This is a genomic window from Brevibacillus porteri (genome assembly GCF_003013475.1).
GTDB classification, from domain to species: Bacteria; Bacillota; Bacilli; order Brevibacillales; family Brevibacillaceae; genus Brevibacillus; species Brevibacillus porteri.
Map to the genome: position 1 here is coordinate 56,974 of NZ_PXZO01000045.1, position 53,263 is coordinate 110,236.

Consider the following 53,263-nt stretch of genomic DNA (forward strand, 5'->3'; position numbering starts at 1 on the left):
GGTTTTGTCAGCCCCTTACCGAATCAAAAGGATTACGTCCTTCCTCGATCCGTGGTCTGACCCGCTCAATACCGGCTATCAAATCATCCAATCCCTTTACGCGATCGGTCCCGGCGGTTTGTTGGGTCTTGGTCTAGGGCAAAGCAGACAGAAGCATTTGTACTTACCCGAGCCTTACAATGATTTTATTTTCTCGATTGTCGCGGAGGAGCTTGGCTTTATCGGAGGCACGCTCATTCTCCTGCTTTTCCTCCTCTTGTTGTGGAGGGGAATGCGAACGGCGATTACGGCTCCAGATTTGTTCGGAAGCTTGCTTGCACTAGGGATCATTGGCATGATTGCCATCCAGGTGGTCATCAATATTGGTGTTGTGACAGGGATGTTTCCGGTGACAGGGATCACGTTGCCGTTCTTAAGCTACGGTGGTTCATCATTGACACTGATGCTCACTGGTGTAGGTGTCTTATTGAACATCTCTCGTTTTTCTCGATAATAGAAACCTCAACGGGGAGTACGCAATCAGCAAGTAATCAGTCTATTGCTACTCCTTCTCAAAAAAGGGTGTGAACGTATGCGTGTCGTCTTAACAGGCGGTGGCACAGGTGGACATATTTATCCGGCGCTTGCGGTGGCGAGGGAAGTTTCCCGCCAAAATCCGCAGGCTGCCTTTTTGTATATTGGTAGTAAAAAAGGCTTGGAAGCAGGTTTGGTTCCGAGATCAAATATACCTTTCCAATCCGTGGAAATTAGCGGGTTGAAACGCAAGCTGTCGTTGGACAACCTGAAGTCCTTGTGGAAATTCGTCCGGGCAGTTGGCGATGCGAAGAAAATGCTCCGCGAATTCAAACCGGATGTCGTAATTGGGACGGGTGGCTACGTATGTGGTCCAGTCGTATATGCAGCTTCGCGATTGGGGATTCCGACTCTCATCCATGAGCAAAACGTAGTGCCAGGCTTGACCAACAAGTTTCTTTCTCGTTCAGCAACTCGGGTGGCCGTTTCGTTCAAAGAATCGCTTGCCCATTTTCCCCCGTCCAAAACGGTACTGACCGGAAATCCGCGTGCAACGGAAGTTATGCACGGTAATGCAGAGGCGGGTCGTAGCTTTTTGGGCGTGGACAACAACAAAAAAATCGTGCTGATCTTTGGTGGTAGCAGGGGAGCGCGCGCAATAAATGAGGCGGTGCTTTCAGTTGTTACGCAGTTGGGCAAATATGCCGAAACCCATTTTGTATATGTGACAGGCGACGTTCATTTTGAAACGATTTCGGCACAGCTTCGTGAACTGGGAACACTTCCAAGTAACATTTCTGTGCTTCCTTTCGTCCATAATATGCCGGATGTTTTGGCGGCTACGCATGTATTGGTTGGTCGTGCAGGGGCATCTACCTTGGCTGAAATAACGGCACTAGGTGTGCCTTCGATCTTGATTCCGTCCCCGTATGTCACGAACAACCATCAAGAGAAAAATGCAAGAGGATTGGAGCGCGCAGGGGCAGCTCATGTTATCGTAGAGCGGGAGCTTACCGGAGAGAGCTTGCTACTTTCCTTGGAAAATATCCTTGCCAATCCAGCGAAATGGGAAGAAATGAAAAACAGTGCTCTTTCCTTGGGGATGCCGCAAGCAGCGACGGAGATTGTCCGTCAATTAGAGGCGATTACACGAAAAAAATGATCGGATGGGCGATTGTCACGCCGATCTGGGCGAACGCATAGTATGGAGCAAACACGTGAGAAGACTAGGTCCGACCTAGCAAACGTATCAGGAGGTTCACAAATGAAAAAGATCGCAGATGAACTCATGCAAGCAGGAATCGAAAAAGTGTGGACCGATGAACCCCTTGCTAATCATACAACGTGGCGGATCGGGGGTCCTGCTGATTTGTTAATCCAACCAAAGGATAAAGCATCCTTGCAAAAAGCCTTGCAGATCATCCATCGTCATGAAATTCCTTGGAGTGTAATCGGGCGCGGCTCAAACCTTCTGGTGAGGGACAGAGGGATACGTGGAGCCGTGCTTAAAGTGGCCGAGGGTTTAAGCCACTGTGAGTTCAGGGGCGAAGAGGTGTGTGTGGGTGCCGGATATTCCATGATCCGCCTGGCGGTGGAGACAGGCAAGATGGGATTAACAGGTATGGAGTTTGCAGGAGGGATTCCTGGTACGGTAGGCGGCGCCGTCTATATGAATGCGGGGGCACACGGATCTGATCTTTCACGTATTCTTATTGATGCCGAGATCCTTTTCGACAACGGCGAAAGTAAAGTGTTGAGTAACGAGGAACTGAGCTTTAGTTATCGGACGTCTCTTTTGCAAAAGCAAAAAGGGATCGTGTTAGAAGCCCGTTTTCAATTGAGGAAGGGCGACCGCAAGGAGATTGCGGCCACACTCGCTGCCAATAAGGAACGACGGCGCAATACGCAGCCACTGCAGATGCCGTGTGCCGGCAGCGTGTTCCGAAATCCGCCAAATGACCACGCAGGTCGCCTGATTGAGGCGGCTGGGCTGAAGGGCTATCGGGTCGGAGGAGCTCAGGTTTCAGAAAAACACTCCAACTTCATCGTGAATTGCGGAGGTGCAACGGCTGCCGACGTCCTCACCTTGATTGATCACGTGCGGAGCACCATTCTCGAGAAAAATGGGATTGACCTGCATCCGGAAGTCCTGGTGGTGGGCGAGGGGTAACACGGAGGTGAAAGTTTGGAGACTTTTGCGATCGAAGGCGGAAGACCTCTGTCCGGTTCGCTTCGGATCCAAGGTGCTAAGAACGCTGCTCTTCCCATTCTTGCCGCTGCTGTGCTCGCGGAAGGGCAATTCTATATCTATGACGTCCCCCATCTAAAAGACATTAAAGTCATGCTCGAAATCTTGACGCTGCTTGGGGCGAATACGAAGCATGAGGACGGATGTGTCGATCTGGATACAACATCTGTCTGTGTCCCGCAGGTGCCGGATGATTTAATGAGCCAAATGCGATCTTCGATTTTTTTGGCGGGACCACTCCTGGCACGTCTGGGTGAGGTCACGATTTCCAGGCCAGGTGGATGTGACATTGGAGAGCGCAGGATTGACTTACACTTGGCTGGATTGACTGCGCTAGGAGCCAAGATCGAAGAATCGGAAGGCTACATTACATTTCGGGCCAAACAATTGCGTGGGTCCAATATCTTTCTTTCCTTCCCTAGTGTGGGCGCGACGGAAAATATCATGATGGCGGCTGTGCTGGCAAAAGGCACGACCCGAATTTGTAATGCAGCACGAGAACCGGAAATCATCGACCTCCAAAATTTCCTGAATGCAATGGGGGCGCGGATCAGAGGGGCAGGCACCGATACGATTGAGATCAGTGGTGTACCTCGCTTGCGTTCCGTCAGTTACCGGATCATACCGGACAGGATTGTGACAGGAACCTATCTGCTGGCTGTCGGTATTTCACAGGGACATATCGAATTGACCAATACACTGCCTGAGCAATTGATGGCATTGATTGAGGTCGCCCGTAGCTGCGGTGTTGAAATCAAGACCCGCCATGATATAATGGAAATCAAAAGCACCTCCCGTCCACGTGCCTACGACCGGATCATCACCTCGCCATATCCAGGGTTTCCAACCGATTTGCAGGCGCAGCTGATGGTGTTTCTGTCACAGGCTAGGGGAACGAGTGTCATTAAAGAGACCATTTTTGAAGGAAGATTCAAACATGTGAATGAATTGGCGCGAATGGGCGCCTCTATATACGTAGATCTTGGCTCCGCAATCATTCGGGGTGTCAACAAATTGACCGCTACGAATGTCGAAGCTACCGATCTTCGAGCAGGTGCTGCCTTAGTCCTCGCAGGGCTTGCTGCAGAAGGTATTACCACGGTGAACCAGATCCATCATATCGATCGCGGATACGATCGGCTGGAAGAGCAGTTGCTTCAATTAGGAGCCGATATATCACGCGTATCGATTTAACCGAGGGAGAGTGGGCGGCATAATGTTATGCCGCTTTCCCTGTTTTGTTTAATGACATTTATTCGAAAGACATCCAGTAATTTACTTTGCTCTGGGCAATGAGCCTAAAAAACATGAGGAAGGGTACGGCCATGGCGGTATATGAGGAACGCATTCCGCAAGTTAAGCAACAACGCCCCAGAAGAAGGGGCAACCGCAAGCTGGTCATTCTACTGGTACTATTTTTTCTTACCATTCTCATCATCGTTTTTATCCGTTCCCCTTACAGTAAGGTGCAAGAGATTCGAGTGATTGGTAATGATATTTATACGACGGAGCAAATCATTACACAATCTGGCTTAAAAAAGGACATGCAGTTTCTAAACGTATGGGAGAACAGTGTACGAACTAACATGAAACCATTAGAGGCCATTAAAGATGTGACGGTGAGCCGCTCTTTCCCTGGATTGATCACGCTACATATAACCGAACAAAAGCGCGTCGCTTTTTGGAGTGGGCAGGACGGAAGCCGTTATGCCTTACTGGACAATGGCTATGTGCTCAAACAGGTTAATTTCGCCAAGCGCGTAGTGGACAGGCCATTGATTAGCTCGTGGGCTTCACCTGAGCTCCTTCCCCATCTTGCGAAGTCGCTATCGAAATTATCGCCAGATGTACTCGCGGAAATTTCGGATATTACGCTGACGCCAACGGTTTACGACAAGCAACGCGTCACGCTGTACATGCGAGACGGGAATGAAGTAAGAAGTGTCATCTACAAGCTCGACAAGATGATGAACTGGTACCCGACGATCGTGAAAGAATTGCCGTCAAATACAAAAGGGGTGCTCTCTTTGTTTGAGCAGCCGTGGTTTATTCCGTACGGTGCTCAAGGGGCTATTCCTATACAGGAAGGGCAAGAGCAACCACAGCAGTAAATAAAAAAGGGGAAAGTAGACAATGAGTCGTCGTCGCAAATTTCATTTGTATTTAACCATCGTGACGTTATCTACCGGCTTTCTAGTGGCCACTTCCTTCGAAACGAACAAGCTTACGCGCAAAGAACGGATGAATGATCAGCTGTTCCAACAGGAAACGCAATTAAATGACCGAATTTTGGCTGAGAAGGAGCAAAATCGGCATCTGGAAAATCAACTGCTCGATTTGCAGCGTCAGGTGGGAAAAGTGGAAGAAGCGATGGCAGAGCGTAAATCGGAGGCTGCAGAGACACTCAGTCAACTGGATGCAGCGCGGATGCTGGCAGGGGTAGTCGCTGTTGCAGGGCCGGGTATTGTCATAACGATGCAGGATAGCCAGAATGCAGCGAACAGCGCAGACATCGCGAACTACATCGTGCATGAGCAGGATGTGCGCCTGGTCGTCAATGAACTGCGTGCAGCAGGAGCAGAGGCCATCAGCATTAACGGACAGCGAGTGGTGAGCAATTCCGAGATCCGTTGTATTGGACCAACGATTATCGTAAACGGCATCAAGTCGGCCGCTCCGTTTGTCGTAACAGCGATTGGAAATCCCGATACACTAGACAGTGCTTTGAACTTGCCGGGTGGTGTTTTGCACTCCTTGCAAGATTTTGTCCAAATAAGCGTAGCCAAAAAAGAGCGGGTCGAGCTGCCTGCCTTTGTTGGTGACGCGAAAACGAAACACTCCTAAATAAAAGGATGCGTTTACCTATGTTACAAAAAAGCCGTAAAATCACATTTATTCTTGCCATTATTAGTGCTATCATAGGTGTGATGTTGACTGTGCAATTACGAAGCAGTCTTCATCCTGTTCATAAAGAGTCTCGCAGCATCGCGGAACTTCGGACCACGTTGCAAAAAGAACTGGAGAAACACAAAAACCTGCTCGCAGACATTTCAAAGTATAATCAGCTGTACTACCAATACGAAACCTCACTCAGTGAAGATGAAAGTATCTCCGTTATGAAAGAGGAGTTGGCACGGACTCGCCGAATGGCTGGTATGGTAGGGATGGAGGGAGAAGGCATCGTTATTGATGTTGTCGATGCCCATACGTCTGAACAACCAGCTATGGATGAACATATGCCTGTGCCTGTTGTAGGAGACTATACGATTGACGATGAAGATTTGCGCTGGTTGGTAAATATCCTGTTTGCAAACGGAGCACAAGCTGTTTCCATTAATGGCCATCGACTGATTGCTACCACTGCAATCCGCAATGTGGGAGACGTCATCCAAATCGATACCAGGACGATTAGGGCTCCGTATGAGATAAAAGCATTGGGGGAACCTGAAGTATTGTTGTCCGCATTGAAGCTGGAGGGCGTAGAAGAGAACTTTCAACTGGCGAATAAAAAGGTGCTGGCAGAAAAACGGGACAAGCTGATGATTTCAGCGAATAACGAAACACGTGTCATTCAATTTATGAAACCTGTGAAAGAAAAAGGAGATTCGTAACCATGTGGCTCCCGCTTATCGGACTGATTGTCGGTCTTGTTGTCGGCTTCCTGCTGGATTGGCGTGTGCCCCAGGAGTATAGTAGCTATCTATCAATAGCCCTCCTGGCGGGATTGGATACGATCTTTGGGGGGATTCGTTCGTTTTTAGAACGTACTTTTAACGTTCGTATTTTCATGTCTGGATTCTTTTTCAACACACTTTTTGCAGCAGGCTTGGCCTTCATCGGAGGGTTCTTGGGGATTGATCTATATTTGGCTGCGATCGTGGCTTTCGGCGTCCGCTTGTTCAACAATCTCGCTGTCATTAGGAGAATTGTTCTATCCAAATGGATCAATCAGCAAGATTAACGCGAAGGAAAATGGGAAGATGGTCATTTTTTTACAAAAAATCAATAAGAAAAAAAGGGAATGGTTGTCCTGTGTGGAATAATTTATGCAGGTGTTCTCATTTTAGCAAGAAAAAAGACGTAGCAGGGGAGGTGTCACAGGTTTGGTAAGCAATGAACTCATAGTCAGCCTAGACATTGGAACATCCAAAGTACGCGTCATGATCGGCGAGATCAACAATGGTTCCATCAACATCATCGGCGTCGGACAATCACACTCAGAAGGCATCAAGAAGGGCGTGATTGTAGACATCGACCAAACCGTGCATGCCATCCGAGAAGCGGTTGATCATGCGGAGCGCATGGTTGGCGTTTCAATCGAAGAAGTGTATGTGGGGATCACTGGAAACCATATCGATCTGCATGAAACCCAAGGGGTTGTCGCTGTATCCAGCGAAGACCGTGAGATACGAGAAGAAGATATTCAACGCGTAATTCAGGCAGCGAAGGTTGTGGCTATTCCTCCAGACCGTGAAATCATCGAGGTAGTCCCAAAGGAGTACATCGTTGATGGACAAGGGAGCATTAAGGACCCTCGTGGGATGATTGGTGTCCGACTGGAAATGGAAGGGACTATTGTGACCGGGTTGAAAACGGTCGTACATAACATCGTTCGCTGTGCTCAACGAACCAATCTGCGTGTAGCTGGAATATTCTTGCAACCGCTTGCGGCTAGCACTGTTGCTCTATCCAAAGATGACAAAAATATGGGTGTCGTTCTTGTCGACATCGGTGCGGGTTCTACCACGATCGGTGTATTCGAACAAGGGAAACTGGCAGCGACCACCGTGATCGGCATCGGTGGCGACCACATTACTAGCGATATTTCACTGGGACTACGCACGCATACAGATGTGGCAGATCGTGTGAAAACCAAAAACGGCTGTGCCCTTATTGACGAAGCATCTGAAGATGTGAAGTTCAAGGTGAACCGGATTGGTAGCGAAGTCGAAAAACAATTTACGCAAGTGGATTTGGCCAATATTATCGAGCCGCGCGCTGCGGAAATATTCCAATTAGTCGAGGATGCTGTATACAAATTGGGCTACCGCGACGAAATTGCAGGGGGCTATGTTCTTACGGGTGGTACCGTAGCCATGCCGGGCATGTTGGAATTGGCAAAAGAAGAATTGGACGCACCTGTTCGAATTGCGATTCCTGATTACATCGGAGTGCGAGATCCTGCCTACACCACCGGGGTAGGTTTGATTCAATATGCCTTGCAGTTGATGGAGCGCCGCAGCATTCGCGTCACCCCCTCATTCAAGGGCACTCAGAAGCAAACCGTCTCGTCTAAGCCAAAAGAAGGCGGCGGTTTGATGGAAAAAGTAAAAAACTGGTTTAGCGAATTTATTTAAGGGAGTTCGCTTTACCGAGCTTAACTACAATGACGAAGTCGGGGATCGTTTCGTTCCATTGTGTTTAGTTGACAGGCTTCTGTAGCCACGAGTTTTTCTTATGTTGAATTGGGGAGGACTAGCAATATGCTGGAATTTGATATGGACTTGGAATCTTTTGCACGAATTAAAGTCATTGGTTGCGGGGGCGGAGGTAGCAACGCAGTAAACCGCATGATCGCAGGTGGAGTAAAGGGTGTAGAATTCATCACCTTGAACACCGACGCGCAAGCACTTCAGCTCTCTAGTGCAGATATCAAGCTGCAAATCGGGGAAAAGCTGACACGTGGACTTGGAGCAGGTGCAAATCCTGAGATCGGTAAAAAAGCAGCGGAAGAAAGCCGTGATTTGATTGAAAACGCTCTGCGTGGAGCTGACATGGTATTCGTAACTGCCGGTATGGGTGGTGGTACGGGTACAGGTGCAGCACCTGTTGTTGCAGAGATCGCTAAGGAAATGGGTGCTCTTACCGTTGGTGTAGTAACCCGTCCGTTCTCCTTCGAGGGTCGCAGACGCTCCCAGCACGGTGAGATCGGTATTGCTGCTCTGAAAGAAAAAGTAGACACACTGATCGTGATTCCTAATGACCGACTTTTGGAAATCGTTGACAAAAATACACCAATGCTCGAAGCGTTCCGCGAAGTTGACAACGTACTGCGACAAGGGGTTCAAGGTATTTCCGACCTGATTGCGGTACCTGGACTGATCAACTTGGACTTCGCTGACGTGAAGACGATCATGACTGAGCGTGGTTCTGCTCTCATGGGTATCGGTGTAAGTAGCGGCGAAAATCGTGCGGCTGAAGCAGCTCGTCGCGCTATTTCCAGCCCACTGCTCGAAACTGCGATTGATGGTGCACGCGGTGTTCTCATGAACATCACAGGTGGTACGAACCTGAGCTTGTACGAAGTAAACGAAGCAGCTGATATCGTATCTTCTGCATCGGACCCAGATGTTAACATGATTTTCGGTGCGGTAATTAACGAGGATTTGAAAAATGAATTGGTAGTGACCGTAATTGCAACAGGCTTCGAGCATAGTCAACGCGCGGCGGAAGCTCCACGTCGTCAACAACAGCCGATCAACACGCCTGGTAATCGTCCGACACCAGTTTCCAATACGAATAACAGCCGTGCGAAGGAAGAAGAGGAAGACAAGTCCTTCTTCTCCATGGGCAACCTGGATAATCTGGATATTCCAGCATTCCTGCGCAATCGCCGCCGCAACAAAAACTAAAGCGATAAACGACTGTCAAAAGCCTTGTTCCCGTCAGTGGGGACAAGGCTTTTTTTCGTTGATTGGATGAAAAAATGTTAGACAAAAAAACCAAAAAAACACCGTCAAGAATTGACAGACTTTACATACACATTGATATATACTGCTTTTACTGATAGAAGTCGTCCTACTATTTACCATTTTTGCTAGGACACATGCTTGCTGCCAAGTCGGTCAAAAGATGAGGAGGAAAGCAAGTGGTTGTGTATCTTGATATCATTCTACTCCTGAATGTGGCTATTGATACCTTGTTACTCTGGTTTACTGCTTATTTTCGCAAAGAGCGCATGGTGTGGTGGAGAATGATACTTGCGTCCCTGTTTGGCTCCGCGTATCTGATCTTTTTCTTTTTTCCTGTATTTTCTCCGATGTATCAATGGTGGGTCAAACTGCTCTTTTCTGTCATCATGCTGTGGATTGCTTTTGGGAACAGGAGGTTGTTGTCCTTTGCGCAAAACTTAATCATTTTTTACTTTGTCGCATTTGTGTTCGGAGGGGGAGTGCTTGGGCTACAGTATTTTTTGGCACCGCAGAGTGAAATTGTAAATGGACTGGTTGTCACGCATAATGATGGGTTTGGCGTAGGTTTCAAGCCAACCTTGGGGATTGTTCTGATCGGTTTTATCCTGATATTTTTTCTCGGGAAAAAGAGCTACCGCGCGATTCAGGAGCCGCGAAGAATCGAAACCTTTCTTGTCGATGTCGTCGTTACGGTGGCAGGGGAAAAAGTCATTTGCCGTGGACTTGTGGATACTGGAAACCAGCTCCACGAGCCAATTACACGCATACCCGTCATGATTATGGAGAATCGCATGTTCGCACATTTGCTTCCGCCGTCGCTTCTCCGACAAGCCGATGAAAACGGTGGAGTGTGGGAGAAGCTGGACGGATCTTGGGACCATCTGCCGCTGGAATGGCAGTCTCGGGTACGCTTGATCCCGTATCGCAGCGTGTCAAGAGGTATGGATTTTTTACTCGCAATCAAACCAGACCATGTCATGGTTGTGCAAGACGGGATTCGTTTTGAAACAGAACGGGTGTTAATCGGGCTTAACCCGATCCCATTGGCCGCTGACGGCAAGTATCAGGCCATCGTGCACCCAGCCATGATGGAAACCTATGAAGCGGATGTTCAAAAAGTCGTCTATTGATCACGAAGAAACAACCTTTATTCTCAAACAGGAGGGCTAATCATGTATGTAAAACTTCGCCTACAACTCCAATTGACCTGGTACCGAATCTTGCTCTGGCTTGGTGTACGCGCCGAAGAAGTCTATTATATTGGCGGGAGTGAAGCATTGCCTCCACCGTTGACCAGAGAAGAAGAGGAGCTGCTGCTCGGACGACTGCCGTCTGGTGATCCGGCTGTTCGCGGTATGCTCATTGAACGCAATCTTCGTCTGGTCGTATACATCGCCCGCAAGTTTGAGAATACGGGAATTAATATTGAGGACTTGGTCAGCATTGGCACTATTGGCTTGATCAAGGCTGTGAACACCTTTGATCCAGACAAGAACATCAAGCTGGCAACGTATGCTTCTCGTTGTATCGAAAATGAAATCCTCATGTATCTTCGCCGCAATAATAAAATTCGTTCAGAGGTATCTTTTGATGAACCGCTTAACATTGATTGGGATGGCAATGAGCTGTTGCTCTCAGATGTTTTGGGTACGGAGAATGACACGATTTATAAAAACATCGAGGACCAAGTGGATCGAAAGCTTCTGAAAAAAGCACTGGATAAGCTGTCTGACCGCGAGAGAATTATCATGGAGCTGCGCTTCGGCTTAGCGGGAGAAGAGGAAAAGACACAAAAGGATGTAGCGGATTTGTTAGGAATCTCACAGTCGTATATTTCGCGTTTGGAAAAGCGAATTATAAAACGGTTGCGAAAAGAATTCAACAAGATGGTCTAACGCATATTTTCCCAGCTTGGGGGGATACTGTTCCTAAACCGAAACAGATGGTGGTTTTTGCCACCTTCTTGGTCGGCTACGCGTCAGTTACGCGGCCTTTCAAGACAACCGGGTTAGGGACTTTTTTCTTGCTTCGAGGAGGGAAAGACGTGACGCGCAATAAGGTAGAGATATGCGGGGTAGATACCTCCAAGCTTCCGGTGTTGACAAACAAAGAGATGCGGGAATTGTTTGAGCGCCTGCAAAGTGGGGAGCTGGCTGCCCGCGAGAAGCTGGTCAACGGCAACTTGCGACTGGTGCTTAGCGTAATTCAACGGTTCAACAATCGCGGAGAATTCGTGGATGACTTGTTTCAAGTGGGCTGCATCGGATTGATGAAAGCGATCGACAACTTTGATCTCGGACAAAATGTGAAGTTTTCCACGTATGCCGTACCGATGATCATTGGAGAAATTCGACGCTATTTACGGGACAACAATCCGATTCGCGTTTCCCGTTCTTTGCGAGACATCGCGTACAAGGCCTTGCAGGTGCGTGACAATCTGACCAACAAACATTCGCGAGAGCCTACCATTATCGAGATTTCTCAGGAATTGAACGTGGCCAAAGAAGACGTCGTGTTTGCACTCGATGCGATCCAAGATCCGGTTTCTTTGTTTGAACCGATTTATCAGGATGGCGGCGATCCGATTTACGTCATGGATCAGATTAGTGACGAGAAGAACAAAGATGTCACGTGGGTCGAAGAAATTGCGCTTCGTGAGGGAATGCAGCGGCTAGGTGACCGAGAAAAAATGATATTATCCATGCGCTTTTACGAAGGAAAAACGCAAATGGAAGTAGCAGAGGAAATCGGTATCTCACAGGCACAGGTCTCTCGATTAGAAAAAGCGGCAATTGCCCATATGCAAAAGCACGTTCAATCGTAAGGAAAAACCAAATAGGCGACCCGGCGGTCTTGTACCGTTCGGGTTTTTTGTACGAGTGGAAAAGTTAGTTTTCAATCCCCTTACTTTTTGGCAAAGAAGCGGACATATTCCTCGGTGGACTCATATACTGAAAGTAACGGAGAAAAGAAGGTGAGGAAGAATGGTAAAAATCTCTGACTTCCAGACCAAAGAAGTGGTAAATATTCTCGATGGGAAACGGCTTGGGCAAATTTCAGATTTGGAGATCGATCTGCGTCACGGTCGTGTAGAGGCTATCGTCGTACCGGGACCAGGCAAGTTTCTCGGCTTCTTTTCTGCCGGGAACGATTATGTCATACCCTGGCGCAATATTGTGAAGATCGGGAAAGATGTGGTGCTTGTTCGGATGGAAGAAGCACTTAAAGTTGAAGTGAAAACTTCAGGTGGAGAAGAATACTAATGCGTAAAGGGAGAAAGGCACGGATAGCCTTTCTTTTCTTTTCGGCTATGGTATGATTAGCCATATGAGGAAGGTGACAACATGAGAGAACCATTTGTCAGGGTAGAGGATAAGTCAATCTTATCGGTAACAGAGTGGGAGCAACAATTTCCTGGCTTAGTGGCGGGGTTTACTATTCGCTCAGGCGGGGAAAGTGAACAACCGTACGGGTCTTTTAATATGGGGTTGCATGTGGGTGATGAATCTGCGAACGTAGTAGCCAATAGACGCAAGCTAGCAGAACAAGTCGGGATGTCTTTTACAGCGTGGACATGCGCCGACCAAGTGCACGGGAATCGGATATGCCAGGTCACATCAGGCGGTGCGGGAAAAGAAAGTCTGGAGGACGTCATATCTGCAACGGATGGATTGTTTACCCTTGAAAAAGGAGTCATGCTGACCTCGTTTTATGCAGATTGCGTTCCTCTCTATTTTCTAGATCCCCAATCGGGAGCAATCGGACTTGCGCACGCAGGCTGGAAGGGGACAGTGGGCCGTATTGCCGAGGAAATGGTGAAGGCAATGACGAAGCACTATCAAGCAAAGCCAGAGGGTATCCGCGTCGCAATTGGCCCATCCATTGGCGGCTGTTGCTATGAAGTTGATGAGCGAATCATGACGCAAGTACGCACTTGTGCAGCCGATTGGGAAAAAGCAGTAATCTCCTCGACAGGAGAGCGGTATATGCTGGACCTTCGTCAGCTGAACACAGAGATATTACTCGAAGCAGGAATTTCTTCAGGGAATATTTTATCCACGGATTGGTGTACAAGCTGCAGAACAGACTTGTTTTTCTCTCATCGCAAGGAAGCTGGGATACAAGGAACTACCGGACGCATGGCTTCCTATATCGGCTGGAAGGAAAACCTGTAGAAGAAAGGGAAGGGTTCGTTATGACCAAGGAACAAGAACTGTTAAAAGAACGACTGCAATCCATTGAAGCAAGAATTCAGGCTGCTTGCGATCGGGCGAACCGCAAACGTGAGGAAGTAAAAATTATTGCTGTGACCAAGTATGTCGACGCAGATGCCGTTGGGGACTTGCTCGCTGTAGGCGTAGAGAATATCGGGGAAAATCGCGTGCAGGATGCCTTGCCCAAGCACCAGCTACACGGCGATAAAGGGATCTGGCATTTTATTGGGCACCTCCAGACAAACAAGGCAAAAGAAGTCGTAGGACGATTCCCGTACATCCATTCTCTGGATCGGCTTTCTTTGGCACAAGAGCTGAATCGACGCGGTGAAGCGTTGGATCATGTCGTAAAATGCTTTTTGCAGATCAATATATCCGGCGAAGAGACAAAATTTGGGCTTAGTCCCAATGACGTATTGGCTTTTTTGCGCGAAACCAGTAATATGAAACATATAAGTATCGTCGGATTAATGACGATGGCGCCTGTTGTCGAAACCCAAGAGGAAGCCAGACAGGTGTTCCGTGGCCTGTATGAGTGGAAGCAACGGATTAACGAAATGGCATTCCCGCACGCACAGGTGGAAGAGCTGTCTATGGGCATGTCTAGTGATTTTGAAGTGGCCATTGAAGAAGGAGCTACATATATTCGGTTGGGGTCGGTATTGGTCAAGCCGGAGTAAAGGAAAACAGACCAAACCACGGAGTAAGAGAGGAGGAAGAGTATGGGTGTTATGAATAAATTGATGGGGTTTCTGGGGTTAGAAAACGAGGAATACATCGAAGAGACAACAACGGTGGAAGAGGAAAGAGAAGAGCAAGAATCCTCGCACAAACGCCAGCCGACGGGTCGAGCTAATAACGTGGTACCGTTTCAAGCACGGGAAAAGGAGGGAATCCGTTTGATTCTCTGTGAACCCCGTCATTACAGTGACGCACAGGATATCGCAGACAACCTGCGTCATCGTAGACCCGTTGTGGTCAACCTCCATCGCGTGGAAAAAGACCAAGCCAAGAGAATTATCGACTTTTTGAGCGGGACGGTCTACGCATTAAACGGCGATATCCAAAAGGTCGGAGACACGATCTTCGTGTGCACGCCTGACCATGTAGATATTCAGGGTACGATTTCCAGTGTGTTGGAAGAGTAGCCAATTAAGACGAATATAAAAGGGTGAGCTAATGAAAGTTGTCGTGGATATTTTAGATTTTGCCTTTACGGTATATCAATACATGATTATTGCTTACATTTTGATGTCATGGGTTCCTCAAATGAGAGGTACAGGCATCGGACAATTACTGGAAAGACTGGTTGAGCCTTATTTGGCACCATTTCGCCGGTTTATTCCACCGCTCGGGTTCATCGATATCTCCCCGATTGTCGCATTGATGGCACTGCACTTTGCCCAATCTGGCCTATACGCCATTTTGCGACAAATTCTGTAGGCGAGTGAAACGATGAGCATATTTGACCATTTTTCAAAAGAAGAACGTCCCTTTGTTGAACGGGCGCTGGAAATGCTGACGCAAGTAGAGCGGAAGCAGGCCATGCGCCTTACTGATTTTGTAGACCCTAGGCAGTTGATGATTTTTCAGAGTCTATCTTCACAAGTAAGTGATGTAAAGGTTTCTCCTTATGGAGGCTACGAGGGTGCCGAGCGTGTACGTATCCTCATCCATCCGGAGTACCTCCCAGTCGAGCCTGAGGATTATCGCCTTACCTTATTGGCAATCAAGGGTGATCAGCGCTTTCATGTGCTGGAGCATCGAGATGTGATGGGGGCGATGCTGGGCGTCGGGATGAAGCGGGAGAAATTCGGAGATATGCTAACAGATTCAGCTGGCAGCTACGCGATTGTAGCAGAGGAAGTCGCTGATTTTGTCTGTGGGCAGGTGACGCAAATTCATCGGACATCTGTTCAATTTGAGCGGGTAGCATGGGAGGCGTTTACACCACCAGCACCCAAGTTTGTAGAGAAAACGATCACCGTGCCATCACCGCGAATTGACGCGATCATCGGAGAAGTACACAATATGTCTCGCGCAAAAGCACTGGTGCCAATTCGAGCAGGAAAAGTAAAAATCAACTGGAAAGTAATCGAAGACCCATCTTATCAACTCGAGATGGGTGATATGGTATCTCTTGCAGGTTCTGGTCGGTTCAAAGTTCTTGAGGTAGCAGGTCCAACACGCAGCGGAAGACTTCGCATGATTGTCGGACTGGTTACATAAGATGGACCAAGGCGCAAAAAATTGTAAAATACGGCAGGAAACACAGCTAATCCTGTCGAAATGATTGAAGACGAATTATCGGGAAAAGTGGGGGGTTCATGTGCCATTAACGCCGTTGGATATACACAATAAGGAATTCAGCACAGGCTTTCGTGGGTATAACATTGACGAAGTGAACGAGTTTCTCGATCAGGTGATCAAAGATTTTGAGCTCTTGATAAAAGAGAAAAAAGAACAGGAAGAGCGCGTAGCCATTTTGAATGAGCGCGTAGATTACTATAAGAGCTTGGAAGAAAATTTGAGCAAGTCGATTCTGGTCGCGCAGGAGACAGCGGAAGACGTGAAGTCGAATGCCCGCAAGGAAGCGCAGCTCATCTTAAAGGAATCCGAGAAAAATGCAGACCGAATCGTCAATGAAGCATTGGCGAAGTCGCGCAAAATCGCAATCGAAATCGAAGAATTAAAAAAACGTGCTTCGGTTTACCGAATGCGCTTTCGGACGCTTTTGGAAGCACAGTTGGAAATGCTGGAGAATGGCGATTGGGATAACATTGAACAGCCACAAGTCGATTCGCCTGTAACAGTTGAATAAATCATTGACGTTCGAGCAATGATGGTATTATAATGAAAGACAACTTTTTCGAAATAAAGCACTTATAGTAGTTGAACAGGCTTATACAAATCATAGACGATGAACGGGAAGAGTACGTGAGCCAGCACTGCCTAGAGAGTCGGGAAAAGGTGAAAACCCGGCCAGTTGCTTTCGCAGAAAATCACCCGGGAGTTCAATATCCGAAAGCCCAGAAAACCTTGATGGTTAAACAGGTGAGTAAGTGAGCGCGTCATTCCCGTTACGAATGAGTGAAGTGGAACGAATCCGATGCAGGCTTTTTTGTCGTACGGGTTTGTTCAATCAGGGTGGTACCACGGGAGCTTTCTCTCGTCCCTTTTTGGGGATGAGTGAGAGCTTTTATTTATTTAAGGAGTGAATCAGGCCATGGATTACAGCAAAACCTTAGCGCTACCAAAAACAGATTTCCCCATGCGCGGAAATTTACCAAGCCGCGAGCCACAGATGCAAGCGGTATGGGAAGAGCAAAATATTTATCAACAAGTGCTAGATCGTACAAAAGACCGCCCGTCTTTTGTCTTGCATGATGGCCCTCCGTATGCGAATGGAGATATCCATATCGGTCACGCACTGAACAAAATCCTCAAGGACTTCATCGTTCGCTACAAATCCATGGCAGGATTTTATGCGCCGTACATCCCAGGTTGGGATACACATGGTTTGCCGATTGAGCAAGCGATCATCAATGCACAAGGGTTGGATCGTCGTAGCATCGAAGTGAACGATTTCCGTCAGCGCTGTGAAGAGTATGCGTGGTCCTATATCGACAAGCAACGCGACCAATTCAAGCGTCTGGGTGTTCGCGGAGATTGGGAAAACCCATATGTGACACTCCTGCCTGAGTATGAAGCCAACCAAATTCGCGTATTCGGTGAAATGGCGAAAAAGGGTTATATTTACAAAGGACTGCGCTGCGTGTACTGGTCTCCGTCTTCTGAGACGGCTCTGGCTGACGCAGAAATCGAATACAAAGATAAGCGCTCTCCTTCTATTTACGTCAGCTTCCAGGTAGCAGATGGAAAAGGCAAGCTGGACACAGAAACAGGCGTTGTTATCTGGACAACGACTCCGTGGACATTGCCAGCAAACCTTGCAATCAGCCTGCATCCTGAACTCGAGTACAACGTAGTGAAGGTAGATGGCCGCAAATTCCTGGTAGCCAACGGTCTGATTGAAGCCGCGAGCAAAGAAATTGGCTGGGAAGGCGTAGAGATTCTCGCAACCTTTAAAGGTCAAGAACTGGAAGGCGTAGAAACTCAGCATCCATTCTACGATCGCAAGTCTCCACTCATCCTGGGTGAGCATGTAACCTTGGATGCAGGTACTGGTTGCGTTCATACTGCTCCAGGACACGGGGAAGATGACTTTAACATTGGTCAAAAATACAATTTGGGCGTCCTTTGCCCAGTGGATCACGAAGGTAAAATGACCAATGAGGCTCCAGGCTTTGAAGGTCTGTTCTACGAAGATGCCAACAAAGTGATTACAGAAAAGCTGAAAGAAACCGGAGCACTCTTGAAGCTCAATTTCTTCACGCACTCCTACCCACATGACTGGCGTACGAAAAAACCGGTTATCTATCGGGCGACAGAGCAATGGTTCGCGTCTATCGACGGATTCCGTGAGCAAATGCTCGAAGCGATTAAAAATGTAAAATGGATTCCTCATTGGGGAGAAACTCGTCTGGCAAACATGATCGCGGATCGTGGCGACTGGTGCATTTCCCGTCAGCGTGTATGGGGTGTACCGATTCCCATCTTCTATTGCAAATCGTGTAACGAACCGATCATTAACGACACGACGATCACCCATGTTGCTGATCTGTTCCGCAAAGAAGGATCGAAAGTATGGTTCTCCCGTGAAGCAAATGAGCTGGTTCCAGAAGGGCTTTCTTGCACCAAGTGCGATTGCAAGGAATTCCGCAAAGAAACGGATATTATGGACGTTTGGTTCGACTCCGGTTCCAGCCACCAGGCTGTTTTGCGCGAAAGAGGCATTGCTTGGCCGGCTGACATGTATCTGGAAGGCTCTGACCAGTATCGTGGCTGGTTCAACTCTTCTCTCTCGACGGGTGTTGCCGTGTATGGCACAGCTCCTTACAAATCCGTTTTGAGCCACGGCTTTGCGTTGGATGGAGAAGGACGCAAAATGTCCAAATCCCTCGGTAACGTCATCGTGCCTCAACAAGTTATTGACAAGATGGGCGCAGATATCTTGCGTCTGTGGGTAGCTTCTGTTGACTATCAGGCAGATGTGCGCATTTCCGATGCGATTCTGAATCAGATCGCTGAGGTATATCGCAAAATCCGCAATACGTTCCGCTTCCTGTTGGGCAACCTGGATGGATTCAATCCTGCAACAGACCGCGTAGCATATGAAGAGCTGGGCGAGCTGGATCGTTATGTTCTGGCGAAAGCAGCAAAAGTCGCGAAGCGTACGCGCAAAGCGTATGATGAATATCAGTTCCATACCGTTTTCCATGCGGTGCACAACTTCTGCGTCATTGACTTGTCCGCGTTCTATCTGGATATTTGCAAGGATCGTTTGTATGTAGAAGCGCCAGATAGTTTGAAACGACGCGCTGCACAGACAGTGATGTACGATTGCTTGCTCAGTCTGGTGAAGCTGGTTGCTCCACTGTTGCCGCATACAGCTGATGAGGTGTGGGCGTTCATTCCAGGCGTGGAAGAGAAGAGTGTGCAGTTGACGGATATGCCAGAAGGCGACGAACAACATCTCAGCTTTGCAGCAGAAGCAGAGAGCAAGTGGGATGCGTTCCTGGCGATCCGAGACGAGGTACTCAAAGCCATGGAAGAAGCGCGCCGCAACAAGGTGTTCGGTAATTCCGTTGATGCGAAGCTAGCTCTGTACCCACAAACGGAAGAAGTTGCGAAAACATTGGCAGCAATGGACGATCTGGCTGACCTGTTCATCGTGGCTCACGTGGATGTACACAGCGGGTCTGCTCCAGCAGAAGCAGTACAACTCGAAGGCATTGCTGCTGTGGTCTCAGCCGCAGACGGTGGAAAATGCGAGCGTTGCCGCGTAGTGAAACCTGATGTTGGTACTCGCGAGTCGCACGCGTCACTTTGCGTACGTTGCGCGGATATCGTAGAACAACACTACGCACATGTAGCAGAATAAAAATCGGTCGATCAACCTGTCATTCCCTTTGGGGATGGCAGGTTTTTTGCTGTGAAAAACATCTCGATATTTTTCATAAAGGTGGATATGAGCGCATGCGGACCAACAAAACGGTCATGGCCGTTTTGTTGGTCATATTTCCTTCGCGACCAAGACATACTACCTGTTGAGGAAACCAAACAAAGGTGGTGTACAGCGTGGACCAAAAGAAGGTGGCCAGCTTCCGGGAAAAGCTGCTGGAACAGAAAAAGGAACTGGAAGACCGCGTACAGGACCATTATGGCATGAGAGAACCGATGACAACCTCTTTGCAGGAGTTTGCCATGTACGATAATCATCCGGCAGATATCGGCAGTGAGATGTTTGAACGGGAAAAAGATTTGGCCCTAGATAGTCTCGATCGTGAGACATTGAAAGAGATTGATCAGGCGCTACTGCGTATGGAGGAAGGCACCTACGGACTGTGTACGGTCTGTGGAGAGCAAATACCTGTGGAGCGACTGGAAGCACTGCCTCAGGCACAAACGTGCAAGGAGCATGCACCAGCGCCCTCAGTCAACGAGTCACGTCCGATTGAGGAACAGTTTTTGCAGCCGCCGTTCGGACGTACATCTTTGGATGAAAAAGAAGGACAGAACGGATTTGACGGTGAGGATGCTTGGCAAATTGTCGAGTCTTGGGGGACATCTAGCACGCCTTTCTCGTACCAGGAACCCGACAAAACGGATTATGATGAAATGTATATCGAGAGCAATGAGCCGGATGGCTTTGTAGAAGCCGTAGAGGAAATCGGTTATACCGATATTGAAGGCTATCACGGACCGGACAGTGTGCATTTTATGAGAAGCGGGACGTATGAGGAGTACATGAGAAAAGGAGAAGGGAAAGGAAACTTCCTCTCCTATGATGATTACGAGGGAGAGCAAGCAGAACGAGAGGGCATGGATGACTACTCATGAGCAGGTAGCGGTCTTGGACCTACAAATTGAGCGCGTGGAAACGTATCCACTACTTCATCGTCTATCGCAAGCTTACGGTGATGCGAATGGGTATAAGCGTTATCGAAGCAGTTATCTCATTCGGATTATCACACGGGCTGGTATAGATGGCTGGGGAGAAATTATCGATTGGCTGCCGACGCTTCATAAGGGCTTTTGTGAGCGCATCATTCCGTACTTGCTGGGTAAGCAGGTGGATAACAGAGTAGCCATTGTCGATGTCGTAGGAAAGTGGCATCAGCGTTCGGCTTCAGGTGTCAGTATGGCACTTACGGAAATTTTGGCGAAAGCGGCGGGGCTATCTGTGTGCCAACTATGGGGAGGCCAGATACATTCGGGCATCCCGGTATATGCCTCCCTCCAATCCTACCGTGAAACAGAAGACTGGATGCAACAGTCATGGAAGCAAGTCGCCCAGCAAGTCGACGTTGGCTTCAAGATGGTGAAAGTAAAGATTGGCGGGCGCTCTGTTCAAGAGGATCAAACGCACATCGAAAAACTGATGAATTTGCTTCCTGAACAAGTTCAAGTAGCGGTAGATGCCAATCAGAGCTACGACTGTGCGACTGCAAGGAAGTGGGAAGGGCTTTTTTCCCGTTATGGCAATTGGCTTTGGCTGGAGGAGCCGATGCCCATGGATCGTACAAACGAGTATGTTAAGCTTCGTTCGTCAATATCCATTCCACTTGCTGGTGGAGAAAACTTGATTCGTTGCGCACAGTTTTTGCCCTTGTATGAGGGTGGCGCCATCGATATTGCTCAGCCTGACCTGATGCATACAGGGGGCATTGACGATTATCGAACGCATCTACAAATGGCCCGTCAGTTTGGCTATCGCGTGTCTCCACATTCCTTTGACGGTTCGCTGGCACGAGTGTATACGTTATTTGCACAAGCTTGCTTGCTGGCATGGACCAAGATGGATAGCCATCCGATTGAGCCTGTCGAATGGGATGTCATGGAGAACCCGTTTACACAATTGTTTCCGCTACGACCCATAAATGGCGAAGTGACGCTACCAGCTGGCGTTGGAATTGGCGTCGAGCCTGATTGGGAGATTATTAACGCGTTGCGCTGGGACGGTAGCGCTTATGCGTAAGACAAGGAGTTTCGTATGGCACAAAATGCGAAAAACCTGATTGGGCTTGTCGGGGTTCCATTAGTGATGGTGCTGGGCAACTCGATGCTGATTCCTGTACTACCTACAATGAAGACGGAAATGAAGCTCACGGCCTTACAGACGAGCTTGTTAATCACTGCTTTTTCGATTGCAGCAGGTATGGTTATCCCTTTTGCCGGCTATTTGTCAGATCGATTTGGGAGAAAAATTGTCATTATCATCTCCCTTGCCCTGTACGGTCTGGGTGGTTTGGTCGCAGGGCTTGCTGCTCTGTGGCTGGATCAACCCTATATGGCTATCATGGGAGGGCGTGTCTTGCAGGGGATTGGGGCAGCCGGGACAGCCCCCATCGCGATGGCATTGGTAGGGGATCTGTTCGATGGCGCTTCGGAGAGTAGGGCATTGGGGCTTTTGGAGACATCAAACGGGATGGGAAAAGTATTAAGTCCGATTTTTGGCTCCTTGCTTGCTCTCATTTCTTGGTACATGGTCTTTTTAGCTTTTCCGATTATTTGCGGTGTCGTTCTCCTGATGTTTTTATTTCTGACCAAGGAAAAGAAACAGGATAAGAAGCCGCTCCCCGTCAAGCAGTACATGCATTCGATCGCGCAAGTGTTTAAACAGCATGGAAAATGGCTTGTCCCTGCATTTTTTGTTGGGAGTATCTGCTTGTTCACGTTGTTTGGTGTACTGTTTTACCTGTCTGATTTATTGGAAGAAAAATACAAGATCGATGGTGTCATCAAAGGCTTCTTTTTGGCGATTCCCTTGCTCGTGATGAGTATAGCGGCGTATGTAACAGGAATCATCATCAAAAAGAAGCTGAAGCTGATGCGTCTGTTTGTGATTATCGGCATGTTTTTGCTGGCTACGTCTTACATTCTGGCTAGCTTTGTCAAAGGGGCTTATGTCCTGATTGGTATTTTGGTCATCGGCAGCATGGGGACGGGGATGATTTTACCTTGCTTGAACTCCATGATCGTTGGGGCCGTGCAAAAAACAGAGCGGGGCATGATTACTTCTTTGTATAGCGGAGTCCGTTTTATCGGTGTTGCGATCGGCCCACCTATTTTTACTTGGTTGCTCGGGATTTCTCGGATGGTCATGTTTCTATCAATCGCAGGTTTATCGCTCGTTTTCGCTGTGCTTGCGATCTTTTTCTTGAAGCCCAAGCAGGTCGAGCAGCAAGGACAAGGGACAAAAGACAGCGAGACGAAAGTGTGGCGGCAAATATCAGAGGTATTGGGAATTGAACCTGAAACGGTACACGAGGTACAACGTGAGAGAGCTATCGAAAAGTATGGCTTTGATCCAAATGAGCTCGTCAAGCGTGTGTTGTCGGGAAAGAAGGAAAAGGAAAAACAATAAACAGGCTGTCTCTGTCGGTCATTCTCACCGGATACAATGCCGAGGAGCGACAGGGACGAGCCTGTTTATGATGGCTAGGACTCCGCGAAGGGATGACGTAGGGCTCGATCGAGTGTGAGCGGATACACATCATCTTGCAGAATGCGACTAAACTCCTGATTGCGTTTTACATCTCGCGGAATATCCGCAAACACAATGGTGGCAAGCACGTCTCGGCCGCTTGGTTGGTTTGTATAATGCGCTACCTTTGCGATATAAATGTCTTTTCGCATCGAGTCGTCGATGGTGTACTGTCCGATGCGCTCAATCCCTTCCAGAATGGCACCGGTTTCTTCATAGACTTCACGAACTGCTGCTGCCAGGCTGTTTTCACCTGCTTCTACTTTTCCCCCTGGTAGCTCCACACCCCGTGTACGATGGCGAGTAAATAACAGCTTTCCTTGATAAAAAGCGAAGATCAGCACGTGACCTGCTTGGTGGTTACGATACTCTTCGGGGGAAAAGGTTAGCTTGACAGGTAAGCCGAAATCGTCGTAAAAAGCGTACATGCAAAGCTCTCCTTCTACAGGCTCATTGATCTGTTGTTTTGAATTTGCAAGGAAATATGCTTGACCGCCTTCATCGCTTGACCAACTGCCAGTGATAAACTCGCATAAGCGGCTCCGTTGTTCACGTCTCCGACTGCGTATATCCATGGAGAGTTGACTCGTTGAGACGAATCTGTTTGCAAATAGTCATCGCCAAACATGTCCAAGCCATCGAAACCAGCTGTGTTTCCATGAACACCAATTCGCGGCAAAATCCAATCGACTACGATCGTCTCTGGATTGCCTGTGCGTGTAGAGGTGAGTGTCAGAACCGTCCGTGCCTCTTCGTGCTGATAATCACTTACTTGTGTTTCCCACAGGACTTGGATGTTGGGGAGGCCTGTGATTTTCTTTTGCCATTCGGGACGAGCACGCCACTCACTGCTCCGAACCAACAGATAAACTTGTCGGGCATGGAAGCTCAAATTTGCTGCACTCTCTAATGCACGATCTCCTCCGCCAATGACGGCGATATCTTGCCCGGCGATGGTGTGCGCTTGGGCAGTTGTAGAAAACCAAGGCGACAGGACGCTCGGACAATCAGCTAGAGCTGGTATTTCGTTCCAGCCAACTCCTGTGGCGATGAGTAGATAGTCGACACGATAAACGGATTTCGAAGTAATTACCTGTTTCGTTTCCCGATCAATGGAAAGAATGGCTTCGTTCAATCGTATGTTTGGCTGCTGGATGAAAGGATGTGCGATCAGTACCTTTACAAGGGCAGCTCCCTGGTCATATACAAGGGGCGGAAAGTCGGTAATCTCGTTGTAAATGTGATGCAATTGGCCGCCGAGTCTATCCGTTTTTTCGATAAGAAGACAAGAAAGACCTAATCGGTGGCACCATATTGCTGCGGACAACCCTGCGATGCCGCCACCTGCGATCAGCACCTGTATGTGTTCCACTCTCAAGTCCCTCCGATTCCCTTATTCATCTATCCGATTTTCCTCAGTTTTAGACTACCTGTTTCGATTCGCAAGTGCAAGAACTCTCAGGGAAAACCGATCGAGTTGAATCGGCAGAATTCTACATTTTGACAGCAAATTGTGGTAAAATGGGACGAAAGTTTTCCAGAATATATTGAAAAATGAAAAGCCCAAAGCACTATGGACCCCGTGATTTTAAAAAGGAGTGAACCGAACGTGCAAGCCAAGAATGACAAGCCTCAAGCTCCTGCAAAACAGCCGCGTAAACGGATCAAGCGTGGTCAGCGAAGCAAGCGGATGTATCTGCTCTTGGCGGGTTGCTTATTCCTCTGTTTGTTGGCCGTAGGAGCAGGCTTCGCCCTCAACCAGTTAGACAAGACACTAGACGTTGTAACGGTAGACCCGTACAAGCTACCGGATCAACCCGTGGTGGAAAAGCCGTACGAACAAAAGAAATCAATCGCCTTCGCCATCGTTGGGGTGGACACGCGCAAAAACATCGGTATGTTAAACACCGATGTTCTGGTCGTCGCAGTCGCCAATCCTGTTACGCAAAAGCTGAGCATGGTATCGTTGCCACGTGATACCCGCGTTCAAATCCCAGGATATCCAGGCTATCACAAGGTTAATGAAGTATTTGCATTAGGGGAAAATATCAGGAAAGATGCGGAAATCAAAGGGAAGCCTGTTACAGAAAATGGCATGACGATGCTCAAAAAGACATTGAATCACATGCTGGGGATCTCGGTTGAGCATTACGTGCAGCTTGACTTTGAGGGCTTCACAGCGGTCATTGACAAGCTGGGCGGGATTACGGTTGACGTAGATCGCGATCTCGTATACGAATTGCCGAAGCAAGGTGTATACCGAAGTTTGAAAAAAGGGAAACAAGTATTGAACGGAGAGCAGGCACTTGGCTTCGTCCGTCATCGCATCGACAGACGTGGAGACGCTTACAACTCGAGCGACTTCGATCGCAATCGCAGACAGCAGCAGGTGATTCGTGCTGTAGCAGAAAAGAGCATGTCCATGGATGGATTATCGAGTTTGACAGCTGTACTGGATACCGTTGGTCAGCATATCAAAACCGATCTGTCGAAAGACCAAATAAAAGGTTTGGCACTCGATTTTGCCAGCTTTTCGTCAAGCAACATGGTTACTTTGGATAATGGGGCGATCTGGAGCTCTCCGTATTCCTTATGGCCGAGAGAGAACATGCAAGCTGTTCGAACTGCCCTGCAAACAGAAGTGGGAGCAGCTGGACCTGGCGAACAGCTCAGTGATGCAGCTGTAGCGGAAGTAGCCAAGATAGAAATGAAAGCGGAGAAGAGAACACCAGCTGCGAACCCCAAGCCCACGACAGGTACAAAAGAGCAGCCCAAAACACAAAAACCAGCCACACCACCACCAAATACGGCTCCAGAACCAACACAGGAGCCTGTAACACCAGATGGAAATGGCGGCGAACGCAATCCTGAGCCGACGGATAGTAATATGCCACCACCCGATATTTTGGCCCCGCCTGCACCGGCGACAGATAGTGCTGACATCGGGCAAACTGGTTGATCTTGAGCACACCCCCCAGGCAAAAGCACATATTCTATCGTACATAGACAGTCTTGCCTGTGCTGGGAAGGGAGTGCGGAAGTTATGAAAAACCTGCAAGAGACCATGAAGCAGTTGCAAAAAGCATCCGAAAGTTTGTCCAAGCTCGGCTTTGACCCAGATCATCCATGGAAAGCATTGAGCCAGATGGGACAGATGCTGGACACGAACTTTTGGGAGAATATCGCGACGCTCAATAAGCAAGCAGCACAAAAGACGGCCACCGCCGCCGCGCCAAATGTACCACCCGTGAAAAAGGGAAAAAAAAAGACAAAGGAAAAATCGATGCGTTTCGGGCAGGTAGACGATTCGCATTTTTCCCCCGTCTCGGATATCTTCCAATCAGAGCAAATGGTCATTGTTTCCTGTGAACTCCCGGGCTTCGATCGCGATAGTCTGGAGATTACCCTCTCCGACCAACGGTTGCTGGAGGTCAGGGGGATCATCAAAGAAAGTGAGCATCAGGGGCTTCGTACACAAGGGGAAAGAAGCTACGGCCCCTTTTATCGCAAGCTGGCTCTACCGGTTTTCGTTAGCTCAAAAGGGATGAGGGCCCAGTATCAGGATGGGGTGTTAGAAATCTATTTGATGCGTGATGGAGCTGCGAACGAACGAAAAACAACATTTAAAGCGAGCTTGTAAAAAGTGGATGTGCAGGACAGTTTCATTCGTGGGAAATCAAAAAAAGAACCTGGATATTTCTTCCGGGTTCTTTTTTATTGCACAAAAACAGACGCGATGATATAATCAGTTCACGACTGTTCTTGTTTATATAGACATAATTATTGCATCTTACAATTTAATCGTACCATGCTGGTGAACTCTTGTCAAATGCTTTTTCTCAATTTAATGGTTAGGAGAGATATTGAATGAGTTCTTTGGTTCTCGGTTTTCAGGAAATGGAAAAAACACAGCTTTTGCTCGTTGGCGGAAAAGGGTTACATTTAGGGGAATTATCAAAAATTCAAGGAATACAAGTACCAGAAGGATTTTGTGTGACAACAGTAGGGTATCAAAAGGCCATCGAACAAAACGAAACGTATCATGCTTTGTTGGCTCGACTAACCATGTTAAAAGTACAAGATCGAGATCAAATTGGTGAAATCAGCAGGAAGATTCGCCAAATCATTATGGAAGTAGAAATTCCTTCCGATGTTGTGAAAGCCGTTACTCACTATCTCTCCCAATTCGGAGAGGAACATGCTTATGCAGTGCGTTCTAGTGCGACTGCTGAAGATTTACCACATGCCTCTTTTGCAGGTCAACAGGACACCTATTTAAATATCATCGGCAAAGAAGCAATCTTGCAGCATATCAGCAAATGTTGGGCTTCCCTATTTACGGATCGCGCGGTAATTTACCGTATGCAAAATGGATTTGACCACAATCACGTTTATTTATCCGTTATCGTTCAAAGAATGGTTTTCCCACAGGCTTCCGGGATTTTATTTACCGCTGATCCAATTACATCCAACCGGAAGTTGCTATCCATCGATGCCAGCTATGGACTTGGAGAAGCACTGGTCTCTGGTTTGGTATCTGCTGATTGTTATAAAGTGCAGGAAGGGGAAATCGTCGATAAGAGGATAGCGACCAAAAAATTGGCTATCTATGGACGAAAAGAAGGCGGAACGAAGACACAGCAGATTGATCCTGATCAGCAAAAGACCCAAACACTTACGGAACAACAAATTTTACAACTGGCGCGCATTGGAAGACAGATCGAAGCTTATTTTGGTTGCCCACAAGATATCGAATGGTGTTTGGTTGATCATACTTTTTCTATCGTCCAGAGTCGTCCAATCACGACTTTATATCCCATTCCTGAAGCGAATGATCAAGAAAATCATGTCTATGTATCTGTTGGTCATCAACAAATGATGACCGACCCCATGAAACCATTGGGACTGTCTTTTTTCCTGTTAACGACTCCTGCACCTATGCGCAAAGCGGGTGGAAGGTTGTTTGTTGATGTGACAAATATGCTAGCTTCACCTGACAGCAGACAAATCATAGTAGATACCCTGGGACAATCTGATCCGCTTATAAAAGATGCGCTTATGACCGTAATCGAGCGAGGAGATTTTATACAATCGTTACCAGTAAGTAAAAAAGAGCAGAGTCCAGGTAAAAGCAATAAAGGTATGTCGTCTTTGGGTTTTCAAGAACAATTCGAAAACGATTCGACAATTGTTTCTGATTTGATGCAGCGTAGTCAAACATCGATCGAAGAGTTAAAGCATAGCATCCAAATGAAATCAGGACCGGATTTATTTGATTTTATTCGAGAAGACATCCAACAATTAAAGAAGATGTTATTTGATCCACAAACCATCGGTGTGATTACGGCTGCTATGAATGCTTCAAAATGGATCAATGAAAAAATGAACGAGTGGTTGGGGGAAAAAAACGTAGCAGACACGCTTTCTCAGTCTGTGCCAAATAATATTACTTCGGAAATGGGACTGGCGCTAATGGATGTTGCAGATGTGGTTCGTCCTTATCCAGAAGTCATTGAATTTTTACAGCATGTAAAAGAAGATAACTTTTTGGATGAACTGGTTCAGTTTGAAGGTGGACAGGAAACGCAAGACGCCATCTATGCTTATCTCACGAAATACGGAATGAGATGTGCCGGAGAAATCGATATTACGAAAACGCGTTGGAGTGAAAGACCAATGACGCTTGTCCCCATGATTCTAGGTAACATCAAAAACTTTGAGCCGAATGCTGGCAAGCGGAAATTCGAACAAGGGCGACAGGAAGCTTTGGAAAAAGAGCAAGAGCTATTAGCGCGATTGAAGCAATTACCGGATGGTGAACAAAAAGCAAAAGAAACCAAACAAATGATCGAACTCATCAGGAATTTCAGTGGGTTTAGGGAATATCCAAAATACGGTATGGTTAATCGCTACTTCGTTTATAAGCAGGCTTTAGTAAAAGAAGCCGAGCAACTTATACAAGCTCGCGTTATTCATGAAAAAGAAGATATCTACTATCTCACTTTTGAAGAGCTTCAAGAGGCCGTATGCACACACGAATTGGATGATGAGATCATCAGCAAACGAAAAGAAGATTACAAGTTTTTTGAAAAACTAACTCCTCCACGTGTCATCACGTCTGATGGTGAAATCATTGCAGGTGAGTACAAACGAGAAAATCTGCCCGTCAATGCGATCGTAGGTCTTCCTGTTTCTTCCGGGATTATAGAGGGGCGAGCGCGTGTCATCTTAAACATGGAAGATGCTGATCTAGAAGATGGAGATATATTAGTCACCTCCTATACTGACCCTGGCTGGACACCGTTGTTTGTATCCATAAAAGGTCTTGTCACTGAAGTGGGTGGACTGATGACTCATGGAGCAGTTATTGCGCGTGAATATGGCTTACCAGCAGTTGTCGGCGTGGAAAATGCTACCACGCTGATAAAAGACGGGCAACGTATTCGCGTGCATGGAACAGAAGGGTATATTGAAATATTGTAGCATGGGGGCCTCGTGCCTCCTTTTTTGTTTCGTTTTTCAGCCAAAATAAAAACAGTGTCAATGAAAAGACATTAACACTGCGGGGATTAGATGTTCCCAAACATCGGTTGATCGACGACATTGGGGTCCAGTGTATTCGTTGCGTTGACACCATTGAGCGTATTGACGACGTTACCTGTGTTGCCGCCCCCTGAACCGGAGAATGTCTTGGCGGCTGTTTTGGGTGATATGTTGAGCGTATCTCCGAAGTTAACGGTACCCGAATTACTATTGATATTGACAGCTCCAATGACAGAAGGCACAGCCTACCCCCTCCCTCTCGTTTTTTGCTCGTCTTGGAAAATGTGACGAATATTTACGACTCGCGTTTCGAGTGTAATGGATTCGTTCGAACCAACATGGACGACGGACGATCCTGCTAAGAAAGGGACTTCCACTTTTCGAATGAAAATGTACGGACAGTCGTGGAACGTATCGATGCAAATCGGATCGGAGAGAATAGGAGGAGTTAACGGAACGGAAAAGGCTGAGTAATTCTCGAACATAAATTCATTTTCATAGAAGATGGCCTGTTCACGTTGGACGGCTAATATGTTCGCGACAGCATCAATCTGCCGGGAATCACCTATTTGCAGAACAGATGAGGTATCGACCGAGAGAACATCCAGCTTACGGACATGACTGGTCCTTCGGTACATGGTGACAAACCTCCTTATGAAGCAGGTATAGCAGTATCAATCGGGATCGTGGCTCCGAGAATCATTTTTTCGGGTGGCGTTTCATAAATCGCTCTGAGGTCTACTGTCTGTGTGTCCCCAATAAACAAGGAAGCGGCAGAAGTGAGGGCACTGACGGAGACCTTCTTTACACAAATGGCTTCGTTTATCACTTGATACCTCATCATGGTTCGTTCACCTCACGAGGCAAATTTTTCAGGAATGTTTCGCAGGTCTTGTCGATATCCCGTTTCACTTTTTGGACGGTATTTTGCACGAAAACATCGAGCTGTTCTGGTTCTAGTTCATCGGTAGGGAGCTCGCTCAGGTAATACTTAATCCGTTGATCGATCTGCTTTTTAATGTCATCCAAGATAAAGGCTCGATAATTGTTATCCAGTGGATAGTTGCACTCTGTTTCGATTCTTTCAAGAACGAGGTAGGCATCTGTCTCCAAATATTGATAAATTTCTTTCTGGACACGGTCAAAAAGTAGGGCATTGCTTTGGTGCGGATTAGGGACATCCATCGATTGATTGATGGAAAAATCACCGATTCCTGCATCATTTCCTTTCGGGTTTAAGCCGATATTGAGAGTCCCTTCCAGTCGCTCAACCTTAAGCAGATCGAATTTGTACTCGTTTTTGATGACGGAAGGAATCTGTTTTTCCTTGAGATCATTTACATCTTGCTGCAGCTGTTCAATCATTTCCTTCAATTTCTCGATCTTATTGCTTTGCAATTGTATATAGTCATGTAACTGTTGCAAATACTTCATCATTTCGGGATCCATGTACATGACGACCATCCTTCTTCATCTAGCATACAACGAATTAGCCAAGCCGTGAAAGAATACCAGGGCGTATGAGCGAAGGCTGAACCAATGGAATGAGGGGCACGAATTCTTCCGAACCGGTTGTGGGCAGCGGCCCCACCTGTGGAGCTGGCTCTGTGTATCCGCCGGTGTTGTACAGCTTGGATACGGGCTTAATAATCCCAGCGCTTCCTATTTGGCACACCGAAGAGTTGCTAATGCCTTCGATTTTGAGCGAATTGATTACGATATGTTGCGTCACAAAAAAATTCATGCGAAATCGCGTCCCTTTGCCCTGAAATCGTTCGTTTCTTCTACAAAAAGCGGGATATCATTATCGGATTGTTCATTGACGTAGACGACGCTACGTGGAATTTTAAAGGACAGATTGGTACCAGAATTGAATGATCCTCCACCCGCGAAGGTTTTGGCGTAAGTGGTAGGTGCGATTTTACGGACGTCTCCGACATTGAAAACGCCGCCCACGTTGTTTACATTAATGACTCCAACGAATGCTGGCATGTTCGGCACATCCTTTTGGGAGAGATCCTCTCTGTATTGTATGTCGTAGGCCAGTGGGTGTTCATACCTGTTTTTGCGACCGAACCAGTGCGAGCAGCATACGATATTTGGATAGGCGCGAGTTTAGGAAAAGGAGAAAAAATTCCATGAATATGAAGGTGACAAATAAAAAAATAGACGTCGGTGATTTCAGTTTTGGTGGAGTAACTAAGTCGTCGATTGTGCTGATTGGGGACACCGATGTCCTCTCCTGCTACTCCATTTTTGATACGCCTCCACATGCCGTAATTTTATCACCCCAGGTTCCTCTCCAGCCGTTAGACCTTGGTTTGCGAAGAGGGTAGTAGTGTTTTTTACGTGTTCGCGTATTTCGCCTGGTAGTGGCTGAGAGCCAGCAACGGCCAAATCCAACGATAGCTGTGATAAGCAAAGTAAGTACCGCCAGGACGTCCCCCGCCAGTCGGGTAGCGAGTCGTCCAGTCATTTGCTTGATTGTGAGTGAGCAAATGGCGAATCCCGCGTTGTAGCTCTGCTGTCGGCTTTGACGACACGGCTATCAGTGCATCGGTTGCCCATGCCGTCTGCGAGGGAGTACTTGCTCCGAGGGGGACGTACGTTTTTTTCTGGTCGCTTTGGCAAGATTCACCCCAGCCGCCGTCGGGATTCTGGTTGGCAACCAGCCACGCAACCGCTTTTTGAATGGCGGGATCAGTAGGGGAAAAGCCAACCGCCATCAGCCCGGTAATTGCAGCCCATGTACCGTATAGGTAAGCAATTCCCCAACGTCCATACCAGGAGCCGTTTGCTTCTTGATGGTTGAGAAGCCAGCGGACTCCTTTTTCTACATGGGGGTCAGTCAGTGTACGCCCGGCATAGTTTCCGAGGAATTCTAAGGTTCTCCCTGTCAAATCGGCAGAGGACGGATCTGTACTGACGGTATCGGCTCCTTCGATCGGCAGCTGGCGAATGAAATCAGCGTCTGTGTTTCGTTCAAAAGCAGGCCAGCCCCCATCGTCGTTTTGCATGGACAAGAGCCATTCGAGACCGCGCTTCCAAGCGGCTGCTGTTGTTATATCCGTACGGGAGAGCAGGCGCAGAGAGCGCAGAGCTGCCGTCGTATCATCAATATCGGGGTTCATGGTGTTGTAGTCAGAAAAGCCCCAACCGCCAGGCTTTCCTTTTGGATTGCGAATTTTCCAGTCACCGTACGTATGCTGCTGCTTTTGGAGAAGGTAACGGTTTGCTTTTTGAATGGCGGGGTGTGTGGTAGAAAGTCCGCTTTTTTGCAGAGAAGAAGTCAAGAGCGCGGTGTCCCAGACGGCTGAGGTAGCCAGCTGCAAGTGTGCGCCGTTTTCATAAACGTAGACACTATCTGAAAGCCCCTGCATCGCTTTTTGGATGAGTGGATCTTTCGGAGAAAACCCTCGAGCGAGCAGCGCAAAAATCATGAAAAAGGTAGAGGTCGAATAATTGTACAGAGTACCGTCCGGCTCGATTCGCGCCAGGATGTATTGTTCTAGGCGCCGTAGGGCGAGCTTGTGTAGTTGACCGGGTAAAAAGGGGAGACGCTGCAAGGAATCATGGATAGAGGCGAGGAACGATTGCCCCTCTTTGAGGAAATTCTCTAGGAATCGATGCGGATATAGACCGCGAGAGATAGGTGTATCTGCGTATAGATCGGACAAGTCTGGCGCATTGTCAGGCTTTTTTGCATATTTGCGATCAGCCACAATCATCATGGGGGCAAGATGGACACGTGCGTACCCGACAAAATCGTAAAAGCTGACAGGGAAGCTCGGGAGAAATAGAGCAATCTCGACGGGAACGAGAAAGTGCGAGGGCCACTGGTATTGGCCTGTCAAGGCTGTAGAGAATTTGGTCAGCATGTTCGCGTGTGTCAGCCCACCCTTTTCCAAAATAAACGAGCGAGCCAGAGCCATTCTCGGTTCGTCCTTCGTATATTTGCCAGATAGCAGAAGGGCGTAATACGAATCAATGGTGGTAGACAGATTGCCTTCATGCTCGTCAGGGTACAGCTTCCATGCCCCATTATCGTGTTGGAGAGACGTGATGTGAGCAGTGAGCTTCTCCATCAAATGCTCATCATGAATACCTAGCGTGCGCAATAGGATGATCATGTGAGAATCTGTCATCGGTGAGCTTTCCAAACAAAAGCGCCAAGTGCCATCCGCTTGTTGGCGCTGTAACAAAAAGGCTTGAATGCGATTAATTTCTTGCTGGACTTCGCGCAACTCATTCACCTCCCGATAAAATACATCGCCTAAGGAAGAGAGGGGGAAGAGCATCGATGGGTTTGTCGTGGTACCAATACGCATCACGTCTGCCGCTTGCCATGAATTTGGGGAGAGTCCGTACGGCGACAGCACCATTGCCAGCGCAAGATCAAAAGACGGTAGAGAGGATTAGACAGGAGACGCTCGCCCACAACCGTGACAACATAGACAGAACGCGCGCCTATTTGTCGTTTTATCAAAAGCATCCACAAATTCATTGGGTGCTATTGGCACATCTCGTATCGCGCAATGCGGGATGGAGTATGACCGATTTGCGGGGAGAATTATTGCCTCGCTTGCTTCGAATAAAAGAGCAGCAGGATTATTTTTTGTTTTTGGAGCGGGGAAACTGGCTGATTTTTCACGATGCGTACCCTCAATTGTTACTGTATGAAGAGAGTGTCAGGCGACAGACCAACCTTTTTCATATACTGCCTCATCTGGGCGTCTCTACTTTCATGCAGGCGATCTGGAATCATTATTGGAAGACAACTGACAAAGAGCTGCTCACCATTGGCTTGATTATCAATGAACAAAACTACTTGGAAGAACAGGTCATGAAAGAGTCGGGTTATCAAAATTCAGTTGTCCGCACAATTCCGTTTGCCCTGCAGGAGCTTTTGCAACTGAATATGATCTTGCTTCCCCATCGGAAAGTGGCTGATGAGCAGGGCAGCTCCTTGCAGCTCGCTGGTGAGCGAGTGTTTCATTTTGCCTCCTTACCAGAGAGAATCAGCTTGGGAAAAAGGCTGTACAGTCTGCTGTTCGGAGATACAAATAGGCAGGAGGCAGCGTACGCTTGGGCATTGGAACAGCCACATACAGGTTCGCGAAAAGATTATTGGCCCCATCTTTTTCACGATGTGAATGATATAGCTCCTGGCAAGCCTTATCAGGTAAAACTAATGAACTGTCAGCTGCGATCAGGGGCAAAGCGGCTGTTTTCCCCAGCGCTGCGTCAAGTTTGGAGACCTATCCACCATGAGCCACCAAAAGAGTTAGATTGGTACCAAAACAAGAGCGACGTATGGCGTTTGCTGATTCGAACACAGGAGACAACAAATGCAGGAGAGATGAGTGAGGCGTATTGCCAGGCGTTAGCAAAAATCGAGTGGGCTGTCGCAGCCAGAACGAGAATACTTGGCTAACTTGTAGTAAAATAGAGAGGAATCCAGAACGTAAGACTGCACCTCGACGGGTTGCTTAGAGCGTTTTAGAAGGAGCGATTATCATTTGAAGACACTAATTATTGCGGAGAAACCTGACATGGGACGAAATATTGCCGCCGCAATAGATCCTAAAGCGAAAAATAACCGCACCTATTTAGAAGGTGAAAAATACATCATTACGTGGGCAATCGGGCACTTAATTGAACTAGCGGAACCGGAGGCGTACGACCAAAAATATAAAAAGTGGAACATCAATGATCTTCCTATTATTCCCGATCCATTTAAGCTAGTGCCCAATCGGAAAACATTCGATCAGCTAAAAATGATCGGGCAGTTGGCCAAACGAAGCAATCTGCTGATTAATGCATGCGATGCCGGGCGGGAAGGTCAACACATATTTTCACTCATCCAGCGACATCTAAAATTGAGTCAACCCGTTAAAAGGCTTTGGATCTCGGACTTGACCCCTGAAACGATCAGGAAAGGATTTGCGGAGATGAAAGATGCCGCAGCCTATGAAAACTTAACGAGGGCAGCAAAAGCCCGTAGTGAAGCAGATTGGCTCATCGGCATGAATGGCTCACGTGCATTTACGACCAAACATAACGCGCTCCTTTCTGTCGGACGAGTACAGACACCTGTCCTTGCTCTCATTTATGATCGACAGAAACAGATTGAGGCTTTCTCATCGGTTACGTTTTTTCAAGTGGAAGGGCATTTTTCGCAGGGTGAAAGGGCGTATAAGGGTATTTGGCAAGGTGATCGCTTAACCGATCCATCTAAAGCAGAAATGTTGGCTCGTAAAGTGAAAGGAAAACAAGGGCGGATCACATCCTACGAAGTAAAGGATACCAAGGAGTATCCATTCAAGTTGTATGACCTGACATTGCTGCAACGTGAGGCCAATGGCAAGTACGGTTTTTCCGCCAAGAAAACCTTGGATTTAGCACAGGCACTCTATGAAAAACACAAGGTGATCTCATATCCGCGGACGAATTCCAACTATGTGACAGAGCAAAATATTCCTGAAATGCACAACACCTTGTCGTCCTTGCAAGGCACTGCCTATGACAATTTGGTAAAGGGTGCAAACCGTAGTTTGGTTCATAAAGGCAACAAATTTATATGTAATCCAGCAAAAGTAGACGACCACCATGCGATCCTGCCGACAAATCGTAAGGCTACAGGGCTTACGCCAGATGAGCAAAAGTTATACGATTTGATCGTTCGCCGCTTTCTGTCACAGTTTTATCCACCAGCTGAATATAAGATGCATACGGTCATAACCGAAGTGGAAAAAGAATTATTCAAAACGTCGGTGAAAGAACGGAAAAGTCTCGGTTGGAAGATTATTTATGCTGATCAGCAGAAGGAAAAGCCCAAGAATGGGAAAGGTGCGGCCAAAGAAGAAGAGGATAAAGAAGAGATTGAAGTTAATGAGCCTTTTGTCATTCAACCTGATGCCAGCGTAGTATGCTCGGATGCTATGGTAAAGGAGAAAGAAACACAGCCGCCCAAGCATTTTACGGAAGGAACGCTTCTCAAGGCCATGGAAAGCGCAGGCAAGCAAATCGAGGACGAGGAACTGCGTGATGCGATGAAAGAATCTGGTCTGGGAACCCCAGCAACTCGTGCCGCTACCATCGAACGACTGAAAAAGGTCGGATACGTTGAAATGCAGGGGAAAAGGGTTCAACTTACGCTAAAAGGCCGTACCGTTATCGAATTGATTAGGGGAGCAGGGATCGAACTATTAACCTCTCCTGAAATGACGGGGCATTGGGAGCGCCGCTTGAATGAGATTTCCCGAGGGACCGCCTCCGACAAGCAGTTCATGGAGAATGTGAAGAAATTCGCTACGATGATCGTAGAAAAGGTTCGCGTACAATCTCGTGCTGAGAAGACCTTGTTTGAGAGTGAGAGAACCACTCAGAAAGGATCATCGAAAACAAGAGGACGAGCTGGTGGGCGAAGTACAGGCAGATCCTCATCTCGAACGGTAGCAAAGACCACTAGTACAGCGTCGAGTATCATCACCAAATGTCCACGACCGAGTTGCGGAGGCTCTATTTTCATGGGACGCAAAGGTTACGGTTGTTCGAATTATAACGTGGGCTGTAAATTCGTCATATGGAAAGAGAACTATGGACGTATGCTGACGGATACACAGATTAAAGCGCTCATTGAAAAAGGCAAAACGGGTAAAATGAAGCTGGAACGTCAGGATGGGACACAATTTCAAGCAAAACTTATTTTGAAAAGTGTAGAATCGGGCGAACTTACTTTCGAGTAACGACGAAATCGCCGCGCACTACGAAAAACAATAAAAAAATAAATTGTTGAAACTTACTTGCGTAATTATCGTAATTACATGTATAACGGGGACGGCAACATAGGCCGAACAACCTGGTACGTACTCAAGGAGGAATAAATCCATGTCCATTTTTAAAAGACTCCGTGATTTGACCATGTCCAATTTGTACGCTTTGATTGAGAAAGCAGAAGATCCAATTAAAATGACAGACCAGTATTTGCGTGATATGCAAGAAGACTTGAACGAAGCAGAGAAAGCGGTTGCCGCCCAAATTGCTTTGGAAAAGAAATTCAAGGTGCTGTATGAAGAACAGGAAGCCTTGGTGAAAAAGCGTGAAGAACAAGCTCACATCGCAGCACAAGCGCAGAACATTGATCTGGCTCGACGAGCTTTGGAGGAAAAGAAAGCCGCCGAGCAAAAAATGAACGAATACAAGGACAGCTACGAGAAAAACAAGCTGGCAGCTGACGGATTGCGCGAGAAGCTGGCTGAAATGAAAAAACAGATTACCGAGCTGAAAAACAGGCGCGAAACATTAGTTGCCCGTGTCAATGCAGCCAAAGCGCAAAAGACGATCAACCAGGCGATGGGTGGCTTCGACACGAACTCGGCTATGTCTGGCTTGAAACGCATGGAAGAAAAAGCACTGCAAATGGAAGCAGAAGCAGAAGCCAGCGGCGAGATTTACAAAAAACAGAGCTCTTTAGATGATGAAATTGCGAAGCTGAATAAGGATCAGGCCGTTGAGGACGAACTGGCTGCTCTGATGAAAAAATATGAGGGGTAAACCGCTTCAGGCGGTTTCCCTTTTTTTCAGACCTTAAACACCTTGACGAAAGTGGAGTGATTCGCTTTGACGTGGACAGAAATACTAGGGATGCTGGTTTGGACAGGAGCCGGTGGCATTTTACTTTTTGTTTTGATGTGGATCGATTCGTTGTTTACGAAATACAAGGACATCACGGAAATCAAAAATGGAAACATCGCGGTCACGACGCGTTTTGTCATGAAGCTGTTTGCGCAAGGATATATCTTATCGCAATCCATTATTACCTCCAATTTATTGTGGATAGCACTACTCGTTTCTGTGCTCTCATTTATCATTCTGTTCCTTTTGGAGAGAATCGTGGAATGGCTGTTAAAGCAAGTGGCCGGACTGGACCTGGAAAAAGGGACGCAGGAAGGAAAAGTGGCATATGCCATGATGGCTGGTTCATTCCATCTCGTGGGTGCACTGATTATAGCTGCATGTTTGTAAGACGTGAAAGGGAAGGGAGTACAGCATGAGTTTGATGAAGCGAATCCAAAATATTTTTGCCAAGCATGAGCCTCCTGCACTGGAGAAGAGCATCCTGACGGTGGGACCGGGGGATGTAGTCGATGTATCGCTCGTTACCTATCAAGTAATAGGGAAGGCGAGCAATGCGAGTCGCAAAGCTACGATGCTTACGTTACAGGATGGAACGACTATTCGCTACCTGTACATCGAGGAACGGGAAAAGATTGTCTATCAGCTGTATAGCGTGATTGATGGACGACTGGATTCAATAGACGAAGTGCCGACCACAATCGAGATGGACGATGTCACCTACCATTTGGAGGAGCAATATAATGGCTCCGTTCAGGTTGCGGGGAAAGCCCCTTTTCATACGTCAGGGGAGCAGTACATCTGGCAATTCCAATCGGATCAACGCCAGTTGCTGCGAATCGAGTGGCAGGATGGCCGTTTCATGCTCTATGAGGGAGAAAGTGTTCTGCCAGCGGACGTGCAGGTACTGCGCGGAGCATAGAAAGGAGGGACAAGTACATGCCAAATCCATGGATGAAATCAATCAAGCTCCTGCTGATTCCGGCCTTGTTCCTCCTTACGCTAGCGGGTTGTGGCAGTCCTGCGGTTGGCGAGACGTATCCGCTTGAATCTGTCTCTACCAAAGACAATGGACAGTCGTCACGCATCTATCGTGCGGAAGACAAGACTGTACCGGAAGTGGCCTTGGAGCTGGCGGAGCAGAATACGCCAGCTGAAATCTCCAAAGAAGATCCGCAGCATATGTTCCTCATTTATTCGGATGAGGTATACCATTTGCAGCAAGACGCTGCCAAGCCGACGGATACGTTGATCGAGGTCGACAGCAAAGAGTACGTCCGGCAAAACTACGATTCTTCGTTTTTGCAGGGATACATTGTAGCCAGCGTACTGGATGATTTGTTCGATGGGCTTAAGAAAAGTACAAAGGGCAGTTATCGTGGCTACAATAGCAAGGATATATACAAGCCTTCCGGAACGTATCGCGTGCCTACAACCGAGGACAAAAAAGTAGCGCCGCCGATTACCAAAGAGGGTACGGGAAGTATTTTCAAACGGGGTAATGCGAAGAACACGGATGGTACGGTAGGTTCTGACGGCAGCCTTTTCAAGAAGCAGGGGGAGTCGTCTAGCGGTAGTTCAGGTAAAATTATTCGTTCTTCCAGCAGTTCGTCGAAGTCGAGTGATTCTGTCTCATTCAAGCGCTCGAGCTTTTCTCCGCCGAAAAGTAAATCGCCCCCACGAACGAAGGTAGGGGGCTCGGGGCGAATTACAAAGCGTCGATAACTGTAAAAAATAGGACAGAAACGAACACCCCCAAACGATTCTTGTAGCTCGTTTGGGGGTGTTTTTGTTCTTCGGATTAGCGCTGCTTGGTCTCTACCGTATACACAACATCTTCATTTTGATATTTGTACACATACAAGTAGTAGCGGCCTGGCTTTACTTGATAATGGGCACTTTGCAGATTTCCTTCCACCTCTTGCGGGTACGATACAGGCTGATCTGGATTTCCTTCGTGGAATAGCACCCAAGTCACACCTTGTCCCTGCTCGGGGTTCAGAGAAATACGTATTTCTTCTGGTTTATCTACTTGGAAGGCAAAAATATCTTGCCAGTCGTTTCCTTTCATGTCGCCTGAAACAGTCGTACCTATCGGCAATGGACCATTTGCTTGCTCGATAGAATCATTGCTCTCGCTTTCTTGATAGAGTTGCTCTTGTGGGCTATCTTCACCCGTAACCACTAAGGTAAACGTTTGGTCCTCTTGCCCTGTACCATACGTATAAGCAGTCACATAGTAAGTCCCATGTTTCGCATCGAATGATCCGATCAGCTTGTTGCCTTCGCGCTTGTTGGGATAGGCGATGTAGTTCTGCTTATCAGACTCGTGGAATACTAGCCACGCCACTCCATCCCCATGCTTTGTTTCCATCTCTACTTGAAGTTGTTGGGCTGATTTCACATCGAGACGGAACTCCTGGCTCGGTTTTTGAAGATTGACGATACCTGTAATCTGCTTACCCAATGAAATAGACGTTTCGTCAGGGTTAGGCGTTGGATTCTCTGTCTCGGTACCATCTTCATGAGCCAGCTTCCCGTGGAACACGACATCATAGGCAAAGCGTCCATCTTTTGTCGTACGATAATTGGTGAAGTAGCTCGTAACCGTGTCATAGCCATTCCAGGAAAGACCCGATAACTCCTTGAGGAATCCATCTGAGAGGCGGTTCATTTCTTGCCAATCCTGAAATTCTCCTTGGGAAGCTCCACCTGTATAAACCCCACGCAACGTGAAGCTACGGAATTCTCCAGAGTCTTTTTCATCTGTTTTTACATCGGTCAGAGAGGCAACCTTTGCGATTTGACGATAAACCTCGTCTTTGTTCGTCACGTCCACTTTTTGTAAGTAATCATCTGAAACGAGAGGAACATCCAACTCTTCATACTGGTCGATCAATTCTTCTAACGTTTCTTGATAGCCACGTTCAAGAGCGCGATCACGGCTGAATTCTTCGATTAAGTCATCATAAGCAGATACATCATTGGAACGGATCGTATCATTGATTTTATCCAGACGAGCAAAATCATTCTTGAACATATGGTACTGAAGCGCGAATGAGTAGTCGTAGAATGCCATGGTTCCGTATTTGGCACGCATCATATCTGCCGCAGTGTAATCGAGATAAGGCGCTGCATTTCGGATATTGCCTACAACGGATTGGCGAGGCTTGATTCCTTCCGTTCGGGTAGCACCTGCGAAAAACTCGGCTCCGCCTTCTTCATACCAAGGCAAGCGGCTGTTTTCATAAATTTCTCCCTTTCCCCACATGCCCGGCACTTCATATCTACCTTGCAAATAGTGGACGAATTCATGACGGAACAGCTCTTCTAGACTGTAGATGCTTTGTTCTTTTGTCCGATCGTAGGTGAAGAAAGTACCAGTACCCTCAATGTAGATACCACCATTATCTGTGTCGTATCCGTACAGGAAGCGATTCATTTTATATTCATCAGGCGTATTGTAGATGACAATGGTCAGTACATCATCCGGATTACCGCTCTCGAGCTCCTTGTCATTGCCAATGACACGATGAAATTGTGCCTTCACTTCCTTGGATGCCCAATACAAGCGCTCAACCTGTTCTTCTGTTAGTTTATCTCCCGTTTTGAACACAACCGCTCCGTCATCAAAAGTAAATTGCTGCGGAAGATAATGCTTTTTCCCTTCTTTTTTCATTTCCTCGAGGTCGATTTTTTTTCCATTGGCATCCTCGCCATATGTTTCCGCGATTTGTTGCGCGGCTGTGAAGTATGGCTCGCTCCACTTTTTATAAGTTCTCATCGTTTTCGTCAATATGTCATTGGCTTTGTCTGGATCACTGTAATAGCTACCTAATTTCCCTGTGTAATACAAGGCATTGTTCGTCAGCCATACATGATCAGCGGAGGTGTCACCATTTTCCGCCATGTCAAAAATGGGGTCGAGAAATGCATCGATGCTGCCTTTCAGTTCATCTCTTTCTGAATCATCTACTCCCCAAATCAGAACATAGCCAACACCTTGAAGGACGCTGTAAAAAGCCTCGCTTGCTTCGCGATCATCTGACCATTTATCCCGATCCTCGTTAAAGTCCGCCATTACTTTTGACAGAAGACCGATTGTCTCAGAATCAACAGTCGTGTTGCTAATTAATTTTCCCGTAGAACTGATGATTTCATTTTGAGTCTTTGTACCTAAGGTGAAATTTTGGTTGGAGGTAATTGCTTGAAGTGCTGGAATAATTTTTTGCTTATACTTTGGCTCCATCAAATACTTTAAGCCGTCGTTGTAATACCCCAAGTAATACCCCGAACGCAAAACTTCTACAAATGTATGTATGCCTTGCTCGTCATCCTTGGTGAAGTTCTTGCCACTCTCTTGCAAGGCATCGATGATGGCTTGAACCCGCTCCCGATCTTCATAAAATTCCTGGGTGTCGTCGTTGTAAGTAAACAGCTCAGGGATTTGCGTCCAACTGATTTCCTTCAACAATTCAACAAGCTCTGAATTGTCCAATGTATTTAGGTGGGAGATGCTGTACTTCTCCTGTTTGGCTGCTTGGCGTAACTGACTCTTCGACATGTTTTCTTGAACGGGTGTATGACCGATCTGCGAATCATTGCGCTCTTGGGATGGGCTCGGCGGCGTGCTTTTGGCTTGAGCTGCTAGTGGCAAGCCTGCTGCTACCGTTGAAATTGCAATTGATCCTGCTGTTACCATGCTAATCCATGATCGATTCATTCTTTCGTTGACTCCTTTTTCATTCATTTTGGTAGTGAAATTGAATATTTTATAGTATCGGTATCCAATATGAAAATCCTTACAAATAAAACAAAAGATGACGGAATGTAGCTCTTTCTTCCTATTTGGTAAAAAGAAAAGAATGTCTAGAGAAGTAGCTTTGTAAGAATGGAAGGAGAGCGACTTTTGTTTGCCTATGACGAAAACATGATTGTTGATCGACAAAAGAAGAAAGGATGTGCATCCAGCATTCGACAGTCTTTGTTAGCAGCATTGGCTATGATTGACATTGGGAAAGCACAGATAGGTGAAGTTGGCGGAGGGGAGTGCTAGAAGATGCTGGAAAAAATTCTCGAACTGCGTTCACGATCCATGTCCATTGCACAAATTGCCAAAGAGTGCGGCTTAACGATCGGTCAAGTTAAGTATCGCCTGCAAAAAGACCGTGCGAAGCCAGTGACACCACCTCCCGCTAAAACGGAATTGGAATGGCAATTGCCTGCGTTTTATGGTCGGGACATTGTCAAAGTCATGGTACAAGGACCGACTGTGCTATTCGTCTATTGGGAAATCACTTGGCCCCGCATGAGAATGGTCGCATCCTACCTGCAAGCCGATTATCGTCACATCCAGAAGGGCTTGCGTCTGTATGATGTCACGGAATGCTTATTTGATGGAAAAAATGCACATTCCGTCCGAGATGTGCTCGTACATGAAGAGGCTCATTCCTGGTACGTGAATGATGTAGAGCCAGGACGTACATACATTGTTGATTTTGGTTTATATGAACACAATCGGTTTTGTCCGATTTTACGCTCGGAAACGGCAATTACCCCGCGGAACTCAAAAGCTAGCTGGGGGGAATCGTTCGTTGAGCCCGTCCACGATTCAGCTACACCTTCCTGGTTTGAGAACTTTTCCTCCTACTCGTTGTATACCAAAACATCAAAATAAGTGAGGTGTCATTTGTGCACAAAGGTTATCTCTCCCTCGTGTTGCATGCCCATCTGCCTTATGTCCGACACGGGGATCGGGACGATCGCCTGGAAGAGCGCTGGGTGTATGAAGCCATGCTGGAATGCTATCTTCCCTTGCTCATGGTTTTCGACAGGCTCCTCTCAGACGGCATCGCTTTTCGCATGACCCTTGCTATTTCTCCGACATTACTTTCCATGCTAGAAGATGATCTGATCGTGACACGCTTTCGCACACATCTAACGAAGACCGTTGAATTGGCTGGGAAGGAAGTCAAACGCACCGCAGGTCAACCCGAAGAACACCGTATCGCCAAAATGTACGTGGAGCGCTTTCGAAGCATCATTGCCTATTGCCGCAAGTGGGATTTTCAACTAATCAAGGCCTTTAGGCATATCGAGGATAGCGGATGCCTCGAACTCATCACTTGCGCAGCCACGCACTCCTTCTTGCCCTTTGTGGAAACAGAAGAGGCGATTCGGGCTCAGCTCCAGGTGGGCATCGATACACATGAGCGGATTCTGGGAAGACGTCCGAAGGGAATTTGGCTGCCAGAGTGCGGGTATACACCTGGATTGGATCGTTTGCTAAAAGAGGCAGGGCTTCGGTATTTCTTTGTAGACAGTCACACGATAGAGCATGCGACGCCTTTACCTCGCAGAGGGGTGTTGGCTCCCTTGTTCACGCCGCATGAAGTGGCTGCCTTTGCCCGTGATGAAGTGGCTTCCCGCCAGGTATGGAGCTCAATCGATGGTTATCCAGGGGACTATGATTATCGTGAATATTACCGGGATATCGGATTTGACAGGGAGATGAGCTACATCGAACCGTACATCCATCCTGACGGCATTCGCGTGCATACCGGTTTGAAATATTATCGGATCACCGGAAAAGCAGGGGATAAAGACTGGTATGAGCCAAGCTGGGCGCGGGAAAAAGCAGCGTCTCATGCGGGACATTTCCTGTATCACCGAGAGCGTCAAGTGGAGGAAGCCAGTCACTGGATGGATCGCAAGCCGTTGGTCGTCGCCACTTATGATGCGGAATTGTTTGGTCATTGGTGGTTCGAGGGTCCACAGTTTCTAGATGACCTCATGCGAAAAACGGTTTGTGATTCAAAAGACGTGAAATTAATGACACCATCTGAATATTTGGAGGAGTATCCAGAGCAGGATCGCGGTCACTTGCCTATGTCTACGTGGGGGAGAAATGGCTACGGAGAAGTCTGGCTGAACGAGAACAATGGCTGGATATACAGGCATTTGCATCAAGCAGAGCGGGAACTGATTGGAGCGATTACTACCTTTTCTGAAAAGAAAGGAGATCCGCTTGCCTTACGGTGCCTCAAGCAGGCAGCACGCGAATTGATGCTAGCCCAAAGCAGTGATTGGGCGTTTATTTTAGACGGTCAAACGGTCACCCCGTATGCGGTGCAACGCGTTCATGATCATTTGGTTCGCATGCGGGCTCTCTTGGCGATGTATCGAGAGCATCAACTGGATGAAGAGGCAATTACGCAAGCAGAAGCTGACTTTCCGATCTTTCCTGACTTGGATATCACGTTCTATTTGCCTAAACAAATGCATAGAGTGAACGTATCGCGTCAATTGGTAGCGGCTACGCAAGATCAGTCTTCGATAAAAACAGTTTTGATGCTTGCATGGGAATTTCCCCCTCATGTGGTAGGGGGGCTTGGTCGGGCTGTCTACGATCTCGCCAGACATCTTGTCCAGCAAGGAATCGTGGTGCATGTGCTGACAGGTTCGGCAGATTCATGCTCCATAGATGAGACGATGGAAGGCGTTCACGTACACCGTTTGCCTACGTACCTTCCTTCTGAACAAGCTGACTTTCTGGCATGGGTGTTTCAACTGAATTTGGCGATGGTCGATGCTACCTTCAAGCTATGGTCACTCGGAGTGCGACCAGATGTCATCCATGCTCATGATTGGCTTGTCAGTTGGGCAGCGATCGAACTGAAACAGAGGTACTCTCTTCCGCTCGTCAGCACGATTCACGCTTTGGAACATGGACGGCATCAAGGCATTCATACACCGTTGCAGCAAAGGATTCATGAGTGTGAACGTACACTAACACAAAGCTCTGACTCGATGATCGTTTGCAGCAAGTATATGGAGTCGGAAGTCATGCGCCTGTTCGGAACACCTTCATCCCATTTACGTGTCATTCACAACGGTGTCGATCTCATTCCTCTACCGGATGTCAATCGTGAACAGCTTCGGCAGGAGTTGGTGATAGGCGATGGACCTGTCCTCTTTTTTGTAGGGCGCTTGGTCCAGGAAAAAGGTGTTCACCTATTGTTGGAAGCCATGGCAAGGCTGCGCGCTGAATTTCCGCATGCGAAGTTGCTTATAGCTGGCAGAGGGCCGATGCAAGACGAGTGGAAGCAGTTGGTTCATCAGATGGGACTTTTTGAGCAAGTCCGCTTCTTGGGCTTCGTAGAAGATGTTAGGCGAAATGAGTTGTTCGCCTTGGCTGATGTGGCGGTATTCCCGAGCTTGTATGAACCTTTTGGAATTGTTGCACTGGAAGCGATGGCGCTAGGTACGCCAGTTCTTGTTGCGGATACGGGAGGGCTTCGAGAGATCGTTCGCCATGGCGAAAACGGCGCCATGATGTTCACAGGCGACCCTGAATCCTTGACGAATCAACTCCGCTGGCTACTGCGCGACCCCGATCAGCGGCATCAACTAGCCCAGACGGCCATGCAAGATGTGAAACAGTTTTATAACTGGACCATTCTCGCTACTCAAACCATCGATCTATACTGTTCACTTGGCGTATCCGCGGGAAGCGGCATGACAACATAGATTGCAACGATGAAGGAGGAAGAAAAGAAGATGAAGGCAGTAATCATGGCTGGGGGAAAAGGTACACGACTACGTCCGTTAACATGCCACACGCCAAAACCAATGGTGCCACTCTTAAACCGGCCTTGCATGGAGTACACGATTGATCTATTGAAAAAGCATGGGATTACAGAGATAGCAGTGACACTCCAGTATCTGCCTGATGTCATCCGCGATACGTTTGGCGATGGATCTCGCTACGGTGTTTCGCTCGTCTATTTTGAAGAAACGATTCCTTTGGGCACGGCAGGCAGCGTGAAAAACTGCGCCGATTTTCTCGATGAGCGCTTTGTCGTGATCAGTGGAGATACGTTGACAGACATCGATTTGTCGGCAGCCATACGTTTCCATGAGCAAAATAACGCACTGGCTACGTTGGTTTTGACTCGTGTAGAAACACCGTTGGAATTCGGAGTTGTCATGACAGATGAGGGCGGACGTATTACACGCTTTTTAGAAAAGCCGAGCTGGGCGGAGGTTTTTAGCGATACGGTGAATACGGGGATATACGTCTGCGAGCCAGAGGTCTTGTCTTATATAGAAGAAGAGCGGGAAGTGGATTTCAGTAAGGAAATTTTCCCATCTTTTTTACAAGCAGCAAAGCCTCTATACGGATATGAAGCAAGCGGTTATTGGTCTGATATTGGTTCTTTGGAGGTTTATCAGCAAGCCCAGTTTGATTTGCTGGATGGACGCGTGCATCTCGAAATAAAAGCACAGGAAATCGCGCCGCGCATTTTCTTGGAAAATGATGTTCGCATCGATTCATCGGTCCGTTTGGAAGGCCCTGTCTATATCGGTGAAAATGTACACTTGCAGGCTGGAGTTGCCGTTGGTGCTTATTCCATTCTGGGGAAAAATACGGTGATTTCTTCCGGTACGAAGCTGTCCAGGACGATCGTTTGGGAAAATAATGTCATTGGGAAAAAAACTGAGATCACAGGAACGACGCTCTGCCGCAACACCCGAATTAGCGATTGCGTACAACTCGGGGAAGGGGCGGTCATTGGAGACCAATGCTTCATTGGGGCGAAGTCGGTGGTAAAGGCAGGCATCAAAATTTGGCCGGACAAGGAAGTCGGTGAAAATGCGACTGTCACCACCTCGCTCATCTATGGTGCCAAGCAAACCAAAAATTTGTTTGGGACGCATGGAATCAAGGGCATTGGCAATGTCGACATCACGCCCGAATTCGTCACTAGACTTGCTGCTGCCTACGCGTACTTACTACAAGCAGGGGATAAAATTGCGCTCTCGGCATGCTCACACCCATTTGCTCAGTTATTGAAGCATAGCATCATGACCAGCTTGTGCTCTTCCGGAATTGATACGGTCGATCTCGGGATTGGCAATTCACCCTTGATCCGATACGGCGTGCGCTCCCTGGCTTGCAAAGGCGGCATTCATGTGTATATGGCAGAGCCAGTCGATGATAAAGAGATTGTCATCCAATTCATCGATCATGCTGGGTTGCCGATTTCTCGTGATATGGAACGTAAAATTGAGAATGCTTACTGGCAAGAGACGTATGTTCGCAACCTGCATCGATTGGGAGCATTGCAAGTCGAGCATCAAGTACAAGAAGCTTATCTTCATGCTTTGGTCCAACAGTTGAATGTATCGTCCATCCAGCGTCAGCGCTTCCACCTCCTGATCGATTGTGAACAGCGATTTTTCCCGACTTTTCTTGCGCCACTCTTGCATGCACTGGGAGTCACTGCACATTACAGCTCCATACAAGAAGGTATTCGTAAAAAGGGAGCGGATTTAGGCGTTCGTCTCGATAAAAATGGCGAACAATTTACCTTGTTTACTGAGCATGGAGAGAAGCTCTCGAACGAGCAGATCACGGCTCTGCAACTGCTGGCTTGCAGTGGTCAACATCGGCGAATCGGGCTTCCTGTGAGTGCACCGATCGAATTGGAGCATATGGCCCAGCTGTTGCAAATGGAGGTTGTACGCACCAAGGTCTCACCGCGCTCCATGATGGAGGTATCGAGCGAACAGCGCTTTCATCCGATGTTTGACGCCGTGTACAGTCTCATGAGAATTCTTTCGTACCTCGCTTCCGAAGAAAAAACGCTCAGCATTCTGCTGGAGCTGTTGCCAGCGTGCCATATGGAGAAAAAGACTGTCTTTTGCCCATGGACAGCAAAAGGGAAGGTCATGCGCAGAGTGATGGAAGAAAACAAAGGCAAGCTGCTGGAGCTCGTCGATGGAATCAAAGTATATGATTCGAACGGCTGGGTGCTGATTTTACCCGATTCAGAGGATTCGCACGTAAAAGTGATTTCGCAAGGAGCTACGGCAGAGACCGCGGCTACGCTTGCTTCTTCCTACGCGAGGCGAATTGCCGAATATCAGTTTCACGAAAAGAGAGAGATCGACAGCCTATAACGAAAAGGACGTGAAGGCATGCCGAGACCGCTCGTCGTCGGGAACGGAAAACTGCTGATTAATTTTGATGACAAGCTGCACATGCGAGATCTCTATTTTCCGTATGTCGGCCAACTGAATCATGTCGGGGGACACTTTAGCAAGCTGGGTATTTGGGTGCAAGGTCACTTTTCCTGGCTGGATGAAGACGGCTGGACGCGGAAGCTCGGATACGGACAGGAGTCTTTGGTGACAGATGTTCATGCGCATCATGAACATCTGGGCATCGCCCTGCAAATTGCAGATGGGGTGCATCAGCGTGACCCGATTTATTTGAAAAAGGTGTGCGTTCAGAATTTGACGAGTGAAGTGCGAGAGGTCAGGCTGTTTTTCAATCACGATTTCAGCTTGAATGAGACGGAGGTAGGAGATACCGCTGTTTTTGATCCTATCCTGCGCACCATTTACCATTACAAGCGCAATGTGTACATCATGGCGAATGGAAAAACGGATACAGGTGGGATCGATCAATATAGTGTCGGGATCAAGCGGTTCAACTATGCGGAGGGGACCTGGAGGGACGCTGAGGATGGTCTTTTGTCCGGCAATCCAATTGCACAAGGCTCCGTAGATAGTACGATTTCTTTTTCACTCATACTGCAACCGCAAGAAGAGAAGGCGCTCTTTTACTGGATGTGCATTGGTGAATCGTATGAGGATGTTAAAGTATTGAACCAGTATGTACTCGAAAGCGATCCGGAACATTTGCTTAGTCGGGTCGCGGTGTATTGGCAACGTTGGGTCAATAAGGAAGAGCGGGACTTTGCTGATCTTCCTGCAGAGGTTGTCAATCTGTACAAGACCAGCTTGCTACTCGTGCGCACGCAAATTGATCAGAACGGAGCGATTCTCGCTGCGAATGACTCGGATATTCTCCAATTCAATCGCGACCATTACAGCTACATGTGGCCCAGAGACGGAGCGTTGATTGCGAGTGCGATGGCGAAAGCGGGTTATACGGGAGTGGTCGCACCATTTTTCCGATTTTGCGCGGACGCATTGAATAAGGACGGATATTTGCTGCACAAGTACAATCCAGATGGGTCTGTCGGCTCTAGTTGGCATCCGTATATGGTTGACGGAGAAATTCAGCTCCCGATTCAGGAAGATGAGACGGCACTCGTGCTGTATGCGCTCTGGGAGCAATACAAGAGCGGCAAGCAAATTGAAGACTGCCAAGCGCTCTACCCCACGCTGGTTCGTCCGGCGGCCCGCTTTTTGTTGGAGTATGTCCATCCAGAGCTGCAACTCCCAAAACAAAGCTACGACTTATGGGAAGAGCGACGGGGAATTTTTACGTTTACCAGTGCTACTGTTTTCGCAGGCTTAATGGCTGCGGCTCGTTTTGCCCAGCTGTTCGGGGATGATCGGCGCTACAAACGCTACACAGAAGGGGCAGAGCGCATTCGTGGAGCAATGGAAAAACATCTCTACGACTCTGAAATCGGGCGTTTTTTGCGTGGGATATATGTAAGAGCAGATGGGAGTGTCGAAAAAGATTTCACGGTGGAGAGCAGCTTGTTCGCCTTGTTTGCGCTTGATGTGTTTTCCGTAGACGATCCGAGAGTTGAGCGGACGATGGAAGCTGTCAAAAAGAGTTTGCGGGTAGACACAGCGATCGGTGGAATTGCCCGCTACCAAGGGGATTACTATTTCAAAAAATCACATGATACGGCGAAGGTACCGGGCAATCCATGGATTATTTGCACCTTATGGGTCGCTGATTGGGAAATTGCCAAGGCGAAATCTCTCGATGAACTCCAAGAGCCAAAGAACAGATTGGCTTGGGTCGTACGTCATGCTCTACAAAGCGGCGTGCTATCCGAACAGCTCGATCCGTATACAGGTGCTCCCGTATCCGTTGCACCGTTGACGTGGTCGCATGCTACTTATGTTGCCACTGTTTTGCGTTATTTGGAGAAGGTGAATGAGTTGCGGTAACGAGGGGAGAGATGAGGGGATGACAACGATCCGTTTCGGTACGGACGGTTGGCGCGACATAATCGCAGATGGCTTTACTGTCGAGAATGTCCGCATTGTCGCACAAGCTATCGCCAGCTATACCAAAGAAATCGGACAACAGGAGCAGCCTGTTCTGGTCGGGCACGACACACGGTTCTTGGGGAGACGCTTCGCCGAGGAGGTTGCAGCTGTCCTGACCGCGAATGACATTCGAACCTATTTGGTGAACGAAGCAGCGCCAACGCCTGCCGTAGCCTTTGGAGTGAAGCATTTTGCAGCGAGTGGCGCGATCATGATCACGGCCAGTCACAATCCACCCGAATATAACGGCATCAAATACATTCCGGAGTACGCCGGACCTGCAACGCCTGTGATCACGCAAAGATTGGAAGAGTGGATCAGCGAAACCTGCCAGGCGAAATCGGTGCGTACGATTTCCCTCGCGGAAGCAAAGGCCCGTAAGCTGCTGCAAGTCATTGTGCTGCGTCCTCATTACGAGGCGCATCTTAGACGGATGGTGAATATGGATGTATTGAAAAACTCTTCCTTGTCCGTTGTTGTCGATGCCATGCATGGTGCGGGTATGGGCTACGTGAGCGGTTTTTTGTCTGAGGCGGGGGTGAAAAACGTCGGAATCCGAGAAGTCCCCGATGCGGCTTTTGGCGGAGATTTGCCTGAGCCAAACGATAAGCATTTGCATTTGCTAAAAAAAGAAGTGGTAGAACGCCAAGCATCTCTTGGTCTTGCTAATGACGGCGATGCGGATCGCTTCGGAGTCGTGGATCGCTTCGGACAGTACATCACGCCAAATGAAGCACTCGTCCTGCTGACCTATCATTTGCGAAAAAATCGTGGCTTGAGTGGACGGATTGTCAGGACAGTAGCGACGACGCATCTATTGGATCGGATGGCTAAGCATTATGGTCTTGAACTGGTAGAGACGCCAGTTGGCTTCAAGTATGTAGGTGAGGAAATGCGCAAAGGTGACGTGCTCATTGGTGGAGAAGAAAGTGGCGGGGCCAGTATTCTCGGTCACATCCCGGAGAAAGACGGCGTACTCATCAATTTGTTGCTCGCTGAGATGTGCGCGTACGAAAACAAAGGAATTGATCAAATCCTGCGAGACGTATACGAGCAGTTCGGAGAGCTGTTCCATACGCGACTTGATATGAAATTGCCGGAAAAAGATCAATGGATACAGCAAATGATCGCCAATCCACCTGCACTAATTGGTCCTTATCAGGTTTTGGAGATTCAACGAGTGGATGGGGTCAAGCTGTTGCTCGAGGAAGGACATTGGGTCTTGATCCGTCCGTCTGGCACAGAACCGTTGGTACGCATCTATTGTGAAGCAACGAATGCGACGGCTTTGCAGAAGTTGCAAGATGCGATTCGCGAATGGTTTTTGGAGATTAATGTGTAAATGCTGAAGGGGAGAGCCTGCATGGATGTGCTAGGTTCTTCTTTTTTTGACGACAACGTAAGGCTTCTGTTATGTGGCTGCGGGGAAGAGAAGAATATTTCCAGTCTAGGCTCCAGGCTCCGTCCTGCTGGGGGTTGAGACTGTCCGCTCCGAAGGGATTCGCGGGGAAACGCAAAAGTGGTAGCCGCTTCGTCGCGTGGGCACGTTGCGTTTCTTTTGCCCGCTCATTCCTTCTCCGCTGGGTAGGACTCCACAAGTCGCTACGTGTGGAAATATTCTTCTCTGGCGAAACGGATGGCATTTCTTCCTTCTTTCAAAGCTTTAAATAGCGGGGGAAACACGGAAAGCTCCTGTTATGTGGCTGCGGTGGGGAGAAGAATATTTCCAGTCTAGGCTCCAGGCTCCGTCCTGCTGGGG

50 protein-coding genes and 1 other annotated feature (1 of these 51 cut by a window edge) are annotated in these 53,263 nt (G+C 47.9%); of the genes, 40 read left to right on the forward strand and 10 right to left on the reverse strand.

Annotated elements, in window-relative coordinates:
- The 24 genes from spoVE to C7R92_RS22515 form a co-directional block, all read left to right on the forward strand.
- Positions 1–493, forward strand: the 3' end of a protein-coding gene (gene spoVE, locus C7R92_RS22400) for a stage V sporulation protein E (protein ID WP_106835695.1). Its footprint begins 602 nt before the window's first position; only the last 493 of its 1,095 coding nucleotides appear in the window; the start codon falls outside the window, past its left edge; the stop codon is at positions 491–493.
- Positions 494–571: 78 nt separating this feature from the next.
- On the forward strand, positions 572–1,675 hold the full coding sequence (gene murG, locus C7R92_RS22405) for an undecaprenyldiphospho-muramoylpentapeptide beta-N-acetylglucosaminyltransferase (RefSeq protein ID WP_106835696.1): 1,104 nt from the start codon (positions 572–574) through the stop codon (positions 1,673–1,675).
- Positions 1,676–1,777: 102 nt separating this feature from the next.
- Positions 1,778–2,683, forward strand: coding sequence for a UDP-N-acetylmuramate dehydrogenase (murB, locus tag C7R92_RS22410; RefSeq protein WP_017249558.1), 906 nt, complete (start codon positions 1,778–1,780; stop codon positions 2,681–2,683).
- A gap of 15 nt (positions 2,684–2,698) precedes the next feature.
- Positions 2,699–3,955, forward strand: coding sequence for a UDP-N-acetylglucosamine 1-carboxyvinyltransferase (gene murA / locus C7R92_RS22415; RefSeq protein ID WP_017249557.1), 1,257 nt, complete (start codon positions 2,699–2,701; stop codon positions 3,953–3,955).
- 131 nt (positions 3,956–4,086) lie between these two features.
- Positions 4,087–4,872 (forward strand): cell division protein FtsQ/DivIB, encoded by a 786-nt coding sequence (locus C7R92_RS22420; RefSeq protein WP_069849618.1) that lies wholly within the window; start codon positions 4,087–4,089, stop codon positions 4,870–4,872.
- 22 nt (positions 4,873–4,894) lie between these two features.
- A complete protein-coding gene (locus tag C7R92_RS22425) occupies positions 4,895–5,605 on the forward strand; it encodes a DUF881 domain-containing protein (RefSeq protein ID WP_017249555.1) in 711 nt (236 codons plus the stop codon).
- A 20-nt stretch (positions 5,606–5,625) separates the two neighbouring features.
- The gene (locus C7R92_RS22430; protein ID WP_017249554.1) at positions 5,626–6,372 is read left to right on the forward strand and encodes a DUF881 domain-containing protein; all 747 of its coding nucleotides are present in this window, start codon (positions 5,626–5,628) and stop codon (positions 6,370–6,372) included.
- Positions 6,373–6,374: 2 nt separating this feature from the next.
- The gene (locus tag C7R92_RS22435; RefSeq protein ID WP_017249553.1) at positions 6,375–6,722 is read left to right on the forward strand and encodes a small basic family protein; all 348 of its coding nucleotides are present in this window, start codon (positions 6,375–6,377) and stop codon (positions 6,720–6,722) included.
- Positions 6,723–6,864: 142 nt separating this feature from the next.
- A complete protein-coding gene (gene ftsA / locus C7R92_RS22440; protein ID WP_015892089.1) occupies positions 6,865–8,118 on the forward strand; it encodes a cell division protein FtsA in 1,254 nt (417 codons plus the stop codon).
- A 126-nt stretch (positions 8,119–8,244) separates the two neighbouring features.
- Entirely contained in the window at positions 8,245–9,393 is a 1,149-nt protein-coding gene (ftsZ, locus tag C7R92_RS22445; protein ID WP_015892088.1) for a cell division protein FtsZ, read from the forward strand.
- A gap of 236 nt (positions 9,394–9,629) precedes the next feature.
- The gene (spoIIGA, locus tag C7R92_RS22450; RefSeq protein ID WP_106835697.1) at positions 9,630–10,583 is read left to right on the forward strand and encodes a sigma-E processing peptidase SpoIIGA; all 954 of its coding nucleotides are present in this window, start codon (positions 9,630–9,632) and stop codon (positions 10,581–10,583) included.
- Between the two features lie 42 nt (positions 10,584–10,625).
- A complete protein-coding gene (gene sigE, locus C7R92_RS22455) occupies positions 10,626–11,348 on the forward strand; it encodes an RNA polymerase sporulation sigma factor SigE (RefSeq protein WP_007717727.1) in 723 nt (240 codons plus the stop codon).
- Positions 11,349–11,497: 149 nt separating this feature from the next.
- Positions 11,498–12,277, forward strand: a complete 780-nt coding sequence (gene sigG / locus C7R92_RS22460; protein WP_007717728.1) for an RNA polymerase sporulation sigma factor SigG — start codon at positions 11,498–11,500, stop codon at positions 12,275–12,277.
- 160 nt (positions 12,278–12,437) lie between these two features.
- On the forward strand, positions 12,438–12,716 hold the full coding sequence (locus C7R92_RS22465) for a YlmC/YmxH family sporulation protein (RefSeq protein WP_017249551.1): 279 nt from the start codon (positions 12,438–12,440) through the stop codon (positions 12,714–12,716).
- Positions 12,717–12,797: 81 nt separating this feature from the next.
- The gene (gene pgeF, locus C7R92_RS22470) at positions 12,798–13,628 is read left to right on the forward strand and encodes a peptidoglycan editing factor PgeF (RefSeq protein ID WP_106835698.1); all 831 of its coding nucleotides are present in this window, start codon (positions 12,798–12,800) and stop codon (positions 13,626–13,628) included.
- A 20-nt stretch (positions 13,629–13,648) separates the two neighbouring features.
- Entirely contained in the window at positions 13,649–14,347 is a 699-nt protein-coding gene (locus C7R92_RS22475) for a YggS family pyridoxal phosphate-dependent enzyme (RefSeq protein ID WP_106835699.1), read from the forward strand.
- Positions 14,348–14,389: 42 nt separating this feature from the next.
- A complete protein-coding gene (locus C7R92_RS22480; RefSeq protein WP_017249548.1) occupies positions 14,390–14,815 on the forward strand; it encodes a cell division protein SepF in 426 nt (141 codons plus the stop codon).
- Positions 14,816–14,846: 31 nt separating this feature from the next.
- The gene (locus C7R92_RS22485; protein WP_017249547.1) at positions 14,847–15,110 is read left to right on the forward strand and encodes a YggT family protein; all 264 of its coding nucleotides are present in this window, start codon (positions 14,847–14,849) and stop codon (positions 15,108–15,110) included.
- Positions 15,111–15,122: 12 nt separating this feature from the next.
- Positions 15,123–15,896 carry a YlmH family RNA-binding protein gene (locus C7R92_RS22490; RefSeq protein ID WP_106835700.1) on the forward strand — a complete coding sequence of 258 codons (774 nt, stop codon included), beginning with the start codon at positions 15,123–15,125 and terminating at the stop codon, positions 15,894–15,896.
- A gap of 100 nt (positions 15,897–15,996) precedes the next feature.
- Complete coding sequence (locus tag C7R92_RS22495; protein ID WP_017249545.1) at positions 15,997–16,488, forward strand: DivIVA domain-containing protein; 492 nt, start codon at positions 15,997–15,999, stop codon at positions 16,486–16,488.
- 90 nt (positions 16,489–16,578) lie between these two features.
- Positions 16,579–16,847 (forward strand) — a binding site (T-box leader).
- A 46-nt stretch (positions 16,848–16,893) separates the two neighbouring features.
- A complete protein-coding gene (gene ileS, locus C7R92_RS22500; RefSeq protein WP_069849606.1) occupies positions 16,894–19,671 on the forward strand; it encodes an isoleucine--tRNA ligase in 2,778 nt (925 codons plus the stop codon).
- Positions 19,672–19,856: 185 nt separating this feature from the next.
- On the forward strand, positions 19,857–20,630 hold the full coding sequence (locus C7R92_RS22505; RefSeq protein ID WP_106835701.1) for a TraR/DksA C4-type zinc finger protein: 774 nt from the start codon (positions 19,857–19,859) through the stop codon (positions 20,628–20,630).
- A complete protein-coding gene (locus C7R92_RS22510; protein ID WP_106835702.1) occupies positions 20,617–21,768 on the forward strand; it encodes a mandelate racemase/muconate lactonizing enzyme family protein in 1,152 nt (383 codons plus the stop codon). Before C7R92_RS22505 ends, C7R92_RS22510 begins: the two co-directional genes overlap by 14 nt.
- 15 nt (positions 21,769–21,783) lie before the next feature.
- Positions 21,784–23,157 carry an MFS transporter gene (locus tag C7R92_RS22515; RefSeq protein WP_106835703.1) on the forward strand — a complete coding sequence of 458 codons (1,374 nt, stop codon included), beginning with the start codon at positions 21,784–21,786 and terminating at the stop codon, positions 23,155–23,157.
- A 74-nt stretch (positions 23,158–23,231) separates the two neighbouring features.
- On the opposite strand, the gene C7R92_RS22520 is transcribed toward C7R92_RS22515, so the two are convergent.
- Both C7R92_RS22520 and C7R92_RS22525 read right to left on the reverse strand, forming a co-directional pair.
- A complete protein-coding gene (locus C7R92_RS22520) occupies positions 23,232–23,705 on the reverse strand; it encodes an NUDIX domain-containing protein (protein WP_106835704.1) in 474 nt (157 codons plus the stop codon).
- A gap of 14 nt (positions 23,706–23,719) precedes the next feature.
- Positions 23,720–24,649, reverse strand: coding sequence for an NAD(P)/FAD-dependent oxidoreductase (locus C7R92_RS22525; RefSeq protein ID WP_106835705.1), 930 nt, complete (start codon positions 24,647–24,649; stop codon positions 23,720–23,722).
- Positions 24,650–24,886: 237 nt separating this feature from the next.
- Here C7R92_RS22525 and C7R92_RS22530 point away from each other — a divergent pair, with 237 nt between their 5' ends.
- The 3 genes from C7R92_RS22530 (at position 24,887) to ppsA (ending at position 29,760) form a co-directional block, all read left to right on the forward strand.
- Positions 24,887–26,236: an LCP family protein gene (locus tag C7R92_RS22530; protein WP_106835706.1), complete on the forward strand. Its 1,350-nt coding sequence runs from the start codon at positions 24,887–24,889 to the stop codon at positions 26,234–26,236.
- An 84-nt stretch (positions 26,237–26,320) separates the two neighbouring features.
- The gene (locus tag C7R92_RS22535) at positions 26,321–26,917 is read left to right on the forward strand and encodes an Hsp20/alpha crystallin family protein (RefSeq protein ID WP_069849592.1); all 597 of its coding nucleotides are present in this window, start codon (positions 26,321–26,323) and stop codon (positions 26,915–26,917) included.
- A gap of 227 nt (positions 26,918–27,144) precedes the next feature.
- Positions 27,145–29,760: a phosphoenolpyruvate synthase gene (ppsA, locus tag C7R92_RS22540; RefSeq protein ID WP_106835707.1), complete on the forward strand. Its 2,616-nt coding sequence runs from the start codon at positions 27,145–27,147 to the stop codon at positions 29,758–29,760.
- A gap of 86 nt (positions 29,761–29,846) precedes the next feature.
- Here ppsA and C7R92_RS22545 read toward each other — a convergent pair whose 3' ends face one another.
- The 6 genes from C7R92_RS22545 to C7R92_RS22570 are packed head-to-tail and all read right to left on the reverse strand — an operon-like array spanning position 29,847 to position 31,812.
- Positions 29,847–30,062: a spore germination protein gene (locus tag C7R92_RS22545; RefSeq protein WP_017249535.1), complete on the reverse strand. Its 216-nt coding sequence runs from the start codon at positions 30,060–30,062 to the stop codon at positions 29,847–29,849.
- Between the two features lie 3 nt (positions 30,063–30,065).
- Positions 30,066–30,458: a spore germination protein GerPE gene (locus C7R92_RS22550; protein WP_069849587.1), complete on the reverse strand. Its 393-nt coding sequence runs from the start codon at positions 30,456–30,458 to the stop codon at positions 30,066–30,068.
- Positions 30,459–30,472: 14 nt separating this feature from the next.
- The gene (locus C7R92_RS22555; protein WP_083261681.1) at positions 30,473–30,664 is read right to left on the reverse strand and encodes a spore gernimation protein; all 192 of its coding nucleotides are present in this window, start codon (positions 30,662–30,664) and stop codon (positions 30,473–30,475) included.
- Positions 30,661–31,275, reverse strand: coding sequence for a spore germination protein GerPC (gene gerPC, locus C7R92_RS22560; protein WP_106835708.1), 615 nt, complete (start codon positions 31,273–31,275; stop codon positions 30,661–30,663). The genes C7R92_RS22555 and gerPC overlap by 4 nt, the downstream gene beginning before the upstream one ends.
- Before the next feature lie 34 nt (positions 31,276–31,309).
- On the reverse strand, positions 31,310–31,564 hold the full coding sequence (locus tag C7R92_RS22565; protein WP_106835709.1) for a spore germination protein GerPB: 255 nt from the start codon (positions 31,562–31,564) through the stop codon (positions 31,310–31,312).
- Positions 31,561–31,812 carry a spore germination protein gene (locus C7R92_RS22570; RefSeq protein ID WP_016740748.1) on the reverse strand — a complete coding sequence of 84 codons (252 nt, stop codon included), beginning with the start codon at positions 31,810–31,812 and terminating at the stop codon, positions 31,561–31,563. The genes C7R92_RS22565 and C7R92_RS22570 overlap by 4 nt, the downstream gene beginning before the upstream one ends.
- Positions 31,813–31,958: 146 nt before the next feature.
- Between C7R92_RS22570 and C7R92_RS22575 the strand changes: the two genes are divergently transcribed.
- Positions 31,959–32,156, forward strand: a complete 198-nt coding sequence (locus C7R92_RS22575) for a hypothetical protein (protein WP_017249530.1) — start codon at positions 31,959–31,961, stop codon at positions 32,154–32,156.
- A 9-nt stretch (positions 32,157–32,165) separates the two neighbouring features.
- Here the strand turns inward: C7R92_RS22575 and shc are convergent, their stop codons facing one another.
- Entirely contained in the window at positions 32,166–34,148 is a 1,983-nt protein-coding gene (gene shc / locus C7R92_RS22580; protein WP_106835710.1) for a squalene--hopene cyclase, read from the reverse strand.
- Here shc and C7R92_RS22585 point away from each other — a divergent pair.
- From C7R92_RS22585 to C7R92_RS22610, 6 genes are all read left to right on the forward strand, one after another.
- Entirely contained in the window at positions 34,121–35,254 is a 1,134-nt protein-coding gene (locus tag C7R92_RS22585; RefSeq protein WP_106835711.1) for a DUF2515 domain-containing protein, read from the forward strand. The two genes, shc and C7R92_RS22585, sit on opposite strands and share 28 nt — an antisense overlap.
- Before the next feature lie 85 nt (positions 35,255–35,339).
- Positions 35,340–37,568 carry a type IA DNA topoisomerase gene (locus C7R92_RS22590; protein WP_106835712.1) on the forward strand — a complete coding sequence of 743 codons (2,229 nt, stop codon included), beginning with the start codon at positions 35,340–35,342 and terminating at the stop codon, positions 37,566–37,568.
- Between the two features lie 142 nt (positions 37,569–37,710).
- Complete coding sequence (locus tag C7R92_RS22595) at positions 37,711–38,376, forward strand: PspA/IM30 family protein (protein WP_069849579.1); 666 nt, start codon at positions 37,711–37,713, stop codon at positions 38,374–38,376.
- Positions 38,377–38,442: 66 nt separating this feature from the next.
- Positions 38,443–38,847 (forward strand): DUF350 domain-containing protein, encoded by a 405-nt coding sequence (locus tag C7R92_RS22600; RefSeq protein WP_106835713.1) that lies wholly within the window; start codon positions 38,443–38,445, stop codon positions 38,845–38,847.
- 25 nt (positions 38,848–38,872) lie between these two features.
- A complete protein-coding gene (locus C7R92_RS22605; RefSeq protein ID WP_106835714.1) occupies positions 38,873–39,379 on the forward strand; it encodes a DUF4178 domain-containing protein in 507 nt (168 codons plus the stop codon).
- 17 nt (positions 39,380–39,396) lie between these two features.
- Positions 39,397–40,182: a DUF4247 domain-containing protein gene (locus C7R92_RS22610; RefSeq protein ID WP_106835715.1), complete on the forward strand. Its 786-nt coding sequence runs from the start codon at positions 39,397–39,399 to the stop codon at positions 40,180–40,182.
- A gap of 76 nt (positions 40,183–40,258) precedes the next feature.
- On the opposite strand, the gene C7R92_RS22615 is transcribed toward C7R92_RS22610, so the two are convergent.
- Complete coding sequence (locus C7R92_RS22615) at positions 40,259–43,180, reverse strand: collagenase (RefSeq protein WP_106835716.1); 2,922 nt, start codon at positions 43,178–43,180, stop codon at positions 40,259–40,261.
- Positions 43,181–43,366: 186 nt separating this feature from the next.
- Between C7R92_RS22615 and C7R92_RS32405 the strand changes: the two genes are divergently transcribed.
- The 6 genes from C7R92_RS32405 to C7R92_RS22640 are packed head-to-tail and all read left to right on the forward strand — an operon-like array spanning position 43,367 to position 52,846.
- Positions 43,367–43,513: a hypothetical protein gene (locus C7R92_RS32405; protein ID WP_017249523.1), complete on the forward strand. Its 147-nt coding sequence runs from the start codon at positions 43,367–43,369 to the stop codon at positions 43,511–43,513.
- A 3-nt stretch (positions 43,514–43,516) separates the two neighbouring features.
- Positions 43,517–44,134 carry a DUF4912 domain-containing protein gene (locus C7R92_RS22620; protein WP_106835717.1) on the forward strand — a complete coding sequence of 206 codons (618 nt, stop codon included), beginning with the start codon at positions 43,517–43,519 and terminating at the stop codon, positions 44,132–44,134.
- 14 nt (positions 44,135–44,148) lie between these two features.
- Entirely contained in the window at positions 44,149–46,986 is a 2,838-nt protein-coding gene (locus C7R92_RS22625; protein WP_106835718.1) for a 1,4-alpha-glucan branching protein domain-containing protein, read from the forward strand.
- Positions 46,987–47,016: 30 nt separating this feature from the next.
- Positions 47,017–49,422: a sugar phosphate nucleotidyltransferase gene (locus C7R92_RS22630; RefSeq protein WP_106835719.1), complete on the forward strand. Its 2,406-nt coding sequence runs from the start codon at positions 47,017–47,019 to the stop codon at positions 49,420–49,422.
- An 18-nt stretch (positions 49,423–49,440) separates the two neighbouring features.
- On the forward strand, positions 49,441–51,402 hold the full coding sequence (locus C7R92_RS22635) for a glycoside hydrolase family 15 protein (RefSeq protein ID WP_106835720.1): 1,962 nt from the start codon (positions 49,441–49,443) through the stop codon (positions 51,400–51,402).
- Positions 51,403–51,421: 19 nt separating this feature from the next.
- On the forward strand, positions 51,422–52,846 hold the full coding sequence (locus tag C7R92_RS22640; protein ID WP_069849566.1) for a phosphoglucomutase/phosphomannomutase family protein: 1,425 nt from the start codon (positions 51,422–51,424) through the stop codon (positions 52,844–52,846).
- Positions 52,847–53,263 lie beyond the last annotated feature (417 nt).

Excerpts from the sequence above, each read along its gene's own strand:
- C7R92_RS22595 (WP_069849579.1), top strand. The coding sequence starts at position 37,711 with ATGTCCATTTTTAAAAGACTCCGTGATTTGACCATGTCCAATTTGTAC.
- ftsZ (WP_015892088.1), top strand. The coding sequence starts at position 8,245 with ATGCTGGAATTTGATATGGACTTGGAATCTTTTGCACGAATTAAAGTC.
- murB (WP_017249558.1), top strand. The coding sequence starts at position 1,778 with ATGAAAAAGATCGCAGATGAACTCATGCAAGCAGGAATCGAAAAAGTG.
- C7R92_RS22490 (WP_106835700.1), top strand. The coding sequence starts at position 15,123 with ATGAGCATATTTGACCATTTTTCAAAAGAAGAACGTCCCTTTGTTGAA.
- C7R92_RS22550 (WP_069849587.1), bottom strand. The coding sequence starts at position 30,458 with ATGTACCGAAGGACCAGTCATGTCCGTAAGCTGGATGTTCTCTCGGTC.
- C7R92_RS22610 (WP_106835715.1), top strand. The coding sequence starts at position 39,397 with ATGCCAAATCCATGGATGAAATCAATCAAGCTCCTGCTGATTCCGGCC.
- C7R92_RS22435 (WP_017249553.1), top strand. The coding sequence starts at position 6,375 with ATGTGGCTCCCGCTTATCGGACTGATTGTCGGTCTTGTTGTCGGCTTC.
- C7R92_RS22630 (WP_106835719.1), top strand. The coding sequence starts at position 47,017 with ATGAAGGCAGTAATCATGGCTGGGGGAAAAGGTACACGACTACGTCCG.
- sigE (WP_007717727.1), top strand. The coding sequence starts at position 10,626 with ATGTATGTAAAACTTCGCCTACAACTCCAATTGACCTGGTACCGAATC.
- ppsA (WP_106835707.1), top strand. The coding sequence starts at position 27,145 with ATGAGTTCTTTGGTTCTCGGTTTTCAGGAAATGGAAAAAACACAGCTT.
- C7R92_RS22420 (WP_069849618.1), top strand. The coding sequence starts at position 4,087 with ATGGCGGTATATGAGGAACGCATTCCGCAAGTTAAGCAACAACGCCCC.
- C7R92_RS22615 (WP_106835716.1), bottom strand. The coding sequence starts at position 43,180 with ATGAATCGATCATGGATTAGCATGGTAACAGCAGGATCAATTGCAATT.
- C7R92_RS22620 (WP_106835717.1), top strand. The coding sequence starts at position 43,517 with ATGCTGGAAAAAATTCTCGAACTGCGTTCACGATCCATGTCCATTGCA.
- murG (WP_106835696.1), top strand. The coding sequence starts at position 572 with ATGCGTGTCGTCTTAACAGGCGGTGGCACAGGTGGACATATTTATCCG.
- C7R92_RS22425 (WP_017249555.1), top strand. The coding sequence starts at position 4,895 with ATGAGTCGTCGTCGCAAATTTCATTTGTATTTAACCATCGTGACGTTA.
- C7R92_RS22520 (WP_106835704.1), bottom strand. The coding sequence starts at position 23,705 with ATGTACGCTTTTTACGACGATTTCGGCTTACCTGTCAAGCTAACCTTT.
- C7R92_RS22475 (WP_106835699.1), top strand. The coding sequence starts at position 13,649 with ATGACCAAGGAACAAGAACTGTTAAAAGAACGACTGCAATCCATTGAA.
- C7R92_RS22430 (WP_017249554.1), top strand. The coding sequence starts at position 5,626 with ATGTTACAAAAAAGCCGTAAAATCACATTTATTCTTGCCATTATTAGT.
- C7R92_RS22585 (WP_106835711.1), top strand. The coding sequence starts at position 34,121 with ATGGGTTTGTCGTGGTACCAATACGCATCACGTCTGCCGCTTGCCATG.
- C7R92_RS22535 (WP_069849592.1), top strand. The coding sequence starts at position 26,321 with ATGAAAAACCTGCAAGAGACCATGAAGCAGTTGCAAAAAGCATCCGAA.
- C7R92_RS22640 (WP_069849566.1), top strand. The coding sequence starts at position 51,422 with ATGACAACGATCCGTTTCGGTACGGACGGTTGGCGCGACATAATCGCA.
- C7R92_RS22510 (WP_106835702.1), top strand. The coding sequence starts at position 20,617 with ATGACTACTCATGAGCAGGTAGCGGTCTTGGACCTACAAATTGAGCGC.
- pgeF (WP_106835698.1), top strand. The coding sequence starts at position 12,798 with ATGAGAGAACCATTTGTCAGGGTAGAGGATAAGTCAATCTTATCGGTA.
- C7R92_RS22480 (WP_017249548.1), top strand. The coding sequence starts at position 14,390 with ATGGGTGTTATGAATAAATTGATGGGGTTTCTGGGGTTAGAAAACGAG.
- C7R92_RS22605 (WP_106835714.1), top strand. The coding sequence starts at position 38,873 with ATGAGTTTGATGAAGCGAATCCAAAATATTTTTGCCAAGCATGAGCCT.
- C7R92_RS22515 (WP_106835703.1), top strand. The coding sequence starts at position 21,784 with ATGGCACAAAATGCGAAAAACCTGATTGGGCTTGTCGGGGTTCCATTA.
- C7R92_RS22635 (WP_106835720.1), top strand. The coding sequence starts at position 49,441 with ATGCCGAGACCGCTCGTCGTCGGGAACGGAAAACTGCTGATTAATTTT.
- C7R92_RS22575 (WP_017249530.1), top strand. The coding sequence starts at position 31,959 with ATGAATATGAAGGTGACAAATAAAAAAATAGACGTCGGTGATTTCAGT.
- ileS (WP_069849606.1), top strand. The coding sequence starts at position 16,894 with ATGGATTACAGCAAAACCTTAGCGCTACCAAAAACAGATTTCCCCATG.
- C7R92_RS22465 (WP_017249551.1), top strand. The coding sequence starts at position 12,438 with ATGGTAAAAATCTCTGACTTCCAGACCAAAGAAGTGGTAAATATTCTC.
- C7R92_RS22485 (WP_017249547.1), top strand. The coding sequence starts at position 14,847 with ATGAAAGTTGTCGTGGATATTTTAGATTTTGCCTTTACGGTATATCAA.
- C7R92_RS22565 (WP_106835709.1), bottom strand. The coding sequence starts at position 31,564 with ATGAATTTTTTTGTGACGCAACATATCGTAATCAATTCGCTCAAAATC.
- C7R92_RS22570 (WP_016740748.1), bottom strand. The coding sequence starts at position 31,812 with ATGCCAGCATTCGTTGGAGTCATTAATGTAAACAACGTGGGCGGCGTT.
- gerPC (WP_106835708.1), bottom strand. The coding sequence starts at position 31,275 with ATGTACATGGATCCCGAAATGATGAAGTATTTGCAACAGTTACATGAC.
- C7R92_RS22555 (WP_083261681.1), bottom strand. The coding sequence starts at position 30,664 with ATGATGAGGTATCAAGTGATAAACGAAGCCATTTGTGTAAAGAAGGTC.
- shc (WP_106835710.1), bottom strand. The coding sequence starts at position 34,148 with ATGCGTATTGGTACCACGACAAACCCATCGATGCTCTTCCCCCTCTCT.